This is a genomic window from Streptomyces sp. CB02400 (assembly GCF_001905725.1).
Classification (GTDB): Bacteria; Actinomycetota; Actinomycetes; order Streptomycetales; family Streptomycetaceae; genus Streptomyces; species Streptomyces atrovirens.
This window is the reverse complement of record NZ_LIWB01000008.1, coordinates 128,241-183,106: the sequence shown is the minus strand read 5'-3', so window position 1 is coordinate 183,106 and position 54,866 is coordinate 128,241. Positions and strand designations below refer to the sequence as shown.

Sequence of the window (54,866 nt, the reverse complement as noted above, 5' to 3'; positions counted from 1 at the left end):
CTACGAACTCCGCGGCTGAGCCGCGCCCTTGCGGCGCCGCAGTCCCGCCCCGTGCAGCAGCCGCACCACCTCACGGCTGCTGACCTCGACCGCCCCCGCGCGCACCGCGTCGGCGTACCGGTGGGCGGGGACGTCGTAGTGGTCGCGTTCGAAGGCGCGGCGGGGGACACCCAGGCGGTCGGCGAAGGTGTGCAGTTCGTCGTAGGAGAGATCGCTGACGAGGTGGGACCACATCCGGCCGTGGCCCGGCCAGGTAGGCGGGTCGATGTAGACGGTCACGAGGGGACCGCTCCGCCCAGCCGGCCCACCGCCGCGACCTTCACGCCCGCCTTGTGGCACACCCAGTGCGGGTCGGGACCGAGTTCCGGCTCCACCTCCAGCGCGTGCGGGTCGCCGGTGCCGCAGACCGGGCACAGCGGCCAGCGCCCGTGCCGCTCCAGCAGGGCGTCCTGTACGTCCTGGGCGACCAGGCCGGCGAGGAACCCGGCGCCGTCCGGCCACTGTTCCACCCACCAGCGCCGGTGCGTGACGGACTCCTCGACCATGGACACCACGTCCGCCTCGGCGACCTCGCGCGCGACCAGGTCGGCGAGCACGAGGGCGCGCGCCGCGTGCAGGGCTTGTTCCAGGGGGCTGACCGGGCGGGGTCCGGGGGCGCCGGGTTCGCCGGGCGGATCGTGGGGGTCCATGCCCCCATTGTGCGCACTCTTGACCGCACGGCCGGAACGAAAATATCTTTCATATTGTGACCCGTGAAGTGAAGGAAATTTTCGGGAACGGTTCGGGCGGCAGTACGCCCTCCCCTCCCGCGCCCGCCGCCCTGGCGGCCAAGGTGCGCACGCTGGCTCCGTCGATGACCCGTTCCATGCAGCGGGTCGCCGAGGCCGTCGCCGACGACCCGGCCGGCTGCGCGGCCCTCACGGTCACCGGACTCGCCGAACTCACCGGCACCAGCGAGGCCACCGTCGTACGCACCGCCCGCCTGCTCGGCTACCCCGGCTACCGCGATCTGCGCCTCGCCCTGGCCGGTCTCGCCGCCCAGCAGCAGTCCGGGCGCGCACCCGCCATCACCACCGACATCGCGGTGGACGACCCCATAGCCGACGTCGTGGCGAAACTCGCCTACGACGAGCAGCAGACCCTCGCCGACACCGCGGCCGGACTGGACACCGTGCAGCTCGCCGCCGCCGTGACCGCCCTGGCCGGGGCCCGCCGCACCGATGTGTACGGCGTCGGCGCGTCGGGCCTCGTCGCCCAGGACCTCACCCAGAAGCTGCTGCGCATAGGTCTGATGGCGCACGCCCACAGCGATCCGCACCTCGCCGTCACCAACGCGGTGCAGCTGCGGTCGGGAGACGTGGCGATCGCCATCACGCACTCCGGGTCGACCGGGGACGTCATCGAGCCGCTCCGGGTCGCCTTCGAGCGCGGGGCGACGACGGTGGCGGTCACCGGGCGCCCGGACGGTCCCGTCACGCAGTACGCCGATCATGTCCTGACCACGTCCACGGCACGGGAGAGCGAGTTGCGGCCGGCCGCGATGTCGTCCCGGACGGGGCAGTTGTTGGTGGTGGACTGTCTGTTCGTGGGGGTCGCTCAGCGGACGTACGAGTCGGCGGCGCCGGCGCTGTCCGCTTCGTACGAGGCGTTGGCGCACCGGCACCGGGCAGCTCGCAAGGGGCCGTAGGGCCGCGCCGCCGTGGTTGACCGCGGGTGGTCTGTGGTTGATCGCGCGGTTCCCCGCGCCCCTAGGTTGGCCGCCCGACCCCAGACCGGAAAGACACCGTCATGACCTCCACCTCCCACCACCGCGACCTCCGTGCCCAGTTGGAGACGCTCACCACCGAGGCGTTCCGGCCCGAGCTGGCGGATGTCGACCGGCTGCCCACCCTCGACATCGCGCGGCTGATGAACGGTGAGGACGCCACGGTGGCCGGGGCCGTGGGTGAGCAGGTGCCGGTGATCGCCGCCGCGATCGACGCCGTCGCCGAACGGATGGCCCGGGGCGGGCGGCTGATCTACGCGGGTGCGGGTACCGCCGGCCGGCTGGGGGTGCTGGACGCCTCCGAGTGCCCGCCGACCTTCAACACCGACCCCGCGCGGGTCGTCGGCCTGATCGCGGGCGGTCCCGACGCCATGGTCACCTCGGTGGAGGGCGCCGAGGACTCGCGTGAGCTGGCCGAGGCCGACCTGGCCGCGCTGGAGCTGACCGCCGACGACACGGTGGTCGGTGTCTCCGCCTCCGGCCGGACCCCGTACGCGGTCGGCGCCGTCGCGTACGCCCGTGCGCGCGGCGCCCTCACCGTGGGCCTGGCCTGCAACCGGGGCAGTGCGCTGGCGGCGGCGGCCGAGCACGGCATCGAGGTCGTCGTGGGCCCGGAGTTCCTCACCGGTTCCACGCGCCTGAAGGCCGGTACGGCGCAGAAGCTGGTGCTGAACATGCTGTCGACGATCACGATGATCCGGCTGGGCAAGACGTACGGGAACCTGATGGTCGACGTGCGGGCCTCCAACGAGAAGCTGCGCGCCCGCTCCCGCCGTATCGTCGCGCAGGCGACGGGCGCGGCGGACGACGTCATCGAGCGGGCCCTGACTGCCACGGACGGCGAGGTCAAGCACGCGATCCTGGTCATCCTGGCGGACGTGGACGGCCCGACGGCCGCCCGCCTGCTCGCGGAGTCCGACGGCCATCTGCGCGCGGCGCTCACCAGGGCGCGGGAGTAGAAGGAATCCGTGGGCGGATACTGGAGAGCACCCGACCCGGAGACGAACCATGAACCACGCGCAGCTCACCGCCCTGGGCCGCGCCCTGCGCGTGCTCGGGGAGCACGGCGAGGCGCTGTCCGGCGACACCCCGGACGCCCGGCTGCACGAAGTGAAGGACGACCTGCGGCGGGCCCTCGACCTGCTGGAGGAGAGCGTCACCACGGCCGCGCCCAGCACGCGCTGCGCCGAGCACCCGACCGGACCGGTCGACGAGAGCGCCCCTGACCTGTGCCTGCTCTGTGAGACCCGGCGCCGCGCCGCCCGCCGCGCCGAGTTCAACGGTCCGGCCCCGCAGTCCCGGCCCGCCGAGCCCGCGCCGTCCCGGTACGGGGTGCGCGGGGACCGGCCGCAGCCGCAGCAGCGCTGGCTGCCGGAGCTGTGGAACGGTCAGACGTGGCAGCTGTGCGGCACCCCGCGCCGGGACCGGCGCGAGGCGGAGCTGTTCGTCGCGGCGCAGCGGCGCGGGCCCCACCCCGCCACGGCGTACCGGATCGTGCACGAGTTCACCGACTACGAGGTGCTGCGCGTGTGGGGAACGCCGGTCAGGACCGACATCGAGCCGATGGCCAACCCCTGACGAACACCCCGCCCCGCGCCACAGGCGCGAAGGGGGTCCGGCCTGAAGGGGCGCGGGGAACTGCGCACGGGGTCTGGGGCGGAGCCCCAGGGACGGGAAGGGAAGGGGCGGCGGGGGCGAGAGAAGGCCCGGACATCCGGCCGGCGCGGACAACCACGACTCCCGGGCCCACCACGACCCCGGACACGGCAACGGCCGCCGCCTCGGGGTTCCCGGGACGGCGGCCGCCCTTCGGTGGCGCCGACCGGCCCTACGCCTTCGACGGCTCCGGCACACTCCCGGTGACGACCGCTTCCTCCGCCCCCGCGGCACGCTGCCGCGGAATGAACGCGGCGATGACGAACCCGAGCAGCGCCGCGCCGACCCCGAGCGCCAGAACCGTACGGAAGGCGTCCTCGGACGGCAGCGCGAACCCGCCGAACCGAGTGGTCATCTGGGCCAGGACGACACCGGCGACGGCACTGGCGACGGAGGTGCCGATGGACCGCATGAGGGTGTTGAGGGCGTTGGCGGCCCCCGTCTCGGAGGCGGGCACGGCGCCCATGATCAGCGTGGGCATCGCACCGTAGGTGAAGCCGATACCGGCGCCGATGACACAGGACGCCAGCACGAAGTGCCAGACCTCGCTCATCAGCAGCACGTTCAGGCCGTACCCGACGGCCACGATCAGGGCACCGATCATGAGCGTCACCTTCGGGCCCTTGGCGCGGGAGACGAGCGCGGAGACCGGGGCCAGCGCCATCATCACCAGGCCGGACGGCGCCATGACCAGACCGGCGACCAGCAGCGACTGGCCCAGGCCGTAGCCGGTCTCCTCCGGGAGCTGCAGCACCTGCGGGATGACCAGGGACATCGAGAACATCGCGAAGCCGATGGCGATCGAGGCGAGGTTGGTGATCAGCACCTGGGGGCGGGCCGTGCTGCGCAGGTCCACCAGCGGCTGGTCGTTGCGCAGCTCGTAGAAGCCCCAGGCCACCAGGATCACGACGGCCGCCGCGAACAGGCCGAGGGTGGTGCCGCTCGTCCAGCCCCAGTCGCCGCCCTTGGAGATCGCCAGCAGCAGGCAGATCAGTCCGGCCGCCATGCCGACCGAGCCGGGCAGGTCGAACCGGCCACCGGTGCGCACCTTCGACTCCGGTACGAGGATCAGCACCAGGACCAGCGCGACCACGCCCAGCGCGGCCGAGATCCAGAAGAGCATGTGCCAGTCGAAGTTGTCGGCGATGAGCGCGGCGATGGGCAGGCCGAGGGCGCCGCCGACGCCGAGCGAGGCGCTGATCATCGCGGTGGCCGAGCCCAGCTTCTCCGCGGGCAGCTCGTCGCGCAGGATGCTGATGCCGAGCGGGATCACACCGGACGACAGGCCCTGCAGGGCGCGGCCGACGATCATCGGGACCAGGGAGTCGCTGAGTCCGGCGACGACGGAGCCGACCACCAGCATGGCCATGCTGACCAGCAGCATGCGGCGCTTGCCGTACATGTCGCCGAGGCGGCCCATGACGGGCGTGGCGACGGCGGCGGCGAGCAGGGTGGCGGTGATGGCCCAGGCGGTGTCCGCGGCGGAGGCGTTCAGGTACTGCGGCAGTTGCCCCACGATCGGGATCACCAGGGTCTGCATCAGCGAGACCACGATGCCGCCGAAGGCCAGTACGGGCACCACGGCACCGGTCTTGGGCGGCGCGGCGGTGCCGGGCGTGGGGGAACGGTCGAGTGCGTCGGACATGAAGGAGGTCTCCGTCGGGACTCAGGCCAATACTTGACTCAGGCAACTTTAAGGCGATTGATTGACTTAAGCAAATTAAAAACGGGGTGACAAGCGGATGGCGCCCCCGCGTCCGGGAGCGCCATCCGCCGGCTCGGCTCGGCGTCCGCAGGGACGCCGGGTCGTACGGTGTCAGCTCGGCGTCCGCAGGGGACGTCGGCCCGTACGGCGTCAGCTCAGGGTCTGCATGGACGCCGGGTCGTACGGCGTCAGCTCGTCGAAGCGGCCGGCCAGCACCTTGGCCGCCCAGTTCGGGTCCTGGAGCAGCGCGCGGCCCACGGCGACGAGGTCGAACTCGTCCCGCTCCATCCGGTCGAGCAGGTTGTCGATGCCGCCCAGCTCGGCGCCCTGTCCCTGGAAGGCCTTGAGGAACTCGCCGTTCAGACCGACGGAGCCGACGGTGATGGCGGGCCTGCCGGTCAGCTTCTTCGTCCAGCCGGCCAGGTTGAGGTCGGAGTCCTCGAACTCCGGCAGCCAGTAGCGGCGCGTGGACGCGTGGAAGGCGTCGACACCGGCCGCGGCGAGCGGGGCGAGGATCGCCTCCAGCTCCTGGGGCGTCCCGGCGAGCCGGGCGTTGTAGGCGTCCTGCTTCCACTGCGAGTAGCGGAAGATCACCGGGAACTCGGGCGACACGGCGGCGCGCACCGCCGCCACGATCTCCGCCGCGAACCGCGCACGGGCCACCGGGTCACCGCCGTAGGCGTCGGTACGGCGGTTGGTGCCGGACCACAGGAACTGGTCGATGAGGTAGCCGTGGGCGCCGTGCAGCTCCACGCCGTCGAAACCGATGCGCTCGGCGTCGGCGGCGGCCTGGGCGAACGCGGCGACGACGGCGTCGATGTCGGTCTGCGTCATCGCCTCGCCCTTGCCCTCGGTGCCGTCCGTGCGCACCCCGGACGGACCGACCGCCGGAGCCTCCGGATACGGCGCCTGGCCCTGCTCGCGGACCATGCCGATGTGCCAGAGCTGCGGCACGATCGTGCCGCCCGCCGCGTGCACCGCCTCGGCGACCTTCGCCCAGCCCGCGAGCTGCTCCTCCCCGTGGAACCGCGGCACCCGGTCGCTCAGCCCGGCCGACTCGTGCCCCACGTACGTCCCCTCGGTGACGATCAGCCCGACACCGGCCGCGGCGCGACGCGAGTAGTACGACACCACGTCCTCACCGGGCACACCGCCCGGCGAGAACATCCGGGTCATCGGCGCCATGGCGATGCGGTTGGGGACGGTCAGGCCGTTGATCGTGACGGGCCGGGAGAGGATCCCGGCGGCTCGGGCGGCGGTGTCCGGGGAGGTGACGGTCACGCGGGGGCTCCTCTGCTTCGAATACCGGTCAGTATGTGCGCATGCATTAAATGCACGTCCGGCACCAACCGGGAAGCGGGAAGAGGAATTCCCCTCGGGACACAGGTGTGACTCCGGACACGGGACGCCTTCCCGCGCACCGGGTACGGTCGCCCGATGAGAACACGCCACCTGCGCTTCGGCCTGTACGCGGACGAGGAAGGGCTGGCGTGGGCCGGCTCGCTCGTCGACGGGGCCGTGGCGGCGTCACAGGGTGCCCGGCTCGTCGAACGGTCCGTCCTGCGCACCCTGCCCGGCAGCGGGATGACGACCGCCGACCTCTACGACCACCTGGCGGAACAGTGGGCCTGGGAGCACCCGGGCCAAAGCGGCGGCGCACGGGAACCGGTCGAGCTGCGCGTCCGCCTGGTGTGCTCGCTGCGGACCTGGCGGGCGGTCCGCAAGGCGGTGCTGCGGGGCCTGTGCCCGCAGGGCGCGTCACCGCACGTCTGCCGCGTGCCGTGGTGCGCCGCCTGAAACGCCCGAGGGCGGCACCCCCTGTCGGAACAGGGGATGCCGCCCTCGGTCGTACGACGGACGGATCCGATCCTCGGAGGGATCAGAAGTCCATGTCACCGCCCGGCATGCCGCCGCCGGCCGGGGCCGCGGCCTTCTCCGGCTTGTCGGCGATGACGGCCTCGGTGGTGAGGAACAGCGCGGCGATGGAGGCGGCGTTCTGCAGGGCAGAGCGGGTCACCTTCGCCGGGTCGATGATGCCCTCGGCGATCATGTCGACGTACTCGCCGGTCGCGGCGTTCAGGCCGTGGCCGACCGTGAGGTTGCGGACCTTCTCCACGACGACGCCGCCCTCGAGACCACCGTTGACGGCGATCTGCTTCAGCGGGGCCTCCAGCGCGAGCTTCACGGCGTTGGCGCCGGTCGCCTCGTCACCGTCGAGCTCCAGCTTCTCGAAGACCTGGGAGGCCTGGAGCAGGGCCACGCCACCACCGGCGACGATGCCCTCCTCGACGGCCGCCTTGGCGTTGCGCACGGCGTCCTCGATGCGGTGCTTGCGCTCCTTGAGCTCCACCTCGGTGGCGGCACCGGCCTTGATGACCGCGACACCGCCGGCGAGCTTCGCCAGGCGCTCCTGCAGCTTCTCGCGGTCGTAGTCCGAGTCGCTGTTCTCGATCTCGGCGCGGATCTGGTTCACGCGGCCCTGGACCTGGTCGGCCGAGCCGGCACCGTCGACGATGGTGGTCTCGTCCTTGGTGATGACGACCTTGCGGGCCTTGCCCAGCAGGTCGAGCGTCGCGTTCTCCAGCTTGAGGCCGACCTCCTCGGAGATGACCTCGCCGCCCGTGAGGATGGCGATGTCGCCGAGCATGGCCTTGCGGCGGTCGCCGAAGCCCGGGGCCTTGACGGCGACGGACTTGAAGGTGCCGCGGATCTTGTTGACCACCAGGGTCGACAGGGCCTCGCCCTCGACGTCCTCGGCGATGATCAGCAGCGGCTTGCCCGACTGCATGACCTTCTCCAGGAGCGGGAGCAGGTCCTTGACGTTGGAGACCTTGGAGTTCGCGATCAGGATGTACGGGTCGTCGAGGACGGCCTCCATACGCTCCATGTCGGTGGCGAAGTACGCCGAGATGTAGCCCTTGTCGAAGCGCATACCCTCGGTGAGCTCCAGCTCCAGACCGAAGGTCTGGGACTCCTCGACGGTGATGACGCCTTCCTTGCCGACCTTGTCCATGGCCTCGGCGATCAGCTCGCCGATCTGGGTGTCGGCGGCGGAGATGGAGGCCGTGGAGGCGATCTGCTCCTTGGTCTCGACATCCTTCGCCTGCTCGAGCAGGGCACCGGAGACGGCCTCGACGGCCTTCTCGATACCGCGCTTCAGAGCCATCGGGTTGGCGCCGGCGGCCACGTTGCGCAGGCCCTCACGGACCAGGGCCTGGGCGAGAACGGTCGCGGTGGTCGTACCGTCACCGGCGACGTCGTCCGTCTTCTTGGCGACTTCCTTGACCAGCTCGGCGCCGATCTTCTCGTACGGGTCCTCGAGCTCGATCTCCTTGGCGATGGACACACCATCGTTGGTGATCGTGGGGGCGCCCCACTTCTTCTCGAGGACGACGTTGCGGCCCTTGGGGCCGAGCGTCACCTTGACGGCGTCCGCGAGCTGGTTCATGCCGCGCTCGAGGCCGCGCCGCGCCTCCTCGTCGAACGCGATGATCTTGGCCATGTGAAGTGGTCCCTCCAGGACTGGGGGTGATTCCTTCGGACCGCGCCCGCGCCCGCGACGGACGGCTCGCCGGCCCCGTGGTTCCTTGCCCCACACGGCCTGCGGGCCTCACCGACCCGGTCCTTCGTTGTCACTCTCACCTTCAGAGTGCTAACGCCAATGATTAGCACTCGACCCATGCGAGTGCAAGCGCCCATGGGGAGTACACGGGGGCGCTCGGCCGCACGCGAACACCGCTCGGCCGCGCGTGGGCACGGCGAAGGGCCCGCACCCCGGGAGGTGCGGGCCCTTCGTCGGCAGAAGATACTTGCGGCTGGTAGCGCGTTCAGGCGCTGAGACGAACCATGTCGGCCTGTGGGCCCTTCTGACCCTGCGAGATCTCGAACTCGACCCGCTGGCCTTCTTCGAGGGTGCGGTAGCCGTCCATCTGGATCGCGCTGTAGTGGACGAAAACATCCGCACCACCGTCGACCGCGATGAAGCCGTACCCCTTCTCCGCGTTGAACCACTTGACGGTGCCCTGAGCCATGCCTAACTCCCCTATTACTGGCCCTTGCACAGATCCACACTTCGCGGATCCGGGTCAGACCTCACCCCCCAACGGTTGGGGGCGTGCGCCGGAACGCGTCGACCGCGGCTGAATGTATCTGTCCAACTGCCGTCTGCAACAGGTCAATCGGACGAGAAATCTGGACGACGCCGGTCCGGAATGTGGCGAGAATTCGCCCTAATCCAGGGCAAGTCGGGCCGCGCAAAGGTCACAAATGCCGCGAAAGGTGCCCATACTTTGGCTACATCCAGTCGGGCCTGCGGCAGGAATTCAGTGTTTCCGATCAGTGGATCGGGAGCGCGTTCCCCAACTCTACCGCGCTCAACCCCATGGAATTGCCCCCTCCGCTTCTCTCACGGAGGGGGCAAAATCCCAAACGCTCGGTAACCGTCATTACCGAAGGTAATGATCAGCCGCCGGCCACCGCCGGAATGATCGACACGCCGGCCCCGTCCGGGGTGGCCGTCTCGAGCCCCTGCTCGAACCGCACGTCGTCATCATTGACGTAGACGTTCACGAACCGCCGCAACTTACCCTGGTCGTCCAGCACCCGGGCGGCGATCCCGGTGTGGTTCTTCTCCAGGTCCTGGATGACCTCGCCGAGGGTGGCCCCCTCGGCGGCAACCTCGGCCTGCCCACCGGTGTAGGTACGCAGAATGGTAGGAATCCGAACAGTAACGCTCACGACAAACCTCCGGTCAGATGACTTGCCCAGGGGCGCGGGGAACTGCGCGACCAGCCCCCACCGGCCCGCGGACGAGAACGGTGAAAAGGACCCCTAGACGAGCCCGGCCTCACGGAACGACTCCAGACTGGGACGGATCGTCGCAGTCAACCCGGTGCCGGCCACCGCGTCCAACGTCTTCAGACCATCACCCGTGTTGAGCACCACGGTGGTCGAAGACGGGTCGAGCGCCCCGCTCTCAAGCAGCTTCTTGGTGACCCCCACGGTCACACCCCCCGCGGTCTCCGCGAAGATCCCCTCGCTCCGAGCGAGCAACTTGATCGCGTCAACGATCTGCTCGTCCGTGACGTCCTCCACCGCCCCGCCCGTCCGACGGGCGATGTCCAGCACGTACGGCCCGTCCGCCGGGTTCCCGATCGCCAGCGACTTGGCGATCGTGTCCGGCTTCTGCGGACGTACGACGTCGTGCCCCGCCTTGTACGCGGTGGACACCGGCGAGCACCCCTCGGCCTGCGCCCCGAAGATCTTGTACGGCTTGTCCTCGACCAGCCCGAGCTTGATCAGCTCCTGCAGCCCCTTGTCGATCTTCGTGAGCTGGGAGCCGGAGGCGATCGGGATCACGATCTGGTCCGGGAGCCGCCAGCCGAGCTGCTCGCAGATCTCGTACGCGAGGGTCTTGGACCCCTCCGCGTAGTACGGCCGCAGGTTGACGTTGACGAAGCCCCAGCCCTCGCCGGCCGGGTCGCCGATCAGCTCGGAGCAGAAGCGGTTCACGTCGTCGTAGTTGCCCTCGATGCCGACGAGTTCACCGCCGTAGACGGCGGCCATGACGACCTTGCCCTGCTCCAGGTCGTGCGGGATGAACACGCAGGACCGGAAGCCGGCGCGGGCCGCGGCGGCACCGACGGCGCCGGCGAGGTTGCCGGTGGAGGAGCAGGAGAGGGTGGTGAAGCCGAAGGCGCGGGCGGCCTCGATGGCCTGGGCGACGACGCGGTCCTTGAAGGAGTGCGTCGGGTTGCCGGAGTCGTCCTTGACGAACAGCTTGCCGGCGTCGACGCCCAGCTCACGCGCGAGGTTGTCGGCCTGGACGAGCTTGGTCCAGCCGGGGTTCAGGTTCGGCTTGGTCGCCACGTCCGCCGGGACGGGCAGCAGCGGCGCGTAGCGCCAGATGTTCGCGGGTCCCGCTTCGATCCGCTTGCGGAGCTCCTCGGTGTCGTAGGCCGAGAAGTCGTACGCGATCTCCAGCGGGCCGAAACACTCCTCGCAGGCGAAGACCGGGCCGAGGGGTACGCGGTGTCCGCATTCGCGGCAGGAGAGCGCCGCGGCAGGGCCGAGGTCTACAGCGGAATCGGTGGTGCTTGCAACAGTCTGCACAGCCATGGAGGCGAGGCCCTTTCTCCTCATCTTCCTCACGACGCACCTCGCCGTGAGACGGATTTGGCACCTTCCCTAGCCGGGAGCCTCGCCACGTCCGTGTGACAAGAACCGACTGGAGGGTTGCCGGGGCTTCATCGGGCCGTATCCCTCTGCCCCTCTGGATGAGCGGTGTTCAGTTGTCGTCCGCGCGGTGACCCCGGCATGCGGTGGCCATCGGCGTTGCTCAAGACTGTAACCGAAGGCCTGCATGGTTGAGATAGTCGTCCGCACCGCGAGATGGATCACAGGCCAGTGAGGAGTCCGGGACCGTGCTGGAAGAAGTCGAGCGCTGGCTGATCGACCGTTCCTGGTCCGTGGCCGACCGCCCGCTCCACCGGATCCTGGCGGCGAAACGTGCCACGGGACAGACGGTCAGCGTGGTGCTGCCCGCGCTCGACGAGGAGGCGACGGTCGGCGAGATCGTCTCGGTGATCCGGCACGACCTGGTGCTCCAGGTCCCGCTGGTCGACGAGGTGGTGGTGGTCGACTCGGGCTCGACCGACCGCACGGCCGAGGTGGCGGCGGCAGCGGGCGCGACCGTGGTGCACCGGGACGCGATCCTGCCCCGGATACCGGCGGTGCCCGGCAAGGGCGAGGTGCTGTGGCGCTCCCTGCTGGTCACCCGCGGCGACATCGTGTGCTTCGTCGACGCGGATCTGCGGGAGTTCTCCTCCGACTTCGTCTCCGGCATCGTCGGCCCGCTGCTCACCGAGCCGGACGTGCACCTGGTCAAGGCCATGTACGACCGTCCTCTCGGCTCTGCCGCCGGTCAGGGCGGCCGGGTCACGGAGCTGATGGCCCGCCCGCTGCTGAACATGCACTGGCCCCAGCTCGCCGGCTTCGTCCAGCCGCTCGGCGGCGAGTACGCGGCCCGCCGGGGCCTGCTGGAACAGCTCCCGTTCCCGGTCGGGTACGGCGTCGAGCTGGGCATGCTGGTCGACGCCCTGCACCTGGTCGGCCTGGACGCCCTCGCCCAGGTGGACGTCGGTGTCCGCAAGCACCGCCACCAGGACGGCCAGGCCCTCGGCCGGATGGCCGCCGCGATCTACCGCACCGCCCAGCTCCGCCTGGCCCGCGGTCACCTGATCCGCCCGTCCCTGACCCAGTTCGAGCGCACCGGCGACAACTTCGAACCCCGTACGTACTCCGTGGACACGGAGGAACGGCCGCCGATGGCGGAGATCGCGGAGTACCAGGCGCGGCGGGTGGCCTGACCACCCGCCGCCCTGGCCGCCCCCGTGGCCGTCAGCCGGGAACGCCGTCCGACCAGCGCCAGGTGCCGCCGGAGTCCTGCGCGCAGGTCAGGTACTCGCCGCCGCGGCCGTGGGTGCTCAGACCGCGGTGCTTCTTGGCGCAGAACTGGCCGTCGGCGTAGCAGTTGCCGGCCGGGCTGGTGAGTTCGCAGGCACCGGTACCACCGCCGCTGCCGCTGTCGCCGCCACCGGAGTCCTGGGTCCTCGCCGGTTCCGGGGTGGGGGTCGGCTTCGGGGTGTGCAGCGGACGTCCGTCGCAGTCGTGGCCGTCGCGGGGGACGGTGAACGTCACCGTGCCGGAGCCGTCGGTCTGCTCGCAGACCTTCTCGCCCGTGCCCCAGGACGAGGCCTGCTTCCCGGTGCCCTGGAGGCGGACGGTGTAGTCGATGCCGGCCTTCTCGGCCGCGCGGACGGCTGATCCGATGCCGTCGCCGGTGTGGTCCGACAACGTGACGGGGGCCGGGGTCGGCGTGGGTGTGGGCGTCGGGGTCTCGGTGCTCGGGGACGCCTCGGGGGTGGGGCTGCCGCTCGGCGTGGCGGTGGCCGCCGCGGGCCGTCCCCCGGCCTCCGTGTCGGCGCCGCCGTCGCCGCATCCGGCCAGCGCCAGCGCGGAGGCCGCGACCAGCGCCACCGTGCCGACGAGTCCGCGCATGCCGGTGGATCCGCGCTTGGACCTACGTATGGACATGATCGCCCGCCCCCAGAAAGTTGAAATGTGCACCGCACATCCTCAACCTGTTCACATCTTCCACACAAGACGCGTGACCAAATCGCCACCGAGGTGACGCACGGGCACGTTTGAGGTTCTGGGGGCCGGGCTAGGTTGAGGCGTATGGCTGTCACGCAGGGTGCTCAGGTGCTGGTCGCGTCGAATCGCGGGCCCGTCTCGTACACGGTGGAGGACGACGGTTCGCTGCGGGCCGGGCGGGGCGGTGGCGGGCTGGTGTCCGGGCTGTCGGCGATCGGACCGGACGCGGGGGCGCTGTGGGTGTGCTCGGCGCTGTCCGACGGCGACCGCGAGGCGGTGCGGCGCGGGGTCGGCGAGGACGGCGTGCGGATGCTGGACATCCCGGCGGACGTGCACGCGGACGCGTACAACGGGATCGCCAACTCGGTGCTGTGGTTCGTGCACCACATGCTGTACCAGACGCCGCTGGAGCCGGTCTTCGACGCGGAGTTCCGCCGGCGGTGGGCGTCGTACGAGGCCTACAACCGGGCGTTCGCCGAGGCGCTGGCCGAGGAGGCGGCGCGGGGCGCGGCGGTACTGGTCCAGGACTACCACCTGACACTCGTCCCCGGGATGCTCCGCGAACTCCGCCCCGACCTGCGGATCGCCCACTTCTCGCACACGCCGTGGGCGCCGCCGGAGTACTTCGCGATGCTGCCCGACGACATCGCGCGGCAGGTGCTGCGCGGGATGCTCGGCGCCGACCGGCTCGGCTTCCTCACCCACCGCTGGGCGGACGCGTTCACCGCGTGCTGCGAACGCTTCGCGGACGGCCTCGGGAACACGCGGATCGGCGTGCACGGCCTCGGCGCCGACGCGGACTTCCTGCGCGCCCGCGCCCACGAGGCGGACGTCGAGGAGCGGATGACCGCGCTCCGGGAGGAGATCGGTGAAGGGCGCCGGACGATCGTCCGGGTCGACCGGACCGAGCTGTCGAAGAACATCGTGCGGGGCCTGCTGGCCTACCGGCAGCTCCTGGACGACCGCCCCGAGTGGCGCGAGCGCGTCGTGCACGTCGCGTTCGCCTACCCCTCCCGGCAGGATCTCGCCGTGTACCGCGACTACACCGCCGAGGTGCGGCGGCTCGCGGAGGAGATCGACGAGCGGTACGGCACACCGGGCTGGCGGCCGGTCGTCCTGCACGTCAAGGACGACTTCGCGCGCTCGCTCGCCGCGTACCGGATGGCGGACGTGGCGCTGGTCAACCCGATCCGCGACGGCATGAACCTGGTCGCCAAGGAGGTCCCGGTCGTCTCCGACGCGGGCTGCGCGCTGGTGCTGTCGCGGGAGGCGGGCGCCCACGAGGAGCTGGGCGAGGACGCGCTCACGGTCAACCCGTACGACGTCGTCGGAACCGCCGAGGCCCTGCACGAGGCCCTGACGATGAGCCCGGACGAACGCGCCGAGCGTGCCAAGCGCCTGGCCGCGGCGGCGACCGCGCTGCCCCCGGCGCGGTGGTTCCTGGAGCAGCTGGACGCGCTGCGGGACGGAACGCCCGGCTGAGCGGAGGTATGGCCGGTCACACAGGCGTGTGCGGGGGCGGGCGCGGATAGGTTGGACGGTATGGCCAGCCATACGGATTCCACGGAGCCGAACGCCACGCCGACGCCCGCCACGCAGGCCGGGCGGGAAGGGCTGGACGCGCTTCTCTCCCGCCCGGGGAAGGCACTGATCGGGCTCGACTTCGACGGGACGCTCGCGCCGATCGTGGCCGATCCCGAGCAGGCCCGCGCGCACCCGGACGCGGTGGACGCGCTCGCCGCGCTCGCGCCCAAGGTGGCCGCGGTCGCGGTCGTCACCGGCCGGCCGGCGGGTGTCGCGGTCCGCCACGGGGGCTTCGCGGGCGTTCCCGGCCTCGAACACCTCGTCGTTCTCGGCCATTACGGCGCCGAGCGCTGGGACGCCGTCACCGGCACGGTCACCGCGCCCGCCCCGCATCCCGGAGTCGCCGCCGTCCGCGCGGAGCTGCCGGGGGTGCTCGACCGGGTCGGCGCGTGGCAGGGCACGTGGATCGAGGAGAAGGGCGGCCGGGCGGTGGCGGTCCACACCCGCCGGGCCGCCGATCCGCAGGCCGCGTTCGAGGCCCTGCGCGAGCCGCTCACCGGCCTCGCCACCCGGCACGGCCTCGTCGTCGAACCCGGCCGCATGGTCCTGGAGCTGCGCCCGCCCGGCATGGACAAGGGCATCGCCCTGATGGAGTACGCCCGGGACATCGGCGCCGAGTCCGTCCTGTACGCGGGTGACGACCTGGGCGACCTTCCCGCCTACACGGCCGTCGACAAGCTCCGCTCCGCCGGTACTCCGGGGCTGCTGGTGTGCAGCGGCAGCGACGAGGTCGCGGAGCTTCGGGAACGGGCGGATGTGGTGGTCGACGGGCCGGCGGGGGTCGTACGGCTGCTGCGGGGGTTGGCGGAGCGGATGCGCTGAGCGGTTTCTTCGCCCCCGCCGCCCCTTCCCATTCCCGTCCCCGGTAGCGCTGCCCCCGGACCCTCGCTCCTCAAACGCCGGAGAGGCTAAATCTCAGCCTCTCCGGCGTTCGAGGATCGGGGTCTGGGGCGGAGCCCCAGGTTCGGGACGGGAAGGGGCGGCGGGGGCGATCAACGCTCTGCGCGGCGGGTCTCCCGTACCCGGCGAAGCCGGTTGACCGTCACCGGATCGTGGGCGAGGGCCCGGGGATCGTCCAGAAGCGCGTTCAGGAGCTGGTAGTAGCGCACGGGAGCCAGACCCAGCTCCTCACGGATGGCGCGCTCCTTGACACCGGGCCCGGAGAACCCCCGGCGTTCCAGCGCGAGAATGTCCTGTTCGCGACGGGCCAGACCCGCGCCGGCCTCGTGCTCCTCGTGCTCCTCGTCCCCCGTGTCCATGCCCCGCAGGCTACTCCGCGCTCTCCGCGCGCGTCGCCGTCGCCTGGAGTCCGCCGAGGACACCGGCGGGGCTGCCGCCCGGGCCGACCGCCTTGCCGATCTGCTTCTTGACCGCCGCGTTGACCGCCGCCCAGGAGGTGTTGCCGACCGGGTAGAGCTCCGAGGTCGCGAGCTGGTCGAGGAAGGGCTTGAGGTCCTTGTCCTGGTCGGACGCGGCCATCGTCCGGGACGCGGAGGTGGTGACCGGCAGCAGGTTGTACTCGCGGGAGAAGTCGAGCACGTTCTCCTCGCTGTAGACGAAGTCGAGGAACTCGCCGACCTGGTCGCGGTGGCCGTTCTTCTTGAAGGCCATCATCCAGTCGGCGACACCGAGCGTGGCCGGGCTCGCGCCGTCGGCACCCGGCGTCGGCACCATGCCGAACTCCACGCCCTTCTCCTTCGCCATCTCCATCAGCGAGGGGTGCCCGTTGAGCATGCCGACGTCCCCGGCGGCGAACGCCGCGAACGCGTCGGCCCGGTCGAGCTTGCCGGGCGCGACGGGACCGGTCAGGCCCTTGCCGACCAGCTCGTCCCTCAGCCAGGTGAAGGTCTCGACGTTCTGCGCGGAGTCGATGCTGTACGTGCCCATGATGTCGGTGTAGCCGCCGTCGCCGCTGAGCAGCCACTGCATGGTCTCGGCCTGTGCCTCCTCCGGGCCGAGCGGCAGCGCGTACGGGTACTTCACGCCCTCCGCGTCGAGCGCCTCGGCGGCCTCGGCGAGCTCGTCCCAGGTCTCCGGCGGGGTGATGCCGGCCTCGGCGAACAGCTTCTTGTTGTAGAACAGCACGCGCGTGGAGGAGGCGAACGGCAGGCCGTACTGCACGCTGTTGACCTCGCCCGCGGTGGTGAGCTGGGCGAGGAAGTCCGCCTGGACGGGGATGGAGAGCAGGTCGCCGGCCTTGTAGAGCTTGCCCTCGGCCGCGTAGTCGGCGTACGCGCCGATCTGCGCCATGTCCGGTGGGTCGCCCGCGTCGACCATCTCCTTGACCTTGCGGTCGACGTCGTTCCAGGAGTAGACGTCCACGTCGATCTTCACATCGGGGTGCTTGGACTCGTACCGCTCGACCAGGTCGGCCCAGTACTTCTTGGAGCTGTTGGCCGCACTGTCGCCGTAGTCGGCGGCGACCAGCTTCAAGGTCACGTCGGAGGACCCGCCACCGAGCCCGCATCCGCCGAGGACTCCCGTCAGCCCCAGTGCGGACACCACCGCGATCGTCCTTGTCCTGACCCGCCGCTGCACTTGCCTTGCCCCTACCCCGGCGCACCCGCGCCATCCGAAACGTTTTCGATAATCGGAATAAGGTCTACACCACGTGAGTGGACTAGACCTCTCGCGGGTCCGGGGGCCACACTGTTCCACGTGAAACACGTCATCGCCCTCGATGTGGGCGGCACCGGGATGAAGGCCGCCCTGGTCGGGGCGGACGGCACGCTGCTGCACCAGGCCCGCCGGGCCACCGGGCGCGAACGCGGCCCGGACGCGGTCGTCGCGGACATCCTCGACTTCGCGGCCGAGCTGCGCGCCCACGGCGTACGGCAGTACGGCGAGGCCGCGTCCGCCGCCGGCGTCGCCGTCCCCGGCATCGTCGACGAGGCGGAGGGTGTCGCCGTCTACGCGGCCAACCTCGGCTGGCGCGACGTCCCGCTGCGTGCGCTGCTCACCGAACGGCTCGGCGGCGTCCCCGTCGCCCTCGGCCACGACGTGCGCGCCGGCGGTCTCGCCGAGGGCCGTATCGGAGCCGGTCGGGGCGCCGACCGCTTCCTGTTCGTGCCGCTGGGCACGGGTATCGCGGGCGCCATCGGCATCGACGGCCGGGTGGAGGCGGGCGCGCACGGCTTCGCGGGCGAGATCGGCCACATCGTCGTACGGCCCCAGGGTGCCCCCTGTCCGTGCGGGCAGCGCGGCTGTCTGGAGCGGTTCGCGTCCGCCGCCGCGGTGAGCGAGGCATGGGCGGCGGCCTGCGGGGACCCGGACGCGGACGCGGCGGACTGCGCGAAGGCCGTCGAGTCCGGGGACGTACGGGCCCGTCAGGTGTGGCAGGACGCGGTGGACGCGCTCGCCGACGGGCTGGTCACCGCGCTCACCCTGCTGGACCCCCGGGCGCTGATCATCGGTGGCGGGCTCGCCGAGGCGGGGGAAACCTTGTTCACACCGCTGCGGGAGGCCGTCCGGCGGCGGGTCACCTTCCAGAAGCTGCCGTCCCTGGTCCCCGCGGCCCTCGGGGACACCGCCGGGTGCCTGGGCGCGGGACTCCTCGCCTGGGACCTGATCGACACCACTGACCCCTCGTATCCCTCGGAGGTAACCACCTGATGGCCCCCACCAAGGTTCTCGCCGGTGCCCGGGTGGTACTGCCCACCGGGACCGTGGACGACGGCCGCGTGACCGTCGAGGGCACGCGGATCGCGGACACGGCGCCCGCCGACGCCGAGACGGTCGACCTGAGCGGCCACTGGGTGGTCCCCGGCTTCGTCGACCTCCACAACCACGGCGGCGGCGGGGCGTCCTTCACCGGCGGCACCGCCGAGGACGTCCTCAAGGGCGTGCACACCCATCACCTGCACGGCACCACCACGGTGGTCGCCTCCGCCGTCACCGGTGACCTGGACTTCCTCGGCCGGCAGGCCGGGATGCTCGCGGAGCTGGCCCAGCAGGGCGACATCGCCGGCATCCACTTCGAGGGGCCGTTCATCTCCCCGTGCCGCAAGGGCGCGCACGACGAGGGGCTGCTGCGCGACCCCGACCCGGCCGAGGTCCGCAAGCTGCTCGACGCGGCGCACGGGCACGCCAGGATGGTCACCCTGGCGACCGAGCTGCCGGGCGGCCTGGACTCCGTACGGCTGCTCGCCGAGCACGGGGTGATCGCGGCGGTCGGGCACACGGACGCCACGTACGAGCAGACGCTCCAGGCCATCGACGCGGGCGCGACCGTCGCCACCCACCTGTTCAACGCGATGCCGCCGCTCGGCCACCGCTCCCCCGGCCCGATCACCGCCCTCCTCGAGGACGAGCGGGTCACCGTCGAGCTGATCAACGACGGCACCCATCTGCATCCGGCCGCACTCCGGTTGGCCTTCCACCACGCGGGCGCCGCGCGGGTCGCCTTCATCACCGACGCGATGGACGCGGCCGGCTTCGGAGACGGCCGCTACATGCTCGGCCCCATGGAGGTCGAGGTCGCGGACGGGGTGGCCCGGCTGGTGGAGGGCGGCTCGATCGCCGGCTCCACGCTCACCCTGGACCGCGCCTTCAAGCGGGCGGTGACGGTGGACGGGCTGCCCGTCGAGGACGTCGTACGGGCGATCTCCGCCAACCCGGCCCGCCTGCTCGGCCTGGACGACCGGATCGGCTCCCTGGAGCCCGGCAAGGACGCCGACCTGGTGGTTCTGGACGCCGGCTTCGACCTGGTGGGCGTCATGCGGCGGGGGGAATGGGTGGTCGATCCCCGACTGGGCTGATCCGTCCCGCCGCCGACGGACGGTGGCCGGTCCGGGGGGTGGGCCGACCGCCGTGCGTTTGGCATGATCGTGACCACGGGTTTCACGGCAAGCGCAGGCACCAAGGGGGAGGTCGGCCCGGTGATCCTCACGGTCACGCTGAACACCGCTCTCGACATCACCTATCGCGTACCGTCCCTGCGGCCGGGGGCCTCCCACCGGGTCGCCGAGGTGACGGAACGCCCCGGCGGCAAGGGCGTCAACGTGGCGCGGGTGCTCGCGGCCCTCGGCCACGAGGTGACGGTCACCGGCTTCTCGGGCGGCACGACGGGCCGGATCCTGCGGGACCGGCTCACCGAGGTCCCGCACCTGACGGACGCTCTGGTCCCGGTCTCCGGCACGACCCGGCGCACCGTCGCGGTCGTCGACGGGCGCTCCGGCACCACCACCCAGCTCAACGAGCCCGGCCCGGCGATCGGCCACGCCGAGTGGTCCGCGTTCCAGGAGGTGTACGAGGATCTGCTGGCCGCCTCCTCGGCGGTGGCCCTGTGCGGCAGCCTGCCCCCGGGCGTCCCGGTGGGCGCGTACGCGGGCCTGATCCGCACCGCCCGCGCGGCCGGGGTCCCGACCCTCCTCGACACCAGCGGCGCGGCGCTGCGCCGCGGGGTCGCCGGGCGGCCCGACGTCCTCAAGCCGAACGCCGAGGAGCTGGCCGAACTCACCGGCTCCCACGAGCCGCTGCGCGCCACCCAGGACGCCCGCCGGCGCGGCGCGGGCGCGGTGGTGGCCTCCCTGGGCCCGGAGGGCCTGCTCGCGGTGACCCCCGAGGGCCGCTGGCGCGCGGCCCCTCCTCGGCGGCTGCGCGGCAACCCGACCGGCGCCGGCGACTCGGCCGTCGCGGGCCTGCTCTCGGCCCTGGTGGAGCACCGTCCCTGGCCGGACCGGCTGGCCCGCGCGGTCGCCCTGTCGGCGGCGACGGTCCTGTCCCCGACGGCCGGCGACGTCGACCGGGCGGCCTACGAGGAGCTGCTGACCGGGGTCACGGTGACCGGGGAAGCGACCGCGGCGTAGGGCAGGTCACTTCTCGACCTGGCCCTCCTTCAGCCACAGCTGGTCCAGCAGGACGTTGCACTTGTCACCGTCGGCGCAGGAGACCGAGATGGTGTTGGAGCCCTTGTTGAGCGTCGGCCAGGCGTAGGTCTGGGTCCAGCCCTTGGAGAAGTCGCCGTCCTCGGCGCGGGCGAAGTTGTCCATGTTGAGCTTGGAGCCGAACTCCTTGCCGTTGACGGTGAGCGTCATCGACTGGGGATCGTCGGTGGTGCTGTAGCGCACGAAGACGGTGTAAGCACCGTCCTTCGGGATGTCGTTGACGGTCCAGGTGACCGAGTTCCCGGGCTGGTTGAGGTTGGCGACGTAGATGCCGCCGTCGGACTGCGCGCCCTCGACGTCCGACGCGAGGGCGGCCGAACCGCCCAGCCGCATCGCCTTCGCGTCGGCGGTGGGCAGCTCCACCGCCTCCTCCTCGCCCGCGCTCTTGCTCGCCGACGGGGTCGGCTCGCCGCTCTCCTGGGACTGGGTCGGCGTGGAGTCCGCCTGGTTGCCGCCGCTGTCCTCGTCGTCGCCGCCGATCATGGCGACGCTGATGCCGATCACGACCGCGGCGACCACCGCGATCGCGCCGATGAGCAGGCCCTTGGTGTTCGGGCCGCGGCCCCGGCCGCCCCCGCCGCCGTGCGACGGCTGGTGCGACTGGACGGTGGTGGCGCCGCCGGGCAGCGTCTCCGGGGCGGCGTAGTGGGCGTTCGCCTGGCCGTACGTGCCCTGCTGCTGCGGAGCGGGCTGCGCCTGCTGGCCGTACTGGCGGGTCCCGACCGGCCGCACCCGGTTGACCGAGTTCGGGTAGCCGTAGCCCCCGGACGGCGGCTGGGCCCCGTTGGCCTGCCCGTCGGCGTAGAGGTAGCCGAACGGGTCGTCGTCCTCCGGCGTGCTCGCGCCGTTGTTGCCGGCCGTCATCCCTTGGTGCTCCTAGCTGCGGATCGGGTGCGGTACGAGTGGTGGAGAAAACGAGCCTACCCGCTTCCCATGGCCCGAACGGGTGACCCGTACCGCATCAACCCACTGACCTGCGCTTCATCCCGCACGTCTGTGCTGTTTGGGACGAGATCGTTTCTCGACGTACATCCGTTCGTCGGCTGACTTCAGCACTTCGTCCGCCGTCATCCCGCAGTGCGCCCACCCGATGCCGAAGCTGGCGCCGACCCGTACGGCCCGTCCCTCGGCCCGGATGGGCTGGATGATCTCGTTGCGCAGCCGTACGGCGAGGTCCTGGGCGTCGGCCCGGCCGAGGCCGTCGGCGAGGATCACGAACTCGTCGCCGCCGAGCCGGGCGACGGTGTCGCCGTCGCGTACGCCGTTGCCGAGCCGGCGGGCGACCTCGATGAGTACCGCGTCGCCCGCGTTGTGCCCGAACCGGTCGTTGATCGACTTGAAGCCGTCGAGGTCGCAGAAGAGCACCGCGAGCCCCTTGGCGCCGTCGTCGAACTCGGCGGCGGGCGCGACGGTGTGCACGTGGTGGTCGTAGCCGTCGTAGCCCCCGTGTCCCTCCGTGCCCGGCGGGAAGTCGAAGTCGTGCCCCCGGTCGAAGGCGGGTGCGCCGTAGGCGGCGTCGAAGGAGTCCGCGGAGTCGAAGGACTCGAAGGGTTCCATGGAGTCGACGGAGGCGGGCAGCACGCCCTGCGGCTGCTGCCGGCACAGCCGGGCGGACAGCCGCGCCCGCAGCTCGGCGGAGTTCGGCAGTCCGGTGAGCGAGTCGTGGGAGGCGCGGTGGGCGAGCTGGAGCTCGCGGCGCTTGCGCTCCTCTATGTCCTCGACGTGGGTGAGCAGGAAGCGGGGGCCGTCGGCGGCGTCGGCGACGACGCTGTTGCGCAGGGACACCCAGACGTACGTGCCGTCGCGGCGGCACAGGCGCAGCTCGGCCCGGCCGCCCTCGGCTGAGGTGCGCAGCAGGGTGCCTATGTCCTCGGGGTGGACGAGGTCGGAGAAGGAGTAGCGGCGCATCGCGGAGGCGGGGCGGCCCAGGAGGCGGCACAGGGCGTCGTTGGTGCGCAGGATGCGGCCGTGCTGGTCGCCGCCCATCTCGGCGATGGCCATGCCGGAGGGGGCGTACTCGAAGGCCTGCCGGAAACTCTCCTCGCTGGCCCGCAGCGCCTGCTGGTCGCGCTCCAGGCGGACCAGGGCGCGCTGCATGTTGGCACGTAGACGCGCGTTGCTGATCGCGATGGCGGCCTGGAAGGCGTACATCTGGAGTGCCTCGCGGCCCCAGGCGCCGGGCCGGCGGCCGTTGCGCGGGCGGTCCACGGAGAGGACGCCGACCAGTTCCCCGGAGGTGCCGCCGCCCTGCGGGCCGGGGGCGTACATCGGGGCGAAGAGCCGGTCGGAGGGGTGCCACTCGTCCTCGAAGCGGGGCGCGGGCCCGTCGGTGTACCACTGCGGGACGTCGTCGTCGTCGAGGACCCAGCCCTCGGTGTGCGGTATGAAGATCAGATCGCCCCAGCGTTCACCCATGTTGAGGCGGCGGTCCCAGGCCTCGCGGGAGCCGGCCCGGCCGGTGATGAGGGCCTCGGCGGCGGAGTTCCCGGCGAGCGCGGCGACCACGAGATCGCCGTCGTGGCGTACGAGGTTGACGCATGCCAGCTCGTAGCCGAGGGCGCCCACGACGCCGTCGGCGACCGTCTGCAGCGTGTCCGCCAGGCTGCGGGCCGTGTTCATGTCGGCCATGGCTTGGTGGAGTTGTCGCAGCGACGCAAGACGGACGTAGGGTTCCGACTCGGTCTCCATCCTCGCCCTCCCCCCGAGACCTCGCAGCGAATCAAGGGTTGTCTTCGGCGTATCGTCCCAGCAGCTTCCCCGCCACTGAATCACAGCGCGCTGCTCACTCGGTACACAGGGTCAACAATTCTTGCCCCTTGTGACTCAAGTCACAGGTAAACGTGAACAATTGCGTGGACTTTCCGCGGTTTCCCATCGCTTTTGACGAACGCAGTTTTTGTGGTGCTTGTGCAGGGACTGTGCCCGTCTCGGGCGTTGGTCCTAGGTCCCGGCTCGGGCCGGGGTCCGATGCGGTGCCTGTGGAGCGGAGATTAGCGTTTCCGGCGTGCCGAACACTCCCGCCCCGCCCGCGATCACCGTTCCGCCCGCCGCCCGGCATGCTGAGGGGGTGAGCAACGACGAGTTCCGAGCCGCCCTGTCCCGGCTGGCCGCCGGCGTGGTCCTGGTGACCGCGCAGGAGCCGCCCCTGGACCCCGACGACCCCTCGGCGCCGGCCGGCGAGGACGTCGGCATGACGGCCACCGCGTTCCTGTCGGTCTCCCTGGACCCGCCGCTGGTGCTGGTCAGCCTGCGCGACGGCTCCCGCATGGACGAACTCCTCGACGAGCAGCCCCTGTGGGCGGTGTCCGTGCTCTCCGAGAGCCAGCGGCACATCGCGGGCCGCTTCGCGATGAAGGGCAGGGTCAGCGACCGCCTGCTCTTCGCGGACATCCCGTACCTGCGCGGCGAGCACAGCGGGGCGCCGCTGGTGGGCGGCGCGCTGGCGACCCTGGAGTGCCGCACCGAGCAGCGGGTCCCGGCCGGGGACCACACCCTGGTGATCGGCCGCGTCCTGACCGCCCGGGTACCGAGCGCGGAGGGCGGTCCGCTGACGTATTTCCGGGGCCGTTACCGGCAGTTGGGCTGAGCGCTTTGCCGTCGTGGCCTAAATCCCTTTTACAGTCCGTGATTTGCCTGCTTAGGGTGCCCGGGTGACGACGACTACCGCACTTCGCCTCGAAGAGATCACCCCGAAGAACCTCAAGGCCGCACTCGGTATACGGGTCCGCCCCGACCAGGAAATCGCGGTCGCACCGGTGGTGAACTCCCTCGCCGAGGCGTACGTCCATCCCGATTCCGCCTGGCCCCGCCTGATCATGGACGGTGACCGCGCGGTCGGCTTCCTGATGGCCTTCCTCGACATCGACTGGCACGAGGACGGCGGCAGCGTCATCCGCTCCGGCCTGTGGCGGCTGAACATCGCGGCGGAGGAACAGGGCAAGGGCTACGGCCGCTTCGCCGTCCAGTCGGTGGCCGAGGAGCTCCGCCGCCGGGGCGCACGCGAGTTCTACGTCACCTGGGAACCCGGCGACAACAGCCCCGAGGGCTTCTACCTGAACCTGGGCTTCCGCAAGAACGGCGAGGTCGCCGAGGGCGAGACGGTGGGCGTGCTGGACCTGAACTGAAACACCGGGGCCCCGTCGGGGGGCTGTACCCGATATGCGACTACCGCCGCACGGACGCGCCCCAAAGGGGCGCGGGGAACTGCGCGACCAGCCACGACGGACCCGCAGAGACACTCGCGCGGCGCCCCCGGGCCTCCGATCCAACCCCTCCGCAGGAGTCACCGGGGCCGGGGCCACACCTCGGGGGCGTGGGTCACCCCCAGGGGAACCGGGAAGTCACCCCCAGTCCCGCGCGGAGCGCCCCCTCTTCGTCTCGGACCGCTGCTTCTTCTCCCGCAGCCGCCGCTCATTGATCCCCCGCGGAATACGCGTAGGCCTACGCGGCTTCGGCGGCGGCGCACTCGCCTCCGCGAGCAGCGCCGCCAGCCGCACCGCCGCCGTCTCCCGGTTGCGCCACTGCGAACGGTGCTCCGAAGCGCGAACAGTGATCACACCACCGGTCAGCCGCCCGGCCAGCCGCTCCAGCGCCCGCTGCTTCCACACCTCGGGCAGCGCCTCGGTACGGGCGAGGTCGAAACGCAGCTCGACCTGGGAGTCGCTGGTGTTCACATGCTGCCCACCGGGCCCGGACGACCGCGAGAAACGCCACATGAGCTCGGCCTCGGGCAGGGAGACGGAGCCGCGGATGAGATAGGGACCGGACATGCCGTACAGGTTCCCGCGCCTGACCGGGCCGCGTCACCCGAATATCCCGGATCGCGGGACACGGGTAAAGAAAGTAAAGAGACCTGGAACCTCTCGCACCCCTCTCCGCGTTCAATGGGGTAGCTGTAGCTTCTAGCCGTACGTAAACGAGGGAAGGGACTCCCAACAATGGCTGTAAGCCTGTCCAAGGGTGGCAACGTCTCGCTCACCAAGGAGGCTCCGGGCCTGACCGCCGTCACCGTGGGCCTCGGCTGGGACGTCCGCACCACCACCGGCACGGACTTCGACCTCGACGCCTCGGCGATCGCGGTCAACACGCAGGGCAAGGTCTACTCCGACGCCCACTTCGTGTTCTTCAACAACAAGCAGACCCCGGACAACACCATCGTCCACACCGGTGACAACCGCACCGGTGAGGGCGCCGGCGACGACGAGGCGATCAACGTCAACCTCGCCGCCCTCCCGGCCGACATCGACAAGATCGTCTTCCCGGTGTCGATCTACGACGCCGAGAACCGCAGCCAGAACTTCGGCCAGGTGCGCAACGCCTACATCCGCATCATCAACCAGGCCGGCGGCACCGAGATCGCCCGCTACGACCTGTCGGAGGACGCCGCCACCGAGACCGCCATGGTCTTCGGCGAGCTGTACCGCAACGGCGCGGAGTGGAAGTTCCGCGCGGTCGGCCAGGGCTACGCCTCGGGCCTCGTGGGCATCGCCCAGGACTTCGGCGTGAACGTCTGACGGACGCCCCGCTCGTGACGGAGTCCCCGGCCGGACGACAGCCGCCCGGCCGGGGACTCCGGCATGCCGTCAGGGCCGCTCCGGCCGCCCCTCCCCGTACAGCCAGTCCTCCCAGATCCCGGTGAAGTCCTCGCCCGGCGCCGACTTCTCCACGTACGCCGTGAAGTCGCCGGTGTCCGCGTTGCCGTGGCGGTGCTCCCGCGCCCAGCCCCGGAGCAGGGCGGAGAAGGAATCATCGCCGACCGTCTGCCGGATCTTGTGCAGGACCATCGCGCCGCGCCAGTACACGGGGGTGGCGGAGACGCTCGCCGCGTCCGGCGGCTCGGCGGGCGGGAAGGACCAGAGCGCCTCGTCGGTCCCCGCGTCCGGGAAGTACGAACCGGCGTACAGCATGTCGAAGGTCCGCTGCGCGGTGTCGCCGCCGTGGTCCTCCTGCCACAGCCACTGCGCGTACGTCGCGAAGCCCTCGTTGAGCCACATGTCCCGCCAGGTGCGCGGGGTCACGGAATCGCCGTACCACTGGTGGGCGATCTCATGGACCAGCAGCACGATGTCGGGGGCGCCGGGGAAGACGGGCCGGTTCTGGGTCTCCAGGGCGTACCCGGCGTCCTCGGGACGCTCGACGATCGCGCCCGCGGAGGAGAAGGGGTACGGGCCGAAGGTCCGCTCCGCCCATGCCAGCACCTCGGGGATCCGTGCCAGGACCTCGCGGCTCGCCTCCGCCTGCTCCGGATCGACGGCCGTGTACACGGGCAGCCCGCCGGCGGTCGCCGTGCGGCGGACGTCGTACCTGCCGACGGCCAGCGTCGCGAGATAGCTCGCCATCGGCTCGCCGGTGCGCCAGCGGTACGTCGTACGGTTCCCCTTGCGCTCCTCACCGGCCGGCTCCCCGTTGGACACCGCCCGCAACTCCTTCGGCACGGTCACCGCGAGGGTGTACGTCGCCTTGTCGGAGGGGTGGTGGTTGCCCGGGAACCACGCCATCGACCCCACCGGCTGCCCCAGCGCCAGCGCCCCGTCGGCGGTGCGCAGCCAGCCCTCCTCGGAGCCGTCCGGGTCGGTGACGGTCACCGGGGCGCCGCTGTAACGGACGGTCACCCGGAAGGTGCCGTCCACCGCCTCGCGCGGGCGGACGGTCAGCTCCTGCCCCGCCCGGCTCCAGCGGGCGGCCACACCGTCGACGGTGACCTCCTCGACATCGAGGCCCTTGAGGTCGAGGTTCAGCGCGGAGAGGTGCTCCGTCGCGCGGGCGGTGATCGTCGCGGTGCCGGTGAGGTGGTGCGCGCGGGGGTCGTAGGCGAGGTCGAGGGCGTAGTGGCCGACGTCGTAGCCGCCGTTACCGGCCTTCGGGAAGTACGGATCACCCGCACCGGAGCCGCCGGCGGGATCCCCGCCCTCACCCCCGCAGGCGGCCACGGACACCACGAGCAGGGCGGCGACGACGCTGCGGGAACCGGGGCGGTGGGAGCGCACCCCAGGATCCTATGAGGGCCGACCCGCCACGACGTGACACCATCACCCCCGTGCTCGACATCGGCTACGCCCTCTCCAACCGCTTCCCCGACCCCCCGCAGACCGACTACCGCCGCGCGGACGTCCACGCCCTGCGGCACGACCTGTTCTGCGGGGACGTCTACCTCGCCGACACCGAGTCGGACCGCGAGCTGTCCACAGCCTGGGGATGGGTACCGGTGCTCGACTTCGCGTGGGCACTGTGCGACATCGTCGAGCGCGTCGACCGGGACCCGGCCGGCTCCCGCGCCTCCCGCCCCCAGCACGCGGAACTGGACTTCACCGAGTCCACCGACCGCCTCCTCTTCGAACGCCGCTTCGGCTGGGTGGACATCGAGGCGGAGTGGCTGCCCGCCGCCGAGCCCCCGCTGACCTTCCCCCACACCGAACTCCGCCGCGAAGCCCGCGACTTCCTCCACGACCTCCTCGCCGACCTGACCGACCTCCACGAGGACCTCGGCGAAAACCCGGCCATCTGGACCCTCCAGGCCCGCTTCCCGAGGATCCCCTGACCACTGTCGATCACCACGATGAGAGCATCGCTCCCCGGAACGGCACCGCAACCGAGAGGGAGACCAGTGGCGCAGGGGCGTGCGACCTACGTGATGAACTACACGGTGCACCCGCCCGCCATCGTCCGGGACGGAGCACCGGACGCCCTCGGCCCGGCCGTCCGGCTCTCCCGCGACGCCGACAGCCCCGCCCCCGACCGGCTGCGATCGACACGCGCCTTCCATCTCCACGCCGAGGACGGGGCCCCGGTCGCCCGAGTGGTCACCACGCAACCCCTGGGCTCCCGGCTGAGCGGACGCCCGGCCGTGTACGAGGTCCTGGACCCGTCCGGCGCACCACTCGGACGGATCACACTGCGGCGCCGACGGGCCTTCCGCCCCGGCCGGAGACGCTGGACCGTGGAACCGGTCGCCGGCCGCACCCTCCGCGGGTACGAGGGCCGCCTGCTGTGGTGGGCGCTGTGGTGGCCCGTGGGACTGCCCGTCGGCCTGGTGTTCCTGGTCATGAGCCTGCTGGGCGAGGGCGACGGCGGGATCCGTCCGCCCCGGCGGATCATCTGGCGGGACGGCTCACGCCGGGCACACCTCGTCTTCCGTGCGGTGGCCGAGGAGTACCGCATGCCGACGTCCGACGTCGATCCCCGACTCGTCAACGCCCTCATCGCGCTGCACCAGTCCTTCGACCCGTCCGAACGAACGGGCACATGGGGCTGGTACGGGGAGTGAGCTCCGGCCCCCCTAGTCCCCTGTCCTTGTTCCGGTCCCCCTCCCCCCGCTCACCCCTCCACCCTGATCCCCAGCTCCCCCGCCAGCACCGGCGCCAGATCCAGCAACTGGGCCGTGCTGATCACCGCCCCCGACAGCCGGTCCACCCCCCGCGCGATCTCCAGTGACGCGGCCCCGCGCAGGTCCACGTCCTTCAGCGTGGCCCCCGAGAGGTCCGCGTCCTTCAGCGCGCAGTCCACGAACTCCACACGCTCCAGCCGCGCCCCGCCGAAGTCCGGCTCGACCAGGACACAGCCCTCGAAGACGACGTCCTTGAGCCGGGCCGAACGCAGATTCAGGAAGTCGATCTTTCCGCCCCGGATCAGCACCCGCTCCAGCGCGGCCCCGTGCAACTGCGTCCCCCCGAGCCGCGCGTCGGTCAGCTCGACGTCGCGCAGGGTCGCCTCGGCCAGGTCGGTGCCCACGCCCCGGACACCGGCGAGCACCGAGTCCAGCACCCGCGCCCGGGACAGCCGCGTCCCGTCCAGCGCGCACCCCGTCAGCGCGCAGTCCATGAAGCGCGCCCCGCCGCCGTCCTGCCCGGCGAAGTCCGACTCCCGGAACTCCAGCCCGTCGTAATCCCCGTCCGGCTCCAGCCCACCCCCCTCGTAACGCTCCAGCGCGGGCAGCCGCAGCTCAGGGCGGATCGCCCCCTTCACTCCCGTACCGCCCACCGCTCTTCTCGCCATGACCCCATGCTGCACCCCACCACTGACAACCCACCTGACCTGCGAAAAACCCGCGCATGTCACATTCCCGCGCCCTCACTCCGTCGTACGCGCAAAGCCGGAAGGCGACCCCGACCAAGGGAGACCCCCAGCCATGCACCGCATCACCGTCATCGGCGGCGGATTCGCCGGACTCACCGCGGCCATCACCGCCGCGGAGGCGGGCGCCAAGGTCACCGTCCACGAGGCCCACCACACCCTGGGCGGCCGGGCCCGCACCGCCGAAGGCCCCTACCGGACCAACGACGGACCCCACGCCCTCTACAACGGCGGCCCGCACTGGACCTGGCTCCGACAGCGCGGCCTCATCGGCCCGCTCGCCCCGCTCCCGCCCCTGGAGGCGGCCCGGCTGCGGCTCCGCCACCGGGGCGCCCTGCGCCGCACCCCACCCTTCGCCCTGCTGAAACTCCTGCGCCGCGGCGTCACCCAGGCACCCGTCGACACCGACTTCCTCACCTGGGCCACCGGGATCGCCGGCGAGGAGGGCGCGCGGGCCGCCGCCCACTACGCCGCGGTCGCGCTGTTCCACCACGACCCCGGTTCCCTGTCCGCCGCGTTCGTGCAGGAACGCCTGCGCCGCGCCACCAAACTGCCCCCGGAGGCCCACTACCCGCGCGGCGGCTGGGGCGGCCTCATCGACCGGATGGCCGCCCGCGCGTGGAACCTCGGCGTGCGCATGGAGACGCTGTCCCGCGTCGACACCCTGCCCACCGACACCCCCGTCGTCGTCGCCACCTCGCTCGACTCCGCCCGCCGCCTCCTCGGCGACCCCTCACTGACCTGGCCGAGCGGCCGTACCGTCCTGGTCGACCTCGCCGTACGCACCCGGCGCGGCGACGCGTTCGCCGTGTCCGACCTCGACGCGCCCGGCTGGCTGGAGCGCTTCACCGCCCAGGACCGCGCCCTCGCCCCCGCCGGCGAACAGCTCATCCAGGGCCAGATCCCCATCGCTCCCCACGAGTCCAAGGCGGACGGCACCACCCGCGCGGAGGAACTGCTGGACCTCGCCTTCCAGGACTGGCGGGAACGGGTCACCTGGCGGCGGGACGCGGTGGCGAACGGCCGTACCGGCGCCGTCGACCTGCCCGGCACCAGCTGGCGCGACCGCCCCGCCGTCGACCGCGGCGACGGCGTCTACCTCGCCGGTGACCAGGTCGCCGCGCCCGGCGTGCTCTCCGAGGTCTCCTTCAACAGCGCCCTGACCGCCGTCTCCCTCGCCCTCGGCCGGAACACCCTTGACCTCAAGCATGCTTGAGGTCGCACCGTGGGAGCCGTAACGGCACACGACCCGACCCCTGGGGGAATCCCACATGCGCGCCATCCGTCTGCACGCCTTCGGCCCGGCCGAGAACCTCACCCACGAGGAAGTCGAGGACCCGCGGCCGGGCCCGGGTCAGGTCCGTATCGCCGTCCGCGCGGCCGGCGTCCACCTCCTGGACACGGCCCTGCGCGAGGGCATGCGGGGACCCGGCCCGGCCCCGGCCACCCTGCCGACCGTCCCCGGCCGCGAGGTCGCCGGAGTGGTCGACGCGCTCGGCGAGGGAGCCCCCGAGAACCTGCTCGGCCGCCGCGTCGTCGCCCACCTCGGCTTCGCACCCGGCGGCTACGCGGAACTGGCCGTCACCGACACCGACCGGCTCCACGAGATCCCCGGGCGCCTGGACTTCGCCGAGGCCGTCGCCATGATCGGCACGGGCCGTACGACGATGGGGATCGTGCAGTTCGCCGAACCCGGCCCCGCGGACGTGGTCCTCGTCCCGGCGGCGGCCGGCGGCATCGGCACGCTCCTCGTGCAGTACGCCAAGAACGCCGGCGCCACCGTCATCGGCCTGGCCGGCGGCCCCACGAAGACCGCCCAGGTGACAGCCAACGGCGCCGACCTCGCCGTCGACTACACGGACCCGGACTGGCCCGAACGGCTCCACGCCCACCGGGGCGAGGTCACCGTCGTGTACGACGGCGTGGGCGGCGACACCGCCCGCGCGGCGGTCGATCTCCTCGCCCCCGACGGCCGGCACATCGTCTTCGGCTGGTCCTCCCAAGGCATCAGCGGCGACAGCCCGTACGTCGTCGAGGGCGTCTCCCTCAACGTCCTCGGCCCCGAGATGATGCGCAGGGCCGGCGGCCCCGACCCCGTCCGCACCCTCGAACTACGCGCCCTCACCCAGGCCGCCGAGGGCAGACTCACCCCCGCCGTGCACCGCTTCCCCCTCGCCGAAGCCGCCGCCGCCCACCGGGCCCTGGAGAACAGGGAGACGACCGGAAAAGTCGTCCTGGAGCCATAGCGGGCGCCACTACTGTGCGAAAGGTGATCGACATCCCCGCAGAACTCGCCGCCGCCCAGGAGAAGTACAACAAGGAAGCGGGCCGCGCCTTCATCGCCGCCCTCCCGGACCTCACCGCCGCCTTCCTGGACCGCTGGGACCTGCGCGTCACCGGAACACCCATGCACGGCGTGAGCGCCCTGGTCCTCCCCGTCACCCGCGCGGACGGCACGCACGCGGTGCTGAAGCTCCAGATCCGCGACCACGAGACCGACGGCGAGCCGGTCGCCCTGCGCCTGTGGAACGGCGACGGGGCGGTCCGCCTGCTGGACCACGACGAACCCACCGGCACCATGCTCCTGGAGCGCCTCGACGCCTCCCGGATGCTCTCGCACCAGGAGGACGTCCACGAGGGCGTCCTGGTGATCGCCCGCCTCCTCGCCCACCTCCACGCCACCCCGGCCCCCGAGGGCATGCGCCACCTCGGTGACATCGCACCGGCCATGCTGGAGCGGACCCCCGCCACCCTGGACCGCATCCCGGACCCTGCCGCCCGCCGCCTCGTCGCCGACTGCGCCGCCGCCGTCCGCGAGGTCGCCGACGAACCCGGCGACCGCCTCCTCCACTGGGACCTGCACGACGAGAACGTCCTCGCCGCCGACCGCGCCCCCTGGCTCGCCATCGACCCCAAACCCCTGGCCGGCGACCCCGGCTTCGACCTCTGGCCCGCCCTCGCCAACAACTTCGACCCCGACGACGTCGTCTGGCGCTTCGACGCCATGACCGACGTCCTCGGCCTGGACCGCGCGCGTGCGCGCGCGTGGACGTACGGGCGGCTGCTGCAGAACTGCCTGTGGGAGATCGAGGACGGCCGCCCCCTGGACGAGACGGACCTGGAGATCGCCCGTCGGCTGCGTGGTCGTACGGCATGAGAAATCCCAGGCCGGAGCAGTTCCGGCCTGGGATTTCGCCAGAGCCCCCTGTCGGATTCGAACCGACGACCTACGCATTACAAGTGCGTTGCTCTGGCCAGCTGAGCTAAGGAGGCGCCGCGCGGCGCGCGCGAAGGCTGGTCCACTGTACACAGAGCCGGTTTCGCCGAGCCACGCACTTGTGGGAGTGGGGCCCTCCCGATCACCCCAGGCCGTACTCGAAGGTGTACGCCACCTTCGTCTCCCCGTGCCGGTAGGTGAACCCGCCCGAGCCGCGCAGTCCCGTCAGTTCCTCGGTGCCCGAGCCCTCGACGACCTCGAAGACGCAGTGGACGGTGCCGTCGCTCTCGAAGCGGCCGCGCTCCTCCAGGACGAAGGTGCCCGCGCGGCCGTCGACCCGGCCGCTGACGAGCTCCATGCCCGCGAAGGTGCCGGTGCCCCCGGTCAGGTAGGCGATCGAGTAGTCACAGGTGGTGGACTCGGCCTCGATGCCGCCCGAGAAGGCGTTGGTGACCGTGGCGTGCGCGAGCCGGGGGAAGCCGTCCTCGCCGGTGACAGCGCTCTCCTTCCAGTCGGCGAAGGTGAAGTGGCCGGTGATCTTGGTGGTGGGCATGGGTGTTCCCTTCCGGGGTGGCCGACGGTGTGCCCCCACTCTTCCCGCCGTACCTGACACCTCCTGTCAGGTACGGCGGGACAATGGTTCCCATGCGTGCCGACCGGCTCCTCTCCCTGCTCCTGCTGCTGCAGAACCGCGGCCGGATGACCGCCCCCGAGCTGGCGGCCGAGCTGGAGGTGTCGGTGCGCACCGTCTACCGGGATGTCGAGGCGCTCGGCGCCTCCGGGGCACCGGTGCGGGCCGAGCGCGGGCCCGCGGGCGGCTACCGCCTGATGGAGGGCTACCGCACGCGGCTGACCGGGCTGACGGACGCGGAGGCCGGTTCGCTGGTCCTGGCGGGGCTGCCCGGACCGGCCAGGGACCTGGGCCTCGGTGCCGTCCTGGCGAGCGCCCAGCTGAAGATGGAGGCCGCGCTTCCGGGCGAACTGGCGGATCAGGCGCGGCGGGTGCGCGAGCGGTTCCACCTGGACGCGCCGGCCTGGTTCCGGGACGCCGACCCCGTGCCGCACCTGGAGACCGTCGCGCGGGCGGTGTGGGAGCGGAGGGTGCTGCGCACCCACTACCGGCGCTGGCGCGGTGACGTGCACCGGGAGGTGCGTCCGCTGGGGCTCGTACTGAAGGGCGGCATCTGGTACCTGGTGGCGCTGGCGGAGGACTCGGTGCGCACCTACCGGGTGTCGCGGTTCCAGACGGTGACGGAGACGGGCGGGGAGTTCACCCGGCCCGCGGGCTTCGACCTGGCCGCGTACTGGACGGAGTCCTCCCGGCGGATGGAGGCGTCGACGCGGCAGGGCACGGCCCGGCTGCGGCTGTCACCGCGCGGGCAGAAGCTGCTGCCGATGCAGTTCGGGACGGCGGGGGTGCGGGCGCTCGCGGACGCGGGGCCGGCGGACGGGCGTGGCTGGGTGGAGGTGGAGCTGGCCGTCGAGTCGGAGCCGGTCGCGACCGGCGATCTGCTGCGGCTCGGCGTCGAGGCGGAGGTGCTCGGCCCGGCGGGGCTGCGGGAGGCGGTCGCGTCGGCGGTGGCGGTGCTGGCGGACCGGTACGGGGCTGGGCGGTGACCCCGTACGCGGCCGGGTATCACGCCCGTACGCGGCCGGGTGTCACCTCGTACGGGCCGGGCGGCGCCCCCGTACGGGGGCGGCCGGTGATCACTTACGCAACCGGGCCGTCACCCCTGCGGTCGAAAGTTTCCGCGAAATTCACAGCCCTGGAACTACTGACAAGCAGGTGAACGCCAGGTACCGTCCTGTGCCAGTTCACTCGTGTGGACCAACACCACAACGGAGCACCCGTCGTGGCATCACCTTCCTACTCGGATCGTCCGGCACGTTCCTGCCGGTAGAAGGGGACCATTCACCATGGCCACTGTCACGTTCGACAAGGCGACCCGGGTCTACCCCGGCTCCACCAAGCCCGCCGTCGACGCCCTGGAGATCGACATCGCGGACGGCGAGTTCCTCGTCCTGGTCGGCCCGTCCGGTTGCGGCAAGTCCACCTCGCTCCGCATGCTCGCGGGGCTCGAGGACGTCAACGGCGGCGCGATCCGCATCGGTGACCGCGACGTCACGCACCTGCCGCCGAAGGACCGGGACATCGCCATGGTGTTCCAGAACTACGCGCTCTACCCGCACATGACGGTCGCCGACAACATGGGCTTCGCGCTCAAGATCGCCGGCGTCAACAAGACGGAGATCCGGCAGAAGGTCGAAGAGGCCGCGAAGATCCTCGACCTCACCGAGTACCTCGACCGCAAGCCGAAGGCGCTCTCCGGTGGTCAGCGCCAGCGTGTCGCGATGGGCCGCGCCATCGTGCGTGAGCCGCAGGTGTTCCTCATGGACGAGCCGCTGTCCAACCTGGACGCCAAGCTCCGTGTGTCCACCCGTACGCAGATCGCGTCGCTCCAGCGCCGCCTGGGCATCACCACCGTCTACGTCACCCACGACCAGGTCGAGGCCCTCACCATGGGCGACCGCGTCGCGGTCCTCAAGGACGGTCTGCTCCAGCAGGTCGACACCCCGCGCAACATGTACGACAAGCCCGCGAACCTGTTCGTCGCCGGCTTCATCGGCTCCCCGGCCATGAACCTGGTCGAGGTCCCGGTCGCCGACGGCGGTGTGAAGTTCGGCAACTCGGTGGTGCCGGTGCAGCGTGACGCGCTCTCCTCGACCAGCGACAAGACCGTCACCGTGGGCGTCCGCCCCGAGCACTTCGACGTGGCCGGCGCCGACACCGACAAGGGTCTCGCGGTCACCGTCAACGTCGTCGAGGAGCTGGGCTCCGACGCGTACGTCTACGGCACCGCGCAGGTCGGCGGCGAGGCCAAGGACATCGTCGTCCGCGTCGGCGGCCGTGAGGTCCCGGAGAAGGGCAGCCAGCTGCACGTCGTGCCGCGTTCGGGCGAGACCCACGTGTTCTCGACGTCGACCGGTGCGCGCCTGTCCGACTGACGCTGTTGTGCGAAGGGCCCCGCAGATCACTGCGGGGCCCTTCGCGTTGTCGACAAATACCCCGGCACATCGGTCATTTCGACCCTGTACGTCAACACGTTGCCCGGAGTCCAGAGTTCCTTGTCCCTCGTAACGGTGACGGAATGTTTTCTTGTCACTACCGGACGCTACCCTCACACGCGTGAAGCACTCCACTAACCGTCAGACGCGTCGCGGCCAGGGCCCCGCCCGCCGGATCGGCCGCTCCCTCGCCTTCGTCCTGCCCGTCGTCCTGGTGCTCTCCGGGACTTTCGCGGTCGCGCGGGTCAACTGGTCGGGGGCCTCCTCGAGCCCCGTGCTCACGGCCGCCTCCGGCGCGTCCTCCCGTGCCGACGCCCAGGCGCCGCAGCATGTGCTGCGGGACAAGCTGCTGGTCGAACTGCAGGAGGAGAACCCGGGCGTGGCGCTCACCCACCTCCAGCAGGCCGTGAACGACCGCCCGTCGCTGGCGAAGCACTGCGCGTCCATCGCCCGCGCCCTCGGCAAGGCGGCGGTCCGCGTCTACGGCCCCACCAAGGCCCAGTCCTACGCCCGCCCGGTCTGCGACACCTCCTTCGCCTCAGGCATCACCACAGCCAACCGCTGACCACGGCTGCCCCGCTCCCGCGGGCAGCCGCCTGCCGCACGCCGCCGTTTCCGCGGGCAGTCGTGCCGCAGGGCGGCACGGGTGGGCGCGACGGCACCCCGCAAGCGCCGGGCCGCGCGACCCACCCCCGGCCCACAGCAACGCGGGGCACCCCGTAACGCGCCGGGCCGCGCAGACCCCCGGCCGGCATCAGCACAGGGCACCTGCAAGAACACCGAACGTCGTGCCGCGTAAAGTGCGGGCATGACCGATCCGCGAGCCGTCGCCCGCCCCGTACAAGCCGTAGTCCTGGCCGGAGGCCAGGGATCCCGGCTTCGGCCGTACACCGACGACCGCCCCAAGCCGATGGTCGAGATCCCCGGCACGGGAACCCCGATCATCGGCCACCAGCTCTCCTGGCTCGCCGAGGAGGGCGTGACGGACGTGGTGGTCTCCTGCGGCCACCTCGCCGAGGTCCTGCAGAAGTGGCTGGACACCGCCGACCTGCCCCTCTCCGTCACCACCGTCGTCGAGACGGAACCCCTCGGCCGCGGCGGCGGCCTGAAGTACGCCGCCGCGCACCTCCCGCACCCGGACCGGCCCTGGTACGCCACCAACGGCGACATCTGGACCCGTTTCTCGCTGCGCGACATGGCCGACTTCCACACCGAGCGCGACGCCGTCGCGACCCTCGCCCTGGCCCGCCCGCGCATCCCGTGGGGCGCGGTGCGCACGGACGGCTTCGGGCACATCACCGACTTCATCGAGGCCCCGCCGTCGACCTTCGAGATCAACGCGGGCGTGTACGTCTTCTCCCCCGAGTTCGCCGGCCTGCTCCCGGAGCGCGGCGACCACGAGCGCACCACGTTCCCGCACCTCGCGCGCGAACGCCGTCTGGCCGGCTTCCCCATCCCCCAGGGCTCCTACTGGCGGGCGATCGACACCGCGAAGGACCTGACGGAGGCGGCGAAGGAGCTCTCGGCGCAGGGTCGCTGAAATCTTTTTCCTTCCGCCCGTCACATCGTCCGGCCGCCGTCCGTCAGTGACGTGACACGACGTGGCGACCCGCCGCGTCGGACGGGTGGCAGGAAGGGACCGCACGATGCTGACCAGCGTCATGTACGTGACGATCAACGTGACCGACCAGGACCGGTCTCTGAGGTTCTACACGGACCAGCTCGGCCTGGAGAAGCGCGTGGACCATCCGGGCCCCGAGGGGCGCTTCCTCACGGTGGGTGTCCCGGGCAGTGCTCTGGAGTTCCTCCTGTGGCCGCACGCGGCGGGCTCGGGGCAGCCGGCCGAGGGCGAGCCGGGCGGCAGGGCGCTCGGTGTGGTCTTCCTCGAATCGGACGACCTGCGGAAGGACTTCGCGGTGTGGCGCGACCGCGGTGTGACGTTCGACCAGCCCGAGCCGGAGGACTACCCGTTCGGGGTGCGCATCGAGGCCGTGGACCCGGACGGCAACCGGATCGCACTGCGCCAGCGCGGCCGGGCGAACGGGGCGAGCGGGGCATGACGGCCGACCGTCCGTAGCCACCGCTCTACGGCAGTGGGGTCCCGCACGGACGACGTACGGGACCCCACTGCCGTATGCGAGTCATCCCAGGAGGCCGCCCACGAGCCCGGGTTTCCCGGAGGAGCCGCCGCTGCCCCCGCTCGGTGCGCCGCTGCCGCCGGAGGCGCCGGCGCCGCCCGAGGTGGGGCCGGAGCTGGTGCTCGGTGCCTGACCGGCCGGGGAGGACTGCCGGGGCGGGGCCTGACCGGCGCTGCCCTGGGTCTGGCTGGGCGCGCCGGTGACCGCGCCGGCTCCCTGGGTCGCGCCGGGGGTCGTGGCACCGGCGGACGGGCTCGCCCCGCCCGAAGTGGCGTCCCGGGTGGGCGAGGTGGAGGCGGCCGGGGTCCGCTTCTCCTTCTGGCGTTCGCCGGACTCCCCCGGCAGCGGGGAGCCGGGAAGCTCGTTGCGCGGGGCCTCGCCGGGCCCGGGGACGACCACCCGGTCGGCGTCCCGCACGGCACCGCCGAGCAGTGAGCCGACGAGCATGCTGAACCCGCAGACCACGAAGGTGACCAGGGCGCCCCGGCGCAGCACGTACCGGCGCAGGTCCCAGATGTCGGCGCGGGGGCCGAGCCGGCGCCAGGCCCGGCTCGCGAGGCGGCCGTCGACGGAGTAGACGGGGGCGCCCGCGATGATCAGCGGCGACCAGGCGGCGAGGTAGATGATGTCGGGTGCCTCGTAGGCGGGGACGCTCTTCCAGCTGACGGTGACCAGCAGTGCCGCCGAGAGCGTCGCCCCGACGGCGGCGGCCAGGCGCTGCCAGCAGCCGAGGGCGGTCAGGACGCCGACGACGATCTGTGCGAAGGCGATGGCGAGGCCGGAGCCGATGGGGTGCTCGAGGGCGAACTGGCGCAGCGGCTCGGCGACTTCCCAGGGGTGCAGGGTGTGCAGCCACTTGACCATGGAGCCGCGCTTGCCGCCCTCGAAGTAGAGGGGGTCGCACAGCTTGCTCATCCCGGCGTAGACGGAGATGCCGCCGAGGAAGACGCGCAGCGGGAGCAGGACGACGCCGAGGTTCATCCGGCGGCCGGGGTAGTAGGCGTGCCGGGCCGGGTCGTCGCCGTGCCGCCTGGCGCGACGGCCGGTGTCCTCGTACCCGTCGTCGTAGGCGGGCTCGTCGTAGGCGGGCTCGTCGTAGGCGCTGCCGACCGTGCGCATCGGGGGCAGCAGGGGCCCGTCGGCCGGGCGGCGCTGGGCGCCGACGAACGGGGTTTCGAGGGTCTGGGTGACCGGGTCGTCGGCGTGGTCGTACCCGGTGCCGGTGCGCGGGATGACCTGGGTGGCCCCGGCGTCGGTGAGCGGCTCGTCGGCGTGGCGGACGCCTTCGTGCCGTACGGCCTGGAGCAGTCGGTGGGCGCCGGTGTCGTCGGGCGCGGACCGGCCGCTCCAGACGACGGGCCGGCGGCGGGCGCCCGACTGGCCCGGTGTGCCCACGGTGGTGACGACGGGGATGCGGGCGGTGTCCTCGGCGGCGCTCACGTGCCGTGCGATCCGCGGCGATTGGGCGCGCCGCGCCGAGACGCCCAGCTGCACGCGGAAGCTGGCGTGATTGACGATGACCTGCGCCGGATCGCTCGGCACCTTCACCATGCTCAGCGCGGGAGCGTCGTCGAGTCCCGACGAGCGGTCCCCCGTGGGCGTGCGGGGTGTTCTCGTGTCCACACTCATCTAACCGAGTGACACGGCGTTAGGACACTGCCTTGACCCGCCGGAAGTGTCCGGACCGCGTCAAGCCTGTCCGGACCCCCCGGAACACCCCATATGGGCGACCCCACCGAACACCCGTCCAGCCCCGCCGACGGCACCCTGCCTGACGCACCCGCACGGCCGTACCGGCCTCCGGCCGGCAACCCTCACCGGCCCCCGGAGTCAGCCCCGCCGACGCGCCGCCTCGTACAGCACGATGCCCGCCGCCACGCCTGCGTTGAGCGACTCCGCTCCGCCCGGCATCGGGATCCGTACCCGGAAGTCGCAGGTCTCGCCGACCAGTCGGGAGAGGCCCTTGCCCTCGCTGCCGACGACGATGACGACCGGCCCGTCCAGCGCGGCCAGGTCGCCGAGCTCGGCCTCGCCGTCGGCGGCCAGGCCGACGACCGCGATCCCGGCCTTCTTGTACGCCTCCAGCGCGCGCGTCAGATTGGTGGCACGGGCGACGGGCGTACGGGCTGCCGTACCGGCGGACGTCTTCCAGGCACCGGCGGTCATCCCGGCGGCGCGCCGCTCGGGCACGACGACGCCGTGGCCGCCGAACGCGGAGACGGACCGGACGACCGCGCCGAGGTTGCGCGGGTCGGTGACCCCGTCGAGGGCGACGATCAGCGGGTCCTGCCCCTCGTCGTGGGCGCCGGCGACGAGGTCCTCGGGGTGCGCGTACTCGTACGGCGGGACCTGGAGCACCAGGCCCTGGTGGTTCAGGCCGTTGGTCATGCGGTCGAGTTCGGGGCGTGGGGCCTCCATGAGGTTGATCCCACCGCGCTCGGCCGCGAGCTGGAGCGCCTCGCGCACCCGCTCGTCGTTGTCGATGAACTGCTGGACGTACAGCGTGGAGGCGGGCACGCCCCCGCGCAGCGCCTCGACGACCGGGTTGCGGCCGACGACGAGTTCGGAGGCCGAGCGGCCCCCGCCGCGCCGCTGCTGCGGGCGGGCGCCCTGGGCGCGGCGGGCCTTCGCCTGGGCGGCGCGCTGCTTGGCGTGCCCCTTGCGCATCTCGGCGGGCGGCGTGGGCCCCTTGCCTTCCAGGCCCCGGCGCCGCTGGCCGCCACTGCCGACCTGCGCGCCCTTCTTGCCGGACATGCGGCGGTTGTTCGCGGCCATGAGGTATCCGTCTCCGTGAAGTCGTGGGTGGTGCTGCTTTTGTACGTACTTTGTGCGTACGTCTGTGACGTGTGCCTATGAAGTGTGCCGCCCGGAGGCCCGGACGGCACAGTCGATCTTCGGACGCCGAGGTCAGGGCCTGTCAGGGCCTGGCTCCTCAGCGTGGGCCGAGGCTCCAGCGCGGCCCCTGCGGGCTGTCCTCGATGACCAGGCCGGACCGGCCCAGCTGGTCGCGGATGGCGTCCGCGGTGGGCCAGTCCTTGCGGGCGCGGGCCGCCTCGCGCTGGTCGAGGACCATGCGGACGAGGGTGTCGACCGCGCCGTGCAGGTCCTCGCCGCGGTCGCTCTCGCCGGCCCAGTGCGGGTCCAGCGGGTCGAGGCCGAGCACGCCGAGCATGGCGCGGACCTCGGCGAGGCGGGCGACGGCCTCCTCCTTGTCGTCGGCGGCCAGCGCGCTGTTGCCCTGCCGGACGGTGGTGTGCACGACGGCGAGCGCCTGCGGGACGCCCAGGTCGTCGTCCATCGCCTCGGCGAACGCGGGCGGCACCTCGGCGGCGGGTTCGACGACGCCCCCGGCCATCTCCGTCACGCGCTGTACGAAGCCCTCGATCCGCGCGAACGCGGACTCGGCCTCGCGCAGGGCCTCCTCGCTGTACTCGATCATCGACCGGTAGTGCGGGGTGCCGAGGTAGTAGCGCAGCACGATGGGCCGCCAGCGCTTGACCATCTCGGAGACCAGGACGCTGTTGCCGAGCGACTTCGACATCTTCTCGCCGCTCATGGTGACCCAGGCGTTGTGCACCCAGTACCGGGCGAACTCGTCGCCGTAGGCCTTGGCCTGGGCGATCTCGTTCTCGTGGTGCGGGAAGATCAGGTCGAGGCCGCCGCCGTGGATGTCGAAGGCGCTGCCGAGGTACTTGTGCGCCATCGCCGAGCACTCCAGGTGCCAGCCGGGGCGCCCGCGGCCCCACGGCGTCTCCCAGCTCGGCTCGCCGGGCTTGGCCGCCTTCCACATCGCGAAGTCGCGCGGGTCCCGCTTGCCGGTCTCGCCCTCGGCGGACGGCTGGAGCAGGTTGTCCAGCTCCTGGTTGGACAGCTCCAGGTACTCCGGGAACGAAGTGACGGCGAAGTACACGTTGCCGTGGGCCTCGTAGGCGTGCCCGCGCTCGATGAGGCCGCGCATCATCTCGACCATCTCGGTGATGTGGCCGGTGGCGCGCGGCTCGTAGGTCGGCGGCAGGCAGCCGAGGGCGCGGTAGCCGTCGGTGAAGGCGCGCTCGTTGTCGTAGCCGATGGACCACCAGGGGCGGCCCTGCTCGGCGGACTTGGCGATGATCTTGTCGTCGATGTCGGTGACGTTGCGGATGAACGTCACCGACAGGCCGCGGTACTCGAACCAGCGACGCATGATGTCGAAGTTCAGGCCCGAGCGGATGTGCCCGATGTGGGGTGCCGCCTGCACGGTGGCACCACACAGGTAGATCGAGACGCAACCCGGCTGGAGCGGGGTGAAGTCACGGATCTGCCGGGCGCTGGTGTCGTACAGGCGAATAGTCACGACACCAGGGTAGTAGGCGCGGACGTGTGCGCGGTGCGCCTCGCTGTTTCGGGGACGTTTGTCATGGACGGGCCCGCTTGTTTGTCGTCTGCGGGCCCGGTGGGGGCGGGTCGCGCAGTTCCCCGCACCCCTGAGGTTGGACGGCTCACCCTTCTCGTACGACCAGCGCCGTTGCCACCGCCATGAGGCCCTCGTCCCTTCCCGGGAAGCCGAGGCCGTCCGTCGTGGCGCCCGAGACCGAGACCGGGGCGCCCGCCGCCTCCGAGAGGAGCTCCTGCGCTTCCTGCCTGCGTTTGCCGATCTTCGGGCGGGGGCCGATCACCTGTACGGCGATGTTGCCGATGCGGAAGCCGGACTCCCGGACGATGCGGGCGGCCTCCGTCAGGAGGGTGGTGCCGGACGCGCCGGACCATTCGGGGCGGCCGGTGCCGAAGTGCTGCCCCAGGTCGCCGAGGCCGGCGGCGGAGAAGAGGGCGTTGCAGGCGGCGTGGGCGACGACGTCCGCGTCGGAGTGGCCGGCGAGGCCGGGTCCCTCGCCCTCCCACTTCAGGCCGGCGCACCACAGTTCGCGGCCGTCCTCGAAGGCGTGGATGTCGGTGCCGATGCCGACCTGCGGCAGGGGGTACGGCTGCTCAGAAGCCATCGTTGAGCCTCCTGCGGGCCAGGACCGCCTCGGCGAGGACCATGTCGAGGGGGCGGGTGACCTTGAAGGCCTCCTCGTGCCCGGGGACGGTGACGACGGTGAGGCCGAGCTGTTCGACCATGCTCGCGTCGTCGGTGACGTCGTCCTCCACCGTCTCGTGGGCGCGCACGAGGGTGGCCCGGTCGAAGCCCTGCGGGGTCTGCACGGCCCGCAGCAGCGACCGGTCCGGGGTGGCGACCACGGGTTCCGGCTCGCCCGGGACGTCGGCGGGCTCGACCTGCTTGACGGTGTCGGCGAGCGGCAGCGCGGGCACGACGGCCGGCGCTCCGTCGCGTACGGCCTCGATGACGGCGTCGACGGTGTCCACGGGGACGAGCGGGCGGGCCGCGTCGTGCACCAGGACGATGTCGTAGCCGGGCGGCAGCGCGTCCAGGCCGAGCTTCACGGACTCCTGGCGGCTCTCGCCACCGGGGACCACGAGGAAGTCGGTGCGGTCGGGCAGCGCGTGCGCGTCGAGCAGCGACTTGACCTCGGGGGCGCCGTCGGGCGGGGCCACGACGACCACCAGGGAGACGGCGCGGGAGGCGGCCATCGCGCGGACGGCGTGGATGAGCATGGGCGTGCCGCCCAGCGCGCGGAGCGCCTTGGGGGCGCCCGGTCCGAGGCGTACACCACGGCCGGCGGCCGGGATCACGGCCGCCGTACGGGCGGTCGTACGGCCGGATGCGGGGTTCGGCGACGGCGGGGGGAGCGGATCGTCAGACATCGGTTCCTGTCAGGTTTGTGTGCTCGGCCCGGGTGGGTATGGCCTGGGCGTACCCCCTGCTCCCGGAGCGGGGGGAGTGCCGGGCGTTCCGCCTTGACCAGCCCCTTCCGTGATCCTGGTCGAGTCGACCGCCCGGGCCCGGCACGCCAGGGGTGGGGACGTGAGTCATGACACATTCCCCGGCGCGGCGCAAGTGCAGCGTATGTACGGTGTCCGGGTACGAACATGCCGCAGCGCCCGGCGACATCCATGACGTCATCGGGCACCGCGGCATTTCGAAGTGCTGAGGAAGTACTGAGTGCTGAGAGTGAGCCGCGGGCGGCGACTCGGGATCTCGGGCTCAGGAATCTCAGGAGGCGAGGACCTCGTCGAGCAGGGCCTCGGCCTTGTCCTCGTTGGTGTTCTCCGCGAGGGCGAGCTCGCTGACCAGGATCTGACGCGCCTTGGCGAGCATGCGCTTCTCACCGGCGGAGAGTCCGCGCTCGCGCTCACGACGCCACAGGTCACGCACGACTTCCGCGACCTTGATGACATCGCCCGAGGCGAGCTTCTCGAGATTTGCCTTGTAACGACGGGACCAGTTCGTGGGCTCCTCCGCGTACGGTGCGCGCAGCACCTCGAAGACCCGGTCCAGCCCGTCCTGACCGACCACATCACGTACGCCGACGAACTCCGCATTGTCCGCTGGCACACGTACCGTCAGGTCACCCTGGGCGACCTTCAGCACCAAGTAGGTCTTGTCCACGCCTTTGATCTGGCGAGTTTCGATAGCCTCGATCAGCGCGGCCCCGTGATGGGGATAGACCACGGTGTCGCCAACCTTGAACGTCATGTGACAGGTACCCCTTCCGTGGCTATCCAGGGTAACACGGATACGGCGTCTTCTGAATGGCGTTTTCGCAGGTCAGGGCCATTCTCGGGGCTTGACAACAGCAACAGGAACGTGCTGCGGACGCCTAGCGGAAGCAGGTATTCGCAGGTCGGAGCGGCTCTCTGGCACAAGCGAAACGCGCACGTTACACGCATCCGGAGCCTCGTACGAGCGGTCGAACATCCCCATATGTCCGGTTCCAAGTGCTCGAGTTCCGCTACTCCGTTCGGTGCGCGGAGCCGGGTTCCGGTCGAATCCGGAATTGATCACACGGCACGAGGATGAGCGGCCGGTGATCAATTCCGGAGCCCTCCGCTCATTCCTTCACGAGAAATGCGCGATCACTATGGGAATGGCGCGGGAGTACGGCGTGAAAGCGGCCCGAGTGACTGGTGAGTCACTTGGGACTCAAGAGGCGGAGCGCGCCCGCTCTCGACCGTCGACGAGGTGGTGACGGGGTGGTGACGGAGGTTCCGGGCGCGCCTTACCGGGCCGACACGGGACGTCTCGGGAGGGTCGGGTGCGGCCGCGTGGGGACGGCTCGGTAACCTGAGGCCGCTGACAGACACTTAGGGCGGCTTCACCCGGTCGCCGAACGACTCGAGTCAAGGAGTTGCCGCCGCCGTGAGCAGCAGCCTTCGACGCGGCGCTCTCGCCGCCGCCATCGCGTTCTCGATCGCCTCGCTCTCCGCGTGCGCGGCCGGCCACAACGCCCAGACCCTGGAGATCCAGCCGGACAACGCGGCGACGACCGTCGGCGACATCAAGATCCAGAACGCCACGGTCATCACCCAGCCCGACCTGGAGTCGACGGGCCCGGCGGTCGTCTCCGCCACCCTGTTCAACGAGGGCCGCACCGACCAGACGCTGGAGTCCGTCACCATCCCCGGCACCGGCAAGACCGCCGAGCTGTCCCCCGCCGAGGGCGGCAGCCTCACCGTCCCGGCCGGCGGCTCGCTGATCCTCGGCGGCGAGGGCAACGCGTCCGCCGTCCTGCCCAGCAGCCGTGAGGCCGTCCAGGACGGCAACGCCCAGAAGGTCACCTTCACCTTCAGCGAGACCGGCGACGTGAGCCTGCGCGCGATCGTCTTCCCGGCCGAGCACTTCTTCGAGAGCTGGGGCCCGACCGAGGAGGCCGCCGCGCCGGGCGCCTCGACGGAGCCGTCGACGGAGCCGTCCGCGGAGTCCTCCGACGAGCCGGCCGCCGGCACCACGGGCGAGACCACCGGCGCCCCGGGCGGCACCGAGACCGGCGAGTCGACGGAGACCGGCACCGAGTCGGTCACCCCGACCGACGCGGCCTCGGCAAGCGCACAGACCGGTCACTGAGCACGCACACGACAGTGAAGGGCGGGACCCCTGAGTGGGGTCCCGCCCTTCACACATCACTACGGGCACCGCTGCCCGCCCAACTGCGGGCAATCGTGCCGCTGGGGCGGCACGGGTGGGCGCAGCGGCACCCCGCGAACGCCGGGCCGCGCGACACCCCCCGCCCGGCTACGGCACCGGTACCGGTGCCGGTACCGGTGAACGCCGAGCCACAGGCCTACGGCTCGAACTTGTACCCCAGCCCCCGAACCGTCACCAGATACCGAGGCGCCCCCGGATCCGGCTCGATCTTCGCCCGCAACCGCTTCACATGAACATCGAGCGTCTTGGTGTCACCGACATAATCGGCCCCCCACACCCGGTCGATGAGCTGCATCCGCGTCAGCACCCGCCCCGCGTTCCGCAGCAGCATCTCCAGCAGATCGAACTCCTTCAGCGGCAGATCGACCTTGGTCCCCCCCACCGTCACCACATGCCGGTCGACATCCATCCGCACCGGCCCGGCCTCCAGCGCCGCCGGAGCAACCTCCTCCGGCTCCCCGCGCCGCCGCAGCACCGCGCGGATACGGGCCACCAGCTCCCGCGAGGAGAACGGCTTGGTGACGTAGTCGTCGGCCCCTATCTCCAGCCCGACAACCTTGTCGATCTCACTGTCCTTGGCGGTCACCATGATGACGGGGACGTTGGAACGGCCGCGCAGCTGGCGGCAGACCTCGGTGCCCGGCAGTCCGGGCAGCATCAGGTCGAGGAGAACGAGGTCGGCGCCGTTGCGCTCGAACTCGTCGAGTCCGTCGGGCCCGGTGGTCGCGACGGCGACCTCGAAGCCCTCCTTGCGGAGCATGTACGACAGGGCGTCGGAGAAGGACTCCTCGTCCTCGACGACGAGCACACGGGTCACGGAAGGACCTCCGGGGAGGGAAGCGTTTCGTACGCGGATGAATCGGAAGAGTGGGGGGATGAGTGGGACGCCCGCCGGGCCTCACCGTCGAGGCCGTGGGTGTCGCCGTCCTGCTGGGACATGTCGTCCTGAGAGGACATGTCGTCCCGGTGGGACATCTGGTGGGCGCGGTCGCGGGCCGCACGGGCCTCCGGCAGCCGCAGGGTGAAGGTGGAACCCTGGCCCTCGGCGCTCCACACCGTGACCTCCCCGCCGTGCGAGGCGGCCACGTGTTTCACGATCGCGAGGCCGAGCCCCGTACCGCCGGTGGCACGGGAGCGGGCCGGGTCGACCCGGTAGAAGCGCTCGAAGACGCGCTCCTTGTCCTTCTCCGAGATGCCGATGCCCTGGTCGGTCACCGCTATCTCGATCAGGTCCCCGCCGGGCTGCGCGACCGTACGGGCCGCGATGCCCACGCGGGTGCGGGCGGGTGAGTAGTTGACCGCGTTCTCGACGAGGTTGCCGAGCGCGGCGGCGAGCTGGCCGCGGTTGCCCCATACGTGCAGGTCGGCGGTGCCGCCCGCGGCCATGGTGATCTCCTTCGTCCCCGCCGCGTGCCGGCACCGGTCGATGGCCTCGGCGACGAGTTCGTCGACGCGGATGGGTTCGGCGTCCTCCAGCGGGTCGTCGTTCTGCACCCGGGAGAGGTCGATGAGCTCCTGCACCAGGTTCGTCAGCCGGGTCGCCTCGATCTGCATCCGCCCGGCGAACCGTTCCACCGCCTCGGGGTCGTCGGAGGCGTCCATCACGGCCTCCGAGAGCAGCGAGAGCGCCCCGACGGGCGTCTTCAGCTCGTGGCTGACATTGGCGACGAAGTCACGTCGTACCGCCTCGATGCGGCGGGCCTCGGTGAGGTCCTCGACGAGCAGCAGAACGAGCCGGGAGCCGAGCGGCGCCACCCGCGCGGACACCGCGAGGGCCTCGCCGCGTCCGGTACCCCGGCGGGGCAGGTCCAGCTCGACCTGGCGTATCTCGCCGTCGCGCCGGGTGTCGCGGGCCATCTGCAGCATGGGCTCCACGGCGAGCTTGCCGCCGCGGACCAGCCCGAGGGCGTACGCGGCGGAGCTGGCCTTGACCACGCCGTCGGCCTCGTCGAGGACGACGGCGGACGAGCGCAGCACGGACAGCACGGTGTCCACACCCGGCGGAAGCACCGGGTCCGTGTGCAGGGAGGTGCGCGTGGGGCGCCTCTGCTCGCGCTCGCTGAAGCGGAACGCCAGCATGGCGATGACGCCGGTGAGCACCCCGGCGATCGCTGCCACTGCGGCGACCGCCGCGTTCACGTCCATGCGTCCAGGTTAGGCATGGCGCGGGTGGTGCCCACAGCCGTCGGAGTGCGAGCTCGAACACTCGTCGCCCAGAGTTCACCTTGGAGCCAGGGACGGTTCATGTGAGGTGGCGGAATCGGACGCGTAGAGCACACAACGTGGGAGCGTGGGGAGGAGAGCAGGCCCCTGAAGCCCGGACGAAGAAGCACGAGAGGAACCCTGATGCGGGACGCGTACCACGAGGAACTGGATTCGATCGGCGACGGTCTGGTGGAGATGGCCCGGCTGGTCGGGTCGGCGATCGGACGCGCCACGACGGCCATCCTCGACGCCGATCTGAAGCTGGCGGAGAGCGTGATCGAGGCCGACCAGAAGGTCGACGAGCTCCAGCACGACCTGGAGGCCCGTGCCATCGCCCTGCTGGCCCGCCAGCAGCCGGTGGCGACCGACCTGCGCATAGTCGTCACCTCGCTGCGGATGTCGGCCGACCTGGAACGCTCGGGCGACCTGGCCCAACACGTGGCCAAGCTGGCCCGGCTGCGCTACCCGGAGCGGGGGGTCCCGCGCGATCTGCACGCCACGATCCTGGAGATGGGCCAGCTCGCGCAGCGCCTGATGGCGAAGGCGGCCGAGGTGATCATCACCAAGGACGTCGACCTGGCGCTCCAGCTGGAGCAGGACGACGACGCGATGGACCTGCTGCACCGCACGCTCTTCCAGCACCTGATGGACGACCGCTGGAAGCACGGCATCGAGACGGCCGTCGACGTCACGCTGCTGGGCCGCTACTACGAGCGCTTCGCCGACCACGCGGTCTCGGTCGCCAAGCGGGTGGTGTACCTGGTCACCGGCGAACACGCGGACGAGATCCAGTCGGACCTCCAGCCGGTGCCGGGGGTCGAGGGGGCCTGACGGCCGGCGTGACCCCGCACGACGGGGGCCGGCCGGGACTCGTACGAGCCCCAATGCGCCGTTGATGCGCCCGGCGGGGCGGGCGTCCAATGGGGGCAGGTGTGCACAGGCGCCAGCCCTGAGGAGGGACCCATGGCCGAATCCCCCAGCACGACACCCGACCCCGCGCGGGAGCGCGAGACCGAGCAGCCCGCCGAGATCAGGAACCTCACCCTGATCGCCGCCTGCGGCTGCGGCTCGGGCTGCGGCTGCGGCTGCCAGTCGGGCAATCCCTGCCAGTGCGGCTGACGCCGTAGGCACCCGGCCCGTCACCGACCGAGGACCCCGGCGTCCGTCATGGGCGCCGGGGTCCTCGGCGTGCCGGTGGGTGCGGCGGGGCGCAGGATGGAAGGTGGCCGGCAGTGACGCAACCCGAAAGCCCGAAAGTTCGGGAGCTCGAAAGCTCGGAAGTCGGAAGGAGGTGCGGAGCCATGACCCAGTTCATGGACGTCCACCACGGCGTGGAGGGCATCACGGAGGAGAATCTGCGGCAGGCCCACGCGGCCGACCTCGCGATCCAGCAGGAAGAGGGAGTCCACTTCCGGCAGGCGTGGGCGGACCCGGAGTCCGGCACGATCTACTGCCTCTCCGAGGCCCCCTCCGCCGAAGCGGTCCAGCGCATCCACGAACGTACCGGCCACAAGGCCGACGAGATCCACGCGGTGACGCTGTCGGTCTGACCGGGATGTTCGCACCCCCGCGGAGGCCGACGCCTCTCAGGAGGCACTGACCTCCGCGGCCTTCTCCACCACAACCACTTCCTTCTGCGGAAGCTCCTCCTCCGGAAGCCGCCGCATCAGCAGTCCGTACCCGAGGCCGGCCACCGTCCCGACGACGGCGCACATCCCCCACAGCCACTCGGCGCCCCAGTGGTCGATGACGAACCCGGACATCAGCGGGGCGACGAGCGAGGCGACCGCCCAGGACATGGTGTACATGCCCTGGTAGCGTCCGCGCCCGTGCACCGGGGAGAGCCGGACGACCAGCCCGGTCTGGGTCGGCGCGTTGACGATCTCGGCCAGCGTCCACACGCACACGGTGAGGGCGAAGACGCCGACCGACCCGGCGAAGGCGGTGAGCCCGAAGCCGTATCCGGCGAGCAGCGAGGAGATCACCAGCAGCCGCCCGGGGTCCCGGTGCTCGATGAACCGGGTGACGGGAATCTGCAGGACGACGATCAGTACGCCGTTGACGGCGATGGCCATCCCGAAGTCCGCGGGCGTGAACCCGGCCTCCCCCATGGCGACCGGAAGCCCCAGATACCCCTGCTGGAAGACGAGGGCGACGAGGAAGGACAGCCCGACGACCCCCATGTACCGCCCGTCGCGCAGCACGGTCAGAAGGGAAACGGACCCGCTCCCCGCAGAAGCGTCCGGGGAATCCTCACCCCCCGGCCGGGACTCGGGCAGCTTCACGAAGACGAGCACGGCGCAGACCAGCGTCATGCCCGCCTCGATCAGGAACCCGGCGAGGTAGCTGTACTCGGCGATGAACCCCGCCCCCGCGGAGGAGAGCGCGAAGCCGAGGTTGATGGCCCAGTAGTTGAGCGAGAAGGCCCGGATACGGTCCTCCGGCCGCACGATGTCGGCCATCATCGCCTGCACGGCGGGCCGGGAGGCGTTGGAGGCCATGCCGACGAGGAACGCGACGGCGGCGATGGCGACCGGATCCCGCATGAAGCCGAGCAGCGCCACGGACAGGGCGGTGGCGGTCTGCGCGACGAGCAGCGTGGGCCGCCGTCCCAGCCGGTCGGTCATCACCCCGGCACCCAGCGACGAGATCACCCCACCCAGCCCGTGCAGCGCGGCGACGAGCCCGGCGTAGGAGGCGGAGTACCCCCGGTCGAGCGTCAGGTACAACGCCATGAAGGTGGCGACGAACGCCCCGAGCCGGTTGACGAGGGTGCTGGTCCACAGCCACCAGAACTCGCGGGGAAGCCCGGAGACGGACTCGCGCACGGCACGTCTCAGTCCGACGACCGACATGGAACCCCCGTAGAAGATGTAAGCGGCTGAAGCGGCAAGCACAACTTACGAAGCAGGGGACCGGGGTAACCACTCAATTAACAGATCCCGTCAACCGTCCGCCAAGCGGGCAGGGCGCGCGGCCCGTACGGGGTGTCGATTACGCTCGGGCACATGGCCGACGCACCGTACAAGCTGATCCTCCTCCGCCACGGCGAGAGCGAGTGGAACGAGAAGAACCTGTTCACCGGCTGGGTGGACGTCAACCTCACCCCGAAGGGCGAGAAGGAGGCGACGCGCGGCGGCGAGCTGCTCAAGGACGCCGGCCTGCTGCCCGACGTGCTCCACACCTCCCTCCAGAAGCGCGCGATCCGCACCGCGCAGCTCGCCCTGGAGGCCGCCGACCGCCTGTGGATCCCGGTGAACCGCAGCTGGCGCCTGAACGAGCGTCACTACGGCGCCCTGCAGGGCAAGGACAAGGCGCAGACCCTCGCGGAGTTCGGCGAGGAGCAGTTCATGCTGTGGCGCCGCTCCTACGACACCCCGCCGCCGGCGCTCTCCAACGACGCCGAGTACTCCCAGTTCTCCGACCCGCGCTACGCGACCCTCCCGCCGGAGCTGCGCCCGCAGACGGAGTGCCTGAAGGACGTCGTCGTCCGGATGCTCCCGTACTGGTTCGACGCGATCGTCCCCGACCTCCTGACCGGCCGCACGGTCCTGGTCGCCGCCCACGGCAACAGCCTGCGCGCCCTGGTCAAGCACCTCGACGGCATCTCGGACGCCGACATCGCGGGCCTGAACATCCCGACGGGCATCCCCCTGTACTACGAGCTCGACTCCGACTTCAAGCCGGTCACCCCCGGCGGCAAGTACCTCGACCCGGAGGCGGCCGCGGCGGCGATCGAGGCGGTCAAGAACCAGGGCAAGAAGAAGTAAACGGTACTGAACAGGCCCTCTGCCTGCGGTTTTCCCGTAGGCAGGGGGCCTGTTTCTGTGCTGGGGCCGTCGCTGGGCCGTGAAAGGGATTCGGGGCCGCTGTCAAGCGTTCCCGTGTGTCTCGGTGAATAGCGATGTGCCCGGTATGCTGATCGCGCCTCACCTGAACCTCCCCTGAACTCCGCGTAGGTGTGCGTGAGTTCCAAGGCTCCGGCCCGATCGGCGGGCCGGCTGGAGGAGAAGGGAGATGGTGGAGATGAACCTTGAGAAGGACGAGTCTCGTAGGTGGACCAGTGCCGAGAGGTGGCAGGTCTGGCTTACGGGCGCGAGCCTCTTGGTGGCCATCGCTACCGGCGTGACGCAGTTCGCTCGATGAGCGAGTCACGCGCGAGGACGGTCGCGACCGGGAGCTGCACAACATGCAGTGAGCCCGGTCTGCTGGTAAGCGACCGGGCTCGCTGACTGCAGTGGGCCTGGATCTGGTTGCAGCCGGATCCAGGTCCGCAGTCTTTCTAGGCTCCAATCTCTCACGCGTAAAATCTCGAAGCAACTTTGTGAGCTTGTCCGCGAACTTTGCTGACTTACTTCTTCAGCGAACTTCTCCACCGAAATGTTCGTACGGCTACAGCAGTACCGGCTTCTGACCACAGCCCTCGTATCACTGGTGATCGAAGATCGAAGCCACAGCCTTGCGGGTGCGCTCCTGGCTCGACGGCATCAAGTGCGCGTACACGCGGAGCGTCAGCCCCGGGTCCGAGTGGCCGAGGTACTCGGCGAGGGCCTTGATGTTCTCGCCAGCGTCCAGGAGCACCGAGGCGTAGAAGTGCCGGAGGGCGTGCATGCCGTTCTCGCGGGACTCGGCGTACGACTCACCGGGCTTCCGCTCGGGGATCACCCCAGCCGAGGCCAGCGCCCGCTTCCACACCTCCTCATTGAGGGACGTCCGCCAGACGTGACCGCCGCGAGGCCCGGTGAAGATGAGCCTCTTGGTCACCGGAGGACCGTCGGCAACCTTCCACGGCAAGGTGATCTCGACCGGTGGGAACCGCTTCATGTGCTCTCGAAACGCGTCGGCGACGGGACCAGGAAGCGGTACGTCCCGCAGCTTCCCGCCCTTCGGCGGCGCGAACACGGCCTTGCTACGGCTCAGCTTCAGTTGCTGCACCACGTGGAGCGTGTCCGAGTCGAAGTCGATCGCGTCGACGGCCACACCCAAAATCTCGCCCTGGCGGAGCCCACAGCCGCCGCCCAGGTCGACCATGGCTTGGTAGCGCTCGGGCATGGCGGCCCGGACGGCGAAGACCCGCTCAGGTGTCCAGGGCACAACGCGCTTGGTGTCGACGGTCGGCGGCCGAACCGACCGAGCGGCACAAGGGTTCCGGGGCAGGTGGCCGTCATCCACGGCCGCACTGAGCGCCGCCCGCACGTTGGAGTAGATCGTCCGGGCGTACGACCCGCGGACACCGTTCTCCTGCAACTGCCTTACCCAGTCGCGGATGTGAGCCGGCTGGAAGGAGCCGAGCGGACGCGAGCCGAGGTAGGGGAAGGCGTGCAGCCGTAGCTGCGACTCCATCGAGGCTTGGGTGTTCGGGTCGGCGCCCTGCGTGGTGACCCAGCGCTCGGCGTACTGCTGGAAGGTGATCCGGGCGGCGCGCGGGTCGATGTACTGCCCGCGCGCCATGTCCGCCTCGATGTGCGCCAGCCACTGATCAGCGAGCCGCTTCTGACGGTCGGGGAAGCTCTTGGACTTCTCCGTGCCGTCCGGGCCGACGTAGCGAGCGCGGTAGCGGAGGCCGGAACCGTAGCGCTCGGTCTTGACCTTGCGCACTTTCCCGTCCGGGCCAGTCTCGGTCCGGTACCAGCGGTCCTGAATGTGCCCGGCCATCAGGCAGCGGCCCCTTCCCGCAGGGACTCAACCCACGCTTGGACGTCCGCAGGGTCGTAGCGCAGGTGCCGGCCGACGCGGAAGCCGCGGGGACCGGTGCGCTTTCGGCGCCACTGGTAGACCGTCTCGACGCTGGGCAGATCGAACATGGCCACAAGGTCGTCAGGAGTCAGGTACCGCGACGGCAGACCACGCGGCTCGGAAGCTGCTTCCGCGACAGCGAGGCGACGGCTACCCATGGGTGGGTTCTCCTTCCGTTCCGGGAGCGGGTTCGAGGGTTTCGGCGAGCCAGGCTTCGGCGTCGGTGAGGCCGGTTCCGGCGTAGACCCAGTGCGCAAGGACGAGGGTCGTGTCCGGATCGGTCTCGTTCGCTGCCAGGGCTTGTGCGCGGCGCCACTCGGCGCGGGCGTCGCGGAGGGCGCCGAGGGTGGTGGAGTAGCGGCGGGACTTGGTGGAGAAGTGGCCGCGGAAGCCGAGCATGTGCGCCCAGGCCCGTAGACGGAGGTCTGCCAGCTCGGGGCGTGCGCCGAGGGTCCAGGCGGTTCGGATCATGCGGCGGGCGTGGTCGGTGATGCGGGCTTGGGCCAGCTCGGCGACGAAGCGGATCGGGCGGTCCAGGGTGCCGGTCGCCGTCTCGGCGCCTTTGGTGGCGTACTTGGCGATGTACGCCGCTACGGCCCGCTCAGTCAGCTCCTGGCCGTCGTCGAAGTCGGAGGAACGGATCGGGCGGACGTCGAGCTGACG

General features: G+C 71.4%; 58 protein-coding genes, 1 tRNA gene and 1 riboswitch (2 of these 60 cut by a window edge). Of the genes, 29 read left to right on the top strand and 30 right to left on the bottom strand.

What is annotated here, in order from left to right:
- A protein-coding gene (locus AMK33_RS20855; protein WP_235618150.1) for a GNAT family N-acetyltransferase crosses the window boundary here: on the top strand, positions 1-19 show its 3' end. 1,067 nt of this gene lie to the left of the window's left edge; the window shows 19 of its 1,086 coding nt (coding positions 1,068-1,086); the start codon falls outside the window, past its left edge; its stop codon occupies positions 17-19.
- Here AMK33_RS20855 and AMK33_RS20850 read toward each other — a convergent pair.
- On the bottom strand, positions 1-279 hold the full coding sequence (locus AMK33_RS20850) for a DUF4031 domain-containing protein (RefSeq protein WP_073934401.1): 279 nt from the start codon (positions 277-279) through the stop codon (positions 1-3). The genes AMK33_RS20855 and AMK33_RS20850 overlap by 19 nt on opposite strands.
- Positions 276-689 carry a hypothetical protein gene (locus AMK33_RS20845; protein WP_073934400.1) on the bottom strand — a complete coding sequence of 138 codons (414 nt, stop codon included), beginning with the start codon at positions 687-689 and terminating at the stop codon, positions 276-278. Before AMK33_RS20845 ends, AMK33_RS20850 begins: the two co-directional genes overlap by 4 nt.
- A 56-nt stretch (positions 690-745) precedes the next feature.
- Here AMK33_RS20845 and AMK33_RS20840 point away from each other — a divergent pair, with 56 nt between their 5' ends.
- The 3 genes from AMK33_RS20840 to AMK33_RS20830 all read left to right on the top strand — a co-directional run bounded on the left by AMK33_RS20840 (position 746) and on the right by AMK33_RS20830 (position 3,343).
- Positions 746-1,687: a MurR/RpiR family transcriptional regulator gene (locus tag AMK33_RS20840; RefSeq protein ID WP_073934399.1), complete on the top strand. Its 942-nt coding sequence runs from the start codon at positions 746-748 to the stop codon at positions 1,685-1,687.
- A 101-nt stretch (positions 1,688-1,788) separates the two neighbouring features.
- The gene (gene murQ, locus AMK33_RS20835; RefSeq protein ID WP_073934398.1) at positions 1,789-2,724 is read left to right on the top strand and encodes an N-acetylmuramic acid 6-phosphate etherase; all 936 of its coding nucleotides are present in this window, start codon (positions 1,789-1,791) and stop codon (positions 2,722-2,724) included.
- A 49-nt stretch (positions 2,725-2,773) separates the two neighbouring features.
- Positions 2,774-3,343 carry a hypothetical protein gene (locus tag AMK33_RS20830; protein ID WP_073934397.1) on the top strand — a complete coding sequence of 190 codons (570 nt, stop codon included), beginning with the start codon at positions 2,774-2,776 and terminating at the stop codon, positions 3,341-3,343.
- A gap of 250 nt (positions 3,344-3,593) precedes the next feature.
- Here the strand turns inward: AMK33_RS20830 and AMK33_RS20825 are convergent, their stop codons facing one another.
- Positions 3,594-5,066: an MFS transporter gene (locus AMK33_RS20825; RefSeq protein WP_073934396.1), complete on the bottom strand. Its 1,473-nt coding sequence runs from the start codon at positions 5,064-5,066 to the stop codon at positions 3,594-3,596.
- A gap of 210 nt (positions 5,067-5,276) precedes the next feature.
- A complete protein-coding gene (locus AMK33_RS20820; RefSeq protein ID WP_073934395.1) occupies positions 5,277-6,407 on the bottom strand; it encodes an NADH:flavin oxidoreductase in 1,131 nt (376 codons plus the stop codon).
- 156 nt (positions 6,408-6,563) lie between these two features.
- Between AMK33_RS20820 and AMK33_RS20815 the strand changes: the two genes are divergently transcribed.
- Positions 6,564-6,923 (top strand): hypothetical protein, encoded by a 360-nt coding sequence (locus AMK33_RS20815; protein ID WP_073934394.1) that lies wholly within the window; start codon positions 6,564-6,566, stop codon positions 6,921-6,923.
- Between the two features lie 82 nt (positions 6,924-7,005).
- On the opposite strand, the gene groL is transcribed toward AMK33_RS20815, so the two are convergent.
- From groL to thrC, 4 genes are all read right to left on the bottom strand, one after another.
- Entirely contained in the window at positions 7,006-8,628 is a 1,623-nt protein-coding gene (gene groL, locus AMK33_RS20810) for a chaperonin GroEL (protein WP_073934393.1), read from the bottom strand.
- Positions 8,629-8,953: 325 nt separating this feature from the next.
- Complete coding sequence (locus tag AMK33_RS20805; RefSeq protein WP_004929928.1) at positions 8,954-9,157, bottom strand: cold-shock protein; 204 nt, start codon at positions 9,155-9,157, stop codon at positions 8,954-8,956.
- A gap of 430 nt (positions 9,158-9,587) precedes the next feature.
- The gene (locus tag AMK33_RS20800; RefSeq protein WP_073934392.1) at positions 9,588-9,863 is read right to left on the bottom strand and encodes a ubiquitin-like small modifier protein 1; all 276 of its coding nucleotides are present in this window, start codon (positions 9,861-9,863) and stop codon (positions 9,588-9,590) included.
- 93 nt (positions 9,864-9,956) lie between these two features.
- Positions 9,957-11,243, bottom strand: coding sequence for a threonine synthase (gene thrC, locus AMK33_RS20795; RefSeq protein ID WP_073934391.1), 1,287 nt, complete (start codon positions 11,241-11,243; stop codon positions 9,957-9,959).
- A 17-nt stretch (positions 11,244-11,260) separates the two neighbouring features.
- Positions 11,261-11,408: riboswitch (SAM riboswitch) on the bottom strand.
- A 140-nt stretch (positions 11,409-11,548) separates the two neighbouring features.
- Here thrC and AMK33_RS20790 point away from each other — a divergent pair.
- The gene (locus AMK33_RS20790) at positions 11,549-12,493 is read left to right on the top strand and encodes a glucosyl-3-phosphoglycerate synthase (RefSeq protein WP_073934390.1); all 945 of its coding nucleotides are present in this window, start codon (positions 11,549-11,551) and stop codon (positions 12,491-12,493) included.
- A gap of 31 nt (positions 12,494-12,524) precedes the next feature.
- On the opposite strand, the gene AMK33_RS20785 is transcribed toward AMK33_RS20790, so the two are convergent.
- Complete coding sequence (locus AMK33_RS20785; protein WP_073934389.1) at positions 12,525-13,220, bottom strand: hypothetical protein; 696 nt, start codon at positions 13,218-13,220, stop codon at positions 12,525-12,527.
- 144 nt (positions 13,221-13,364) lie between these two features.
- Between AMK33_RS20785 and AMK33_RS20780 the strand changes: the two genes are divergently transcribed.
- Both AMK33_RS20780 and otsB read left to right on the top strand, forming a co-directional pair.
- Positions 13,365-14,762, top strand: coding sequence for an alpha,alpha-trehalose-phosphate synthase (UDP-forming) (locus AMK33_RS20780; protein WP_201263055.1), 1,398 nt, complete (start codon positions 13,365-13,367; stop codon positions 14,760-14,762).
- 60 nt (positions 14,763-14,822) lie between these two features.
- Positions 14,823-15,686 (top strand): trehalose-phosphatase, encoded by an 864-nt coding sequence (otsB, locus tag AMK33_RS20775; protein WP_073934387.1) that lies wholly within the window; start codon positions 14,823-14,825, stop codon positions 15,684-15,686.
- Between the two features lie 170 nt (positions 15,687-15,856).
- Here otsB and AMK33_RS20770 read toward each other — a convergent pair whose 3' ends face one another.
- Complete coding sequence (locus AMK33_RS20770) at positions 15,857-16,123, bottom strand: DUF3263 domain-containing protein (RefSeq protein WP_073934386.1); 267 nt, start codon at positions 16,121-16,123, stop codon at positions 15,857-15,859.
- A gap of 10 nt (positions 16,124-16,133) precedes the next feature.
- Positions 16,134-17,402: an extracellular solute-binding protein gene (locus AMK33_RS20765; protein WP_073934385.1), complete on the bottom strand. Its 1,269-nt coding sequence runs from the start codon at positions 17,400-17,402 to the stop codon at positions 16,134-16,136.
- Between the two features lie 120 nt (positions 17,403-17,522).
- On the opposite strand from AMK33_RS20765, the gene AMK33_RS20760 reads away from it, so the two are divergent.
- The 3 genes from AMK33_RS20760 (at position 17,523) to AMK33_RS20750 (ending at position 20,671) form a co-directional block, all read left to right on the top strand.
- On the top strand, positions 17,523-18,476 hold the full coding sequence (locus AMK33_RS20760) for an ROK family protein (protein ID WP_073934384.1): 954 nt from the start codon (positions 17,523-17,525) through the stop codon (positions 18,474-18,476).
- A complete protein-coding gene (nagA, locus tag AMK33_RS20755; protein WP_073934383.1) occupies positions 18,476-19,621 on the top strand; it encodes an N-acetylglucosamine-6-phosphate deacetylase in 1,146 nt (381 codons plus the stop codon). The genes AMK33_RS20760 and nagA overlap by 1 nt, the downstream gene beginning before the upstream one ends.
- Before the next feature lie 120 nt (positions 19,622-19,741).
- Positions 19,742-20,671: a 1-phosphofructokinase family hexose kinase gene (locus AMK33_RS20750; RefSeq protein ID WP_073934548.1), complete on the top strand. Its 930-nt coding sequence runs from the start codon at positions 19,742-19,744 to the stop codon at positions 20,669-20,671.
- Positions 20,672-20,677: 6 nt separating this feature from the next.
- Here AMK33_RS20750 and AMK33_RS20745 read toward each other — a convergent pair whose 3' ends face one another.
- On the bottom strand, positions 20,678-21,613 hold the full coding sequence (locus tag AMK33_RS20745) for a carbohydrate-binding protein (RefSeq protein WP_073934382.1): 936 nt from the start codon (positions 21,611-21,613) through the stop codon (positions 20,678-20,680).
- Positions 21,614-21,730: 117 nt separating this feature from the next.
- Entirely contained in the window at positions 21,731-23,437 is a 1,707-nt protein-coding gene (gene cdgB / locus AMK33_RS20740; RefSeq protein ID WP_073934381.1) for a diguanylate cyclase CdgB, read from the bottom strand.
- A gap of 316 nt (positions 23,438-23,753) precedes the next feature.
- Here cdgB and AMK33_RS20735 point away from each other — a divergent pair, with 316 nt between their 5' ends.
- Positions 23,754-24,335, top strand: a complete 582-nt coding sequence (locus tag AMK33_RS20735) for a flavin reductase family protein (protein ID WP_073934380.1) — start codon at positions 23,754-23,756, stop codon at positions 24,333-24,335.
- A gap of 64 nt (positions 24,336-24,399) precedes the next feature.
- Positions 24,400-24,873, top strand: a complete 474-nt coding sequence (locus AMK33_RS20730; protein WP_073934379.1) for a GNAT family N-acetyltransferase — start codon at positions 24,400-24,402, stop codon at positions 24,871-24,873.
- Positions 24,874-25,089: 216 nt separating this feature from the next.
- Here the strand turns inward: AMK33_RS20730 and arfB are convergent, their stop codons facing one another.
- The gene (gene arfB / locus AMK33_RS20725) at positions 25,090-25,527 is read right to left on the bottom strand and encodes an alternative ribosome rescue aminoacyl-tRNA hydrolase ArfB (protein WP_073934378.1); all 438 of its coding nucleotides are present in this window, start codon (positions 25,525-25,527) and stop codon (positions 25,090-25,092) included.
- A 159-nt stretch (positions 25,528-25,686) separates the two neighbouring features.
- On the opposite strand from arfB, the gene AMK33_RS20720 reads away from it, so the two are divergent.
- Complete coding sequence (locus AMK33_RS20720; RefSeq protein ID WP_073934377.1) at positions 25,687-26,262, top strand: TerD family protein; 576 nt, start codon at positions 25,687-25,689, stop codon at positions 26,260-26,262.
- A 69-nt stretch (positions 26,263-26,331) separates the two neighbouring features.
- Here the strand turns inward: AMK33_RS20720 and AMK33_RS20715 are convergent, their stop codons facing one another.
- Positions 26,332-27,735: a M1 family metallopeptidase gene (locus AMK33_RS20715; protein ID WP_073934376.1), complete on the bottom strand. Its 1,404-nt coding sequence runs from the start codon at positions 27,733-27,735 to the stop codon at positions 26,332-26,334.
- A gap of 50 nt (positions 27,736-27,785) precedes the next feature.
- On the opposite strand from AMK33_RS20715, the gene AMK33_RS20710 reads away from it, so the two are divergent.
- Positions 27,786-28,286: a hypothetical protein gene (locus AMK33_RS20710; RefSeq protein WP_073934547.1), complete on the top strand. Its 501-nt coding sequence runs from the start codon at positions 27,786-27,788 to the stop codon at positions 28,284-28,286.
- Positions 28,287-28,352: 66 nt separating this feature from the next.
- Entirely contained in the window at positions 28,353-29,012 is a 660-nt protein-coding gene (locus AMK33_RS20705; RefSeq protein WP_073934375.1) for a hypothetical protein, read from the top strand.
- A 50-nt stretch (positions 29,013-29,062) separates the two neighbouring features.
- On the opposite strand, the gene AMK33_RS20700 is transcribed toward AMK33_RS20705, so the two are convergent.
- Positions 29,063-29,740, bottom strand: a complete 678-nt coding sequence (locus tag AMK33_RS20700; RefSeq protein ID WP_079194916.1) for a pentapeptide repeat-containing protein — start codon at positions 29,738-29,740, stop codon at positions 29,063-29,065.
- A gap of 133 nt (positions 29,741-29,873) precedes the next feature.
- Here AMK33_RS20700 and AMK33_RS20695 point away from each other — a divergent pair, with 133 nt between their 5' ends.
- Genes AMK33_RS20695 through AMK33_RS20685 form a run of 3 tightly spaced genes read left to right on the top strand, consistent with a single transcriptional unit; the run spans position 29,874 to position 32,975 of the window.
- Entirely contained in the window at positions 29,874-31,034 is a 1,161-nt protein-coding gene (locus AMK33_RS20695; protein WP_073934373.1) for an NAD(P)-binding protein, read from the top strand.
- Positions 31,035-31,089: 55 nt separating this feature from the next.
- A complete protein-coding gene (locus tag AMK33_RS20690) occupies positions 31,090-32,064 on the top strand; it encodes a zinc-binding dehydrogenase (protein WP_073934372.1) in 975 nt (324 codons plus the stop codon).
- The gene (locus AMK33_RS20685; RefSeq protein ID WP_383454740.1) at positions 32,061-32,975 is read left to right on the top strand and encodes an aminoglycoside phosphotransferase family protein; all 915 of its coding nucleotides are present in this window, start codon (positions 32,061-32,063) and stop codon (positions 32,973-32,975) included. The genes AMK33_RS20690 and AMK33_RS20685 overlap by 4 nt, the downstream gene beginning before the upstream one ends.
- A gap of 42 nt (positions 32,976-33,017) precedes the next feature.
- On the opposite strand, the gene AMK33_RS20680 is transcribed toward AMK33_RS20685, so the two are convergent.
- Both AMK33_RS20680 and AMK33_RS20675 read right to left on the bottom strand, forming a co-directional pair.
- Positions 33,018-33,091, bottom strand: a tRNA-Thr gene (locus AMK33_RS20680).
- Positions 33,092-33,177: 86 nt separating this feature from the next.
- The gene (locus AMK33_RS20675; RefSeq protein ID WP_073934370.1) at positions 33,178-33,588 is read right to left on the bottom strand and encodes a DUF3224 domain-containing protein; all 411 of its coding nucleotides are present in this window, start codon (positions 33,586-33,588) and stop codon (positions 33,178-33,180) included.
- Positions 33,589-33,680: 92 nt separating this feature from the next.
- On the opposite strand from AMK33_RS20675, the gene AMK33_RS20670 reads away from it, so the two are divergent.
- The 5 genes from AMK33_RS20670 (at position 33,681) to AMK33_RS20650 (ending at position 38,161) form a co-directional block, all read left to right on the top strand.
- Positions 33,681-34,652, top strand: coding sequence for a helix-turn-helix transcriptional regulator (locus tag AMK33_RS20670; RefSeq protein WP_201263054.1), 972 nt, complete (start codon positions 33,681-33,683; stop codon positions 34,650-34,652).
- Between the two features lie 300 nt (positions 34,653-34,952).
- The gene (locus AMK33_RS20665; RefSeq protein ID WP_073934368.1) at positions 34,953-36,041 is read left to right on the top strand and encodes an ABC transporter ATP-binding protein; all 1,089 of its coding nucleotides are present in this window, start codon (positions 34,953-34,955) and stop codon (positions 36,039-36,041) included.
- Positions 36,042-36,222: 181 nt separating this feature from the next.
- Positions 36,223-36,666, top strand: a complete 444-nt coding sequence (locus AMK33_RS20660; RefSeq protein WP_073934367.1) for a hypothetical protein — start codon at positions 36,223-36,225, stop codon at positions 36,664-36,666.
- 243 nt (positions 36,667-36,909) lie between these two features.
- Positions 36,910-37,641: a nucleotidyltransferase family protein gene (locus AMK33_RS20655; protein ID WP_030864364.1), complete on the top strand. Its 732-nt coding sequence runs from the start codon at positions 36,910-36,912 to the stop codon at positions 37,639-37,641.
- 106 nt (positions 37,642-37,747) lie between these two features.
- Positions 37,748-38,161, top strand: coding sequence for a VOC family protein (locus AMK33_RS20650; protein WP_073934366.1), 414 nt, complete (start codon positions 37,748-37,750; stop codon positions 38,159-38,161).
- A gap of 81 nt (positions 38,162-38,242) precedes the next feature.
- Here the strand turns inward: AMK33_RS20650 and AMK33_RS20645 are convergent, their stop codons facing one another.
- From AMK33_RS20645 to AMK33_RS20620, 6 genes are all read right to left on the bottom strand, one after another.
- Positions 38,243-39,868, bottom strand: a complete 1,626-nt coding sequence (locus tag AMK33_RS20645) for a DoxX family protein (RefSeq protein WP_073934365.1) — start codon at positions 39,866-39,868, stop codon at positions 38,243-38,245.
- Between the two features lie 201 nt (positions 39,869-40,069).
- The gene (gene rlmB / locus AMK33_RS20640) at positions 40,070-41,014 is read right to left on the bottom strand and encodes a 23S rRNA (guanosine(2251)-2'-O)-methyltransferase RlmB (RefSeq protein ID WP_073934364.1); all 945 of its coding nucleotides are present in this window, start codon (positions 41,012-41,014) and stop codon (positions 40,070-40,072) included.
- 157 nt (positions 41,015-41,171) lie between these two features.
- A complete protein-coding gene (gene cysS / locus AMK33_RS20635) occupies positions 41,172-42,572 on the bottom strand; it encodes a cysteine--tRNA ligase (RefSeq protein ID WP_073934363.1) in 1,401 nt (466 codons plus the stop codon).
- A 145-nt stretch (positions 42,573-42,717) separates the two neighbouring features.
- Complete coding sequence (gene ispF, locus AMK33_RS20630; protein WP_073934362.1) at positions 42,718-43,215, bottom strand: 2-C-methyl-D-erythritol 2,4-cyclodiphosphate synthase; 498 nt, start codon at positions 43,213-43,215, stop codon at positions 42,718-42,720.
- Positions 43,205-43,981, bottom strand: a complete 777-nt coding sequence (ispD, locus tag AMK33_RS20625) for a 2-C-methyl-D-erythritol 4-phosphate cytidylyltransferase (RefSeq protein ID WP_073934361.1) — start codon at positions 43,979-43,981, stop codon at positions 43,205-43,207. The genes ispF and ispD overlap by 11 nt, the downstream gene beginning before the upstream one ends.
- Before the next feature lie 349 nt (positions 43,982-44,330).
- Positions 44,331-44,813, bottom strand: coding sequence for a CarD family transcriptional regulator (locus AMK33_RS20620; protein WP_003953493.1), 483 nt, complete (start codon positions 44,811-44,813; stop codon positions 44,331-44,333).
- A gap of 663 nt (positions 44,814-45,476) precedes the next feature.
- On the opposite strand from AMK33_RS20620, the gene AMK33_RS20610 reads away from it, so the two are divergent.
- On the top strand, positions 45,477-46,181 hold the full coding sequence (locus AMK33_RS20610; protein WP_073934360.1) for a DUF461 domain-containing protein: 705 nt from the start codon (positions 45,477-45,479) through the stop codon (positions 46,179-46,181).
- A gap of 217 nt (positions 46,182-46,398) precedes the next feature.
- Here the strand turns inward: AMK33_RS20610 and AMK33_RS20605 are convergent, their stop codons facing one another.
- The gene (locus tag AMK33_RS20605) at positions 46,399-47,079 is read right to left on the bottom strand and encodes a response regulator transcription factor (protein ID WP_030829297.1); all 681 of its coding nucleotides are present in this window, start codon (positions 47,077-47,079) and stop codon (positions 46,399-46,401) included.
- Entirely contained in the window at positions 47,076-48,407 is a 1,332-nt protein-coding gene (locus AMK33_RS20600) for a sensor histidine kinase (protein ID WP_073934359.1), read from the bottom strand. Before AMK33_RS20600 ends, AMK33_RS20605 begins: the two co-directional genes overlap by 4 nt.
- A gap of 201 nt (positions 48,408-48,608) precedes the next feature.
- On the opposite strand from AMK33_RS20600, the gene phoU reads away from it, so the two are divergent.
- The 3 genes from phoU (at position 48,609) to AMK33_RS20590 (ending at position 50,017) form a co-directional block, all read left to right on the top strand.
- Positions 48,609-49,298, top strand: coding sequence for a phosphate signaling complex protein PhoU (gene phoU / locus AMK33_RS20595; RefSeq protein WP_073934358.1), 690 nt, complete (start codon positions 48,609-48,611; stop codon positions 49,296-49,298).
- A 132-nt stretch (positions 49,299-49,430) separates the two neighbouring features.
- A complete protein-coding gene (locus AMK33_RS42915) occupies positions 49,431-49,586 on the top strand; it encodes a hypothetical protein (RefSeq protein ID WP_167748580.1) in 156 nt (51 codons plus the stop codon).
- Between the two features lie 182 nt (positions 49,587-49,768).
- Positions 49,769-50,017: an SCO4226 family nickel-binding protein gene (locus AMK33_RS20590; protein WP_073934357.1), complete on the top strand. Its 249-nt coding sequence runs from the start codon at positions 49,769-49,771 to the stop codon at positions 50,015-50,017.
- Positions 50,018-50,053: 36 nt separating this feature from the next.
- On the opposite strand, the gene AMK33_RS20585 is transcribed toward AMK33_RS20590, so the two are convergent.
- A complete protein-coding gene (locus AMK33_RS20585) occupies positions 50,054-51,322 on the bottom strand; it encodes an MDR family MFS transporter (protein WP_073934356.1) in 1,269 nt (422 codons plus the stop codon).
- A gap of 153 nt (positions 51,323-51,475) precedes the next feature.
- Here AMK33_RS20585 and AMK33_RS20580 point away from each other — a divergent pair, with 153 nt between their 5' ends.
- Positions 51,476-52,237, top strand: a complete 762-nt coding sequence (locus tag AMK33_RS20580) for a phosphoglyceromutase (protein WP_073934355.1) — start codon at positions 51,476-51,478, stop codon at positions 52,235-52,237.
- A 658-nt stretch (positions 52,238-52,895) separates the two neighbouring features.
- Here AMK33_RS20580 and AMK33_RS20575 read toward each other — a convergent pair.
- The 3 genes in view from AMK33_RS20575 to AMK33_RS20565 are tightly spaced (each overlapping or abutting the next) and all read right to left on the bottom strand, a layout consistent with a single transcriptional unit that may run on beyond the window.
- On the bottom strand, positions 52,896-54,122 hold the full coding sequence (locus tag AMK33_RS20575; RefSeq protein ID WP_073934354.1) for a tyrosine-type recombinase/integrase: 1,227 nt from the start codon (positions 54,120-54,122) through the stop codon (positions 52,896-52,898).
- Positions 54,122-54,361 carry a helix-turn-helix transcriptional regulator gene (locus AMK33_RS20570; RefSeq protein ID WP_073934353.1) on the bottom strand — a complete coding sequence of 80 codons (240 nt, stop codon included), beginning with the start codon at positions 54,359-54,361 and terminating at the stop codon, positions 54,122-54,124. The genes AMK33_RS20575 and AMK33_RS20570 overlap by 1 nt, the downstream gene beginning before the upstream one ends.
- A protein-coding gene (locus AMK33_RS20565; RefSeq protein ID WP_073934352.1) for a replication initiator crosses the window boundary here: on the bottom strand, positions 54,354-54,866 show its end. Its footprint extends 792 nt past the window's final position; only the last 513 of its 1,305 coding nucleotides appear in the window; the start codon falls outside the window, past its right edge; its stop codon occupies positions 54,354-54,356. The genes AMK33_RS20570 and AMK33_RS20565 overlap by 8 nt, the downstream gene beginning before the upstream one ends.

Bases quoted from the DNA above. Each gene is read 5' to 3' on its own strand.
- AMK33_RS20845 (WP_073934400.1), bottom strand. From the start codon at position 689: ATGGACCCCCACGATCCGCCCGGCGAACCCGGCGCCCCCGGACCCCGC.
- murQ (WP_073934398.1), top strand. From the start codon at position 1,789: ATGACCTCCACCTCCCACCACCGCGACCTCCGTGCCCAGTTGGAGACG.
- AMK33_RS20830 (WP_073934397.1), top strand. From the start codon at position 2,774: ATGAACCACGCGCAGCTCACCGCCCTGGGCCGCGCCCTGCGCGTGCTC.
- AMK33_RS20825 (WP_073934396.1), bottom strand. From the start codon at position 5,066: ATGTCCGACGCACTCGACCGTTCCCCCACGCCCGGCACCGCCGCGCCG.
- AMK33_RS20815 (WP_073934394.1), top strand. From the start codon at position 6,564: ATGAGAACACGCCACCTGCGCTTCGGCCTGTACGCGGACGAGGAAGGG.
- groL (WP_073934393.1), bottom strand. From the start codon at position 8,628: ATGGCCAAGATCATCGCGTTCGACGAGGAGGCGCGGCGCGGCCTCGAG.
- AMK33_RS20805 (WP_004929928.1), bottom strand. From the start codon at position 9,157: ATGGCTCAGGGCACCGTCAAGTGGTTCAACGCGGAGAAGGGGTACGGC.
- thrC (WP_073934391.1), bottom strand. From the start codon at position 11,243: ATGGCTGTGCAGACTGTTGCAAGCACCACCGATTCCGCTGTAGACCTC.
- AMK33_RS20785 (WP_073934389.1), bottom strand. From the start codon at position 13,220: ATGTCCATACGTAGGTCCAAGCGCGGATCCACCGGCATGCGCGGACTC.
- AMK33_RS20780 (WP_201263055.1), top strand. From the start codon at position 13,365: ATGGCTGTCACGCAGGGTGCTCAGGTGCTGGTCGCGTCGAATCGCGGG.
- otsB (WP_073934387.1), top strand. From the start codon at position 14,823: ATGGCCAGCCATACGGATTCCACGGAGCCGAACGCCACGCCGACGCCC.
- AMK33_RS20770 (WP_073934386.1), bottom strand. From the start codon at position 16,123: ATGGACACGGGGGACGAGGAGCACGAGGAGCACGAGGCCGGCGCGGGT.
- nagA (WP_073934383.1), top strand. From the start codon at position 18,476: ATGGCCCCCACCAAGGTTCTCGCCGGTGCCCGGGTGGTACTGCCCACC.
- AMK33_RS20745 (WP_073934382.1), bottom strand. From the start codon at position 21,613: ATGACGGCCGGCAACAACGGCGCGAGCACGCCGGAGGACGACGACCCG.
- cdgB (WP_073934381.1), bottom strand. From the start codon at position 23,437: ATGGAGACCGAGTCGGAACCCTACGTCCGTCTTGCGTCGCTGCGACAA.
- AMK33_RS20720 (WP_073934377.1), top strand. From the start codon at position 25,687: ATGGCTGTAAGCCTGTCCAAGGGTGGCAACGTCTCGCTCACCAAGGAG.
- AMK33_RS20700 (WP_079194916.1), bottom strand. From the start codon at position 29,740: ATGGCGAGAAGAGCGGTGGGCGGTACGGGAGTGAAGGGGGCGATCCGC.
- AMK33_RS20695 (WP_073934373.1), top strand. From the start codon at position 29,874: ATGCACCGCATCACCGTCATCGGCGGCGGATTCGCCGGACTCACCGCG.
- AMK33_RS20690 (WP_073934372.1), top strand. From the start codon at position 31,090: ATGCGCGCCATCCGTCTGCACGCCTTCGGCCCGGCCGAGAACCTCACC.
- AMK33_RS20675 (WP_073934370.1), bottom strand. From the start codon at position 33,588: ATGCCCACCACCAAGATCACCGGCCACTTCACCTTCGCCGACTGGAAG.
- AMK33_RS20670 (WP_201263054.1), top strand. From the start codon at position 33,681: ATGCGTGCCGACCGGCTCCTCTCCCTGCTCCTGCTGCTGCAGAACCGC.
- AMK33_RS20665 (WP_073934368.1), top strand. From the start codon at position 34,953: ATGGCCACTGTCACGTTCGACAAGGCGACCCGGGTCTACCCCGGCTCC.
- AMK33_RS20655 (WP_030864364.1), top strand. From the start codon at position 36,910: ATGACCGATCCGCGAGCCGTCGCCCGCCCCGTACAAGCCGTAGTCCTG.
- AMK33_RS20650 (WP_073934366.1), top strand. From the start codon at position 37,748: ATGCTGACCAGCGTCATGTACGTGACGATCAACGTGACCGACCAGGAC.
- AMK33_RS20645 (WP_073934365.1), bottom strand. From the start codon at position 39,868: ATGAGTGTGGACACGAGAACACCCCGCACGCCCACGGGGGACCGCTCG.
- rlmB (WP_073934364.1), bottom strand. From the start codon at position 41,014: ATGGCCGCGAACAACCGCCGCATGTCCGGCAAGAAGGGCGCGCAGGTC.
- ispF (WP_073934362.1), bottom strand. From the start codon at position 43,215: ATGGCTTCTGAGCAGCCGTACCCCCTGCCGCAGGTCGGCATCGGCACC.
- ispD (WP_073934361.1), bottom strand. From the start codon at position 43,981: ATGTCTGACGATCCGCTCCCCCCGCCGTCGCCGAACCCCGCATCCGGC.
- AMK33_RS20620 (WP_003953493.1), bottom strand. From the start codon at position 44,813: ATGACGTTCAAGGTTGGCGACACCGTGGTCTATCCCCATCACGGGGCC.
- AMK33_RS20600 (WP_073934359.1), bottom strand. From the start codon at position 48,407: ATGGACGTGAACGCGGCGGTCGCCGCAGTGGCAGCGATCGCCGGGGTG.
- phoU (WP_073934358.1), top strand. From the start codon at position 48,609: ATGCGGGACGCGTACCACGAGGAACTGGATTCGATCGGCGACGGTCTG.
- AMK33_RS42915 (WP_167748580.1), top strand. From the start codon at position 49,431: ATGGCCGAATCCCCCAGCACGACACCCGACCCCGCGCGGGAGCGCGAG.
- AMK33_RS20590 (WP_073934357.1), top strand. From the start codon at position 49,769: ATGACCCAGTTCATGGACGTCCACCACGGCGTGGAGGGCATCACGGAG.
- AMK33_RS20585 (WP_073934356.1), bottom strand. From the start codon at position 51,322: ATGTCGGTCGTCGGACTGAGACGTGCCGTGCGCGAGTCCGTCTCCGGG.
- AMK33_RS20580 (WP_073934355.1), top strand. From the start codon at position 51,476: ATGGCCGACGCACCGTACAAGCTGATCCTCCTCCGCCACGGCGAGAGC.
- AMK33_RS20575 (WP_073934354.1), bottom strand. From the start codon at position 54,122: ATGGCCGGGCACATTCAGGACCGCTGGTACCGGACCGAGACTGGCCCG.
- AMK33_RS20570 (WP_073934353.1), bottom strand. From the start codon at position 54,361: ATGGGTAGCCGTCGCCTCGCTGTCGCGGAAGCAGCTTCCGAGCCGCGT.